The sequence below is a fragment of the Paenibacillus sp. LC231 genome, from assembly GCF_001860525.1.
GTDB lineage: Bacteria > Bacillota > Bacilli > Paenibacillales > Paenibacillaceae > Paenibacillus_AQ.
This window is the reverse complement of the sequence record NZ_JFOM01000010.1, coordinates 57,672-115,342: the sequence shown is the minus strand read 5'-3', so window position 1 is coordinate 115,342 and position 57,671 is coordinate 57,672. Positions and strand designations below refer to the sequence as shown.

The window sequence follows — 57,671 nt, the reverse complement described above, 5'->3', positions numbered from 1 at the left end:
TATTATGCGTTCCAGGATACCAATGGCAATTTCATCGGCGGCTTCGGCAACAATCTGGCGACCAACCACAAGATGGCCGAGAAGCTGATGGTGGACTCCGTGAAATACTGGTTCGACGAATACAAAATCGACGGCATGCGCTGGGACATGATGGGCGACGCCACATATGAAGCCGTGCAGAACGCCTATGATGCCGCTGCAGCCATCAACCCGAAAGCGCTGTTTATCGGCGAGGGCTGGGTCACGTTCGGCGGTCATCTGTCGGATCCTTCCCTGGCAGGCAAGGGGGCGGACCAGAATTGGATGGATAAAACGGACGTCGTTGGCGTATTCTCCGATGAGTTCCGCAACGAGCTGAAATCCGGCTTCGGCAATGAAGGCGAGCCACGATTCATTACGGGCGGCGCGCGCGATATCCAAACCATTTTCAACAATATCAAGGCGCAGCCGAGCAACACGAAGGAAGACGATCCGGGTGACATGGTTCAATACATTGAAGCCCATGACAATCTGCCGCTGTACGACATTATTGCGCAGTCCATCAAAAAGGACCCGTCGATTGCAGCGAATGATCTGGAGATCCATAAGCGCATTCGCCTGGGCAACCTGCTCACCTTGACCTCGCAAGGAACGGCGTTCCTCCATGCAGGACAGGAGTACGGGCGGACCAAGCAATGGCTGGGCCCAGGGGTTCCCGAGCAGAAATACCATGAATTAGAGGACGAGGCAGGAAACCGCTTCGGTTATTTCATCCATGATTCCTACGACTCCTCCGACGCCATCAACATGTTCGATTGGGAGAAAGCGACGGATGAAGCCAAATATCCGGAGAATAACAAGACGCGGGAATATACGACCGGACTGATCGAGTTAAGAAAATCGTCCGACGCTTTCCGTCTCGGCGATCAGTCGATGGTGAATTCGAACGTAACGCTGCTGCAGATTCCCGAAGTAAAGGCGCAGGATCTGGTCATCGCATATAAGAATAAAGCGACGGACGGCACCGGCCATTATTATGTGTTCGTTAATGCGGATAACCAGTCGAGAACGTTGACGCTAAGCGAAGATCTGAGCTCCGGCACGGTGGTGGTCGATAACGATGAAGCCGGCACGACCGGCGTCAAAGCCAAGTCCGGCTTCACGTTAACCGCCGGCTCGATGACGCTTGAGCCTCTGACGGCCGTTGTGATTAAAATGAATGCTAAGATCGATGACGGCGGCAGCGGCAGCAACCCCGGCAGTGGAAACGGAGGCGGGGGAGCGGGCGGCAATCCGCCTGCCGATCCGGGAACGAAGCCAAGTCAAGGTCAGCGGATCGTTAACGAAGAGTCGCTGCGCGGCGGGCAAGAGAAGGTGACGATTCAGCTCGGTGCCGAGGATATCGAAGTTCTCCTGCCGCTGACGGCAGGGGATATTCTGGGGGCGAAGCCGCTGGAGCTGAAGCAGGACGGCGTGACGGTACAGCTTCCGTCCGCGCTGCTCAAAGCGCTGCGCCAGCTCGTACCGGCCGAGCAGGCTAAGGATGCGGTCATCTCGTTTAAGCTGGAGGAGGTTGGATCGCAGACAGCCGCCTCTCTCGTAGCCAAAGCAGCTGCTGCCGAGAAGGCTAAACTGAAGCAGGGCAGCAAGATGTACGAATTAGATCTTAACGTCCGTACGAAAGACGGCAAGGCATATAAGCTGGAGCATTTCATAGCACCTGTAACGATTGCTTTTCCTGTCGACAGCGCCATTCACGGCGAGCTGGCCGGCATCTACCGCATTTCGGAATTGGGACCATTGAAATATGCCGGCGGTAAGCCGGTAAACGGGCAGCTGACGGCTGAAGTGAGCCATTTCAGCTACTACGCCGTGTTGGAATATGACAAATCGTTTGCCGACCTTGCCGGCCATAGGGCGGAGCAAGCGGTAAAAGAGCTGGCAGCCAAGCATATTGTGAATGGCACCGGCGATACGAAATTCAATCCGCATCAGCCGCTGACACGCGCGCAGTTCGCTGCGATGCTCGTTCGTGCCCTGGGCCTTGAAAGCACGCAAGGTGCGGCCTTCACGGATGTGGACGGCGATGCATGGTATGCTTCGGCGGTTGCGGCGGCTTCCCAGCACGGGCTGGTGAACGGCAGAGGCAAGGAGACGTTCGCACCGAACGCGGCGATCACCCGCGAGGAGCTGGCTGTCATGCTCTATCGTGCTTACCAGACTAAGGGAGACGCTTTTTCTTTAGAGGGAGCGCCGGACCTGAAAGATAAGCAGCAAATTTCTCCATGGGCACTCCAAGAGGTGAATGAAGCCCTGGCTCTTGGCTTGATGAAGGGGCATGCGAATGGCATGTTTACGCCTCAAGCCAAGACCACCCGTGCGGAAAGCGCGCAAGCCATGCTGAATCTGTTGGACCGGCTGCAGTAATTCCGCCCATCCCGCCGATTCGCGCAACGCTGGAATGGGGTTAGAGGGCCGGTTGCAGCGGGAATGACATGGGATCGAGTCGCAATATAACAATCTTTCGGAAACGCAAGGAGCCTGGACATGGATACATGCCCAGGCTCCTTTTTCGTCCATGAATGTACATGGATAATACTCAGTGGGGGTGCCTTTTGAACTTTGGAGCAGTTTCAACCTTTACCTAGATGACGGCAGAGGGGGATTGGAGCCGGATGATCTCCTTCATGAGCTTTTTCAGCATGACGGATGCTTTGACCTTAATGGGCAGGCTGTCCGAGACATGAAGCTGGTAAGCGCCTTGCATAATGGCACTTTTAAGCTCGTCGGCGGACTCGCAAGGCATTTGCAGCTCATTATAGACGCTTCCGAATTGGAGGCATTGATGCGTATCGCTTCCCGCCGTAACAGGTTTGCCGAGATCGGCAGCGAAACGTTGAACCTGATCTTGATTGGCTTCGCTGCCGTATTGATACATATCCTTGGCATTGAGATCGAAGGCGTCCAGGCGGCTCAACTGACTGCGGGTGAGATGGTGGAGCGGCGTGCTCTCCCGGAACGGATGGGCACCGATCTTGAGCAGCGGGAAGGCTTCGGCCAAGTCCATCAGATCATCAAAGGGAATGAAGGAGCCCTTCTCTGTATATCCATCTAGCTGGCGGCGGGTCTCCAGAATATACTCCTTCCGGCCAATTAGCAGAATGTGACCGGTCTCCCGAATATCCACTTCCATGCCCGGAAAGATTTTCAATCCGTCTGCATCGTAATATTCGCCATTGTAGGGAAACATCCGGTCAAGCTGCTGGTACACTTCTTCAAAATGGCGCGTATTGAAATGCTCGGTCAGAGCGAGCGCATCAAGGCCGTTGTCCAGCGCCTCCCGAATCATCTCTTCATAATAAACTTTTGAGAAATCGGACGCTTTGGACAATTTGGCATGGGTATGAAGATCAATTTTCATATTCGAACACTCCTCGTATAAGTCAGTGGTAAGGTCAGCCGATCCAGAACAATAATGCGGTATATGCTGCCGTCCCGGACAGGAACAGCACATCCCTCGCGGACAGGGTCAGGTGGGACAGCTTCAGCTTCTTGGCGGTCGGATTCTTCATGCCGTAGGAGAACCCGCGGGTCTCCAGTGCTTCTACTGTTGTGCGGGAACGTTTGGCAGTTGCCAGCATCAAGGGGAAGAAGGATAGCACCAGCAGCTTTATATAATAGGCTGCGAGCCGCCAGTAGAGGAAACCCAGGCGTTCCGGCGCTTTTCCCCGCAATCGGTAAGAGAGCATTACATTGCGGAATTCTTCGAACAATACGGGGAGAATCCGATAGCCGTACGACAAGCTGAATGAGAAGGCGGCAGGCATGCCGAGCGCAAGCAGACCGTCGCTGATTTTCTCGGGGTCCATGCCGGAGAAGACTGTAATGCTCGCAAGCGATACAACCGACAGCTTTAAGGTGAGCTTCAGCAGCGGCAGCGCGGAACTGATGTCCCCGCCGAAAAAGAGGGACACAATAAACAGCCAGCCGACCTGGCTGATCAAGCCCAGGCATAGCACAATGATAATAAACGGCGTTACCCGCGACAGAACGGTGGTAACTACCATCATCAGAAACAATCCGGCCAGCACGGTGATGCTAGAGATGAACCAGGGAGCGATAGCGAAGAACAGGTACCAGATCAGCATGCATCTAGGGTCCAACCGGGAAAGGGAGGCATGGCCGCTTCCGTAGGCGGTATTCATCAACTCGAGTTGAATCCGTTCAATCGTAATCTTGTTAAACCAGTTGCGGACTAGCTGCATGGCTGTGAATCTCCTTTCCGCTCATAATGCCGTACATATGCTGCGCAAACTCGACCGGCGAGCTGGTTGGGGGCATGACGCCCAGCCTTGTCGATAAATCCATCATCTGAGTCGGTGCAAGCCCGGCCCGGGAAATAAGCTCCGTATCGGCGAAGATCTCGGAGACGGTGCCGTCGCCGGCCACGACGCCTTGATTTAACACGATGACTCTGGTGGCCCATTCGTGAACCAGCTGCATATCATGGGTGGCGATGATGACGGTGCGGACATGGCCCTCCAGCTCCTGCAGCGTATTCATCAGCTCCTCGCGAGTGGACATGTCCAGATTGGCCGTTGGCTCATCGAGCAGAATCAGCCGGGGCATCATGGCGGCTCCTATGGCCAAGGATACTCGGCGCTGCTGTCCTCCGCTTAGGAGACGGGCGTCCCGATCCTTAAGGGGCTCAAGCCGGAAATGGGTCAGCATGCGATGAACCCTGTCCTCGGCTTCCGGGAGGCGGCGGCTCTTTAAGCTATAGGCCACTTCTTTATACACATTATCTTCAATGAACATATCCTCTGGATTCTGGAAGACGTAAGCCACGTTAGCGGATATTTGCTCCATTGATAAATCCTTGGTATTCCTACCCATAATCGAGACGGAGCCGTGGGAAGGCTTGGCGATGCCGGCAATCAGCTTCAGAAGAGATGATTTGCCCGCGCCGTTGTTGCCTACAAGCGCGATGCGCTCCCCTTCATACAGGCGAAGATCAATGCCCCGGAGCACTTCATGCTCTGCTTTATGAATCGTTCGGTAGCGCAGTACGGATCGGTTAAAATGTACGAGCGTGCTATGCTCCATTTGCCGTTCTGTTTCAAACTCCTGTCGAGGACTGTGCTGGTCGGAATCCGGGTTCTTAACGGTTGTGTCAGCCGGTGAAGCATCGTCAGCTCTCGCGCCGGTTGGTGTATGATCAAGCAGCAACGGGGTATTCGTGTGCCTGTGCAGAAGCTCTCCAAAATAGACTTCTGCTGCCTCAGCCGTAATAGGGTAAGGCTGCTTCAGCCGATATCCGGACAATCTCATAGAATGAGAGCCGGAGCCGACCGTTATCGAGTGTCCATCCTGCGGGCTGCGGGGAGCCATACCGCCATTCAGCAGAATCGCAGACAGCTGTACCGCTGCTTTGGTCACCTGGGGGGGCTGGATGCCCAGCCGCTCCAGATCTTCAAGGCTGTTCAGCGCTTCGATGACCGGGCGCTGCCACAGTACTTTCCCCTGCTCCATCAGGCACACTTCCTCGCAGTAGTCGGCAATAAACTCCGTATGATGCTCAATCACGATAATGGTTTTTCCATGAACCTGATTCAATTGGCGCAGCACATCATACACCTGCCTGGCGTGTTGGGGATCGAGCTGGGATACCGGCTCATCCACCACGAGAATGTCCGGTTCCAGCGAGAGGGCTCCCGCCAAGGCGAGCAGATGCTTCTGCCCGCCGCTCAGCTCCCAGATATAGCGCTCCTTCAGATGGGTTAATCCGCACATATCGAGTGCCCTCGAGCCCATGGCCCGGTAGTCCGGGAGTCCGTAATTGAGCGGAGCGAAGTTGGCTTCATCCATGACCGTCGGACGGACAAGCTGGTTATCAAAATCCTGATAGACATACCCTACCATACGCGACAACTCGGAGACTGTCCGGTTCTCGGCGGAAACCCCGCAGATTTCAACGGTTCCCGTGAAGTCGCCTGCATAATAGTGGGGAATCAATCCGTTGAACAGCTTGCAGAGCGTGGATTTGCCGCAGCCGTTTCCTCCGATGATCGCCGTAAAGCTGCCGCGGCGAATATGCAGGGACGCCTCATTTAGCACGGGCTGCTCCGAACCGGGATAGACGAAGGTGACGCCTGCGATTCGGATTGCCGGGTTGTCATGAACGAACGGTTTAGACATAAGGCGGGTTCTCCGACATTTTCTCTTCTTGAAGACCGCGGTTTCTCCTGGCCCGCATGAACGTCAAGGCCGCAATGGCAACGATGGCGGCTGCACCGATGCTGATCCAGATTGCGCCGATGCCGAACCGGTCTGCAAATCCGCTGTCCCACTCGCCGAAGTTCCAGTCCGTTTCCGAAAGGGATTCCGCTCCGAAGGCAACCAGCGCCAAAGCGATTCCAGCCAGGACCAGCTTGGGCGAGATGATGCCGGCAGCTTCGTATTTGGTAAGCTTTTGGCGGGGTTTAATGCCGAGCAGTGGTTCGATTTTTCCATACAACCTTGGAACCAGATATAATGTAGGCAGAAGAGCGAACAGAATGCCGGAGAACAGCACATCGTTCAGGAAACCGATGCCTTCGACAAGCACCACGCTTTGTGCAAGCCCGGGTACGGCTTCGAATTCCTCGACGCCGATCCAGACCTTGCCGATGTCTACCAGAGAGCTGCACAGCTGATGGATGATGACGCCCGACATGGCGGCGATGCCTACCTGGGCGCGATTGAGGGGATTTTTGACCATGCGGCCGGCAACGTACATGGCGAAGGAGAAGGTAAGAAACTTCTCCAGCTCGCCGAGGCCGCCGAATTGTCCGAGCATGAGTTCACCGAAGATGACCTCGCCGAGCGCTGCCCCCACAGCCGCGTAAAAAGGATGGAACAGCATGCAGAGCGTCAAGGGGATGAACGCGAAATATTCGACGGACAGCTCGATCGGACCCAGGCGGAACGCGGGGATGAGCTCAGTGAACATGTTGGATAGGCCGTACAGCGACATGGACAACACAAAAATCATCATTTTCTGCGAAGACGTTAGGGTATAGACCCGTGAATTGCTTGCCATTAAAAAGAAGCCTCCTTGGGAATGGATTTGTTATCAGTATAGGAGGCGATTATTAAAATGAACGGAGTACTATGTCAACGCATTGTAATATTTTTTACATAGATGTGATAATGAAATAAAATTTACATAACAATCACGGCGTATGATGAGTTCATACCGAACGCTGAAGACTGATCGTAGAAGGAGTGTTGCAGCAATGAAAAATTGGTTTCCCGATAAATCCGGATTTTCACCGAGTCAGCTCAAAATTGCCGATTTTATCGAACGTTATCCTGAGGAGATGCTGTTCATGACTGAGCAGGAAATCGCCGATCGGCTTGGCACCAGCATCGCGACCGTATCCCGGTTTTGGCGTGCCGTCGGTTACGACAATGCCAAGGCGTTTAAGCTCAAGCTGCGGGAGTCCTCAGATTCGACGCCTGCGGTGAAACTGGAAAAGACGATATCCCGGCTGGACGCGTCCAGTTTGCCGGTGAAAATGCTGGAGCAGGCGAAGCAACATCTGCAGGATACGATAGAGCGGATCCATCCCGATGAGCTGGAGGAAGCAGCCGGGCTGATGGCTTCGGCAAGACGCGTCTATATCTATGCACCAGGTCCATCCCTGTCGCTGGGCGAGCTGTTATCGTACCGCTTATCCCGGTTCGGCATGTCGGTGCGGATCATGGCCGGGAGCGGCCATGAACTGCTGGAATCGCTGGCACACATGGAAAGCGAGGATGTCGTACTGATCTTCAGCTTCACCCGGATGCTCCCGGAAACGGAGGTCATTCTGGACTGCGTAAGCCGCGTGCAGAATGCGGCGATCATGATCACTGACCGGGAGGACTTTCGTTATGGAACACCGGCGCGAATCTCGTTCTATGCCAGTCGGGGGGATATGGGCGAGTTTCATTCCATGGTGACGCCGCTATTGCTGATCGAGCAGCTCATTCTGAGCATCGGCATGCTGAATAAGGAGAAGGTGCTGCGCAAGCTGGATTATTTAGGTGAACTGCGGACTAGGTATGCGGATAAGCTGCCGCGAGGCAAAGCTTAAAGTCTGCTCGAAGGTGCCCTTCTATTAATAGCAGAAGTCTTTCAGGTAATCCCTGAAGGACTTTTTTTGTGCCTTTTGTCGCAGAACCATTGGATTATTTATGTGATTTTGTTATAGTTACCCTGATCTAGCTTGCCTCAGCTCGACCTCCTGTTCTTCCTGCAACTCTCTGCGTCTGCACCTGGCGTTCAAGTCACAGGACGAAAATGTGAACGTCATCTTGACCAGGCGAGGATCTGATACAAAAATGGAGTGAATTGTGAATCGGCTGGCCTATTGCGCGAGGAAAATGCATCTAACTTCGAATTGAGACGTAGTATGTGTTATATCCTTATGTATCTATGTTTTACGGATGTTTCAAAAGGCGGTTATAGGTCGAATCAGTCATCGCTCTATAGGAGTAGGGGAGGTGTTAATTCTTGAATGGCTCGAAATCCGTGAAGCTGCTCCTGCTTATGGCGGTTATCGCGATCGTGAATATTGTCCTGGTTTCACCCGGGTTCCTTGGATTTCAGATCGGCGGCGACAGCGCCTTCCAGTCGGCATTGGTCATCACCGTATGGGTTGTCAGTGTTCTTGCACTCTTTTATGGCAGTTATGTCTTGTTATTCAAGCCTCCGGCTGCGAAGGCGATCCAAACGATTCAGACCCGTGAGGATTACATAGACGCGCTTCACCATTATCGCAATGTGAAAGTGCTGAAGAATGATATCGCCCTTGCCCTGGACCAATTGGAGCGAATCGAGAAAAAGAGGAATGCGCTGCTGAATGTCCTGGGTCAGCGTTTTGAACCAACAGAGCTCAGTTACAAGAAATTCATGGCGGTTATCGATGAGGTGGAGAAGCTGTTTTATCTCAATATCCGAGGAATTCTGAACAAGCTGGGTGTCTTCGCCGCATCTGATTTCAACCGCATGGGTGATCAGCCCAAAGCCTCCCAGCTATCCGGCAAGGTGGCGCAGAAAAAAACGGCGTTATACCAAGAGTATCTGTCTTACGTGACCGGTTATCTGGAAGCGAATGAGGAGATCATGCTCAAGCTTGATAAACTGCTGCTGGAGATTTCCTTGCTTGGCAGCACCGATTACCGGGATGTGGAAGAGATGCCCTGCATGAAGGAAATCGATATGTTAATCAAACAAACCAAATTATATAAGCAATAAGAGAGGGAGATGATTATGCGAAGCAAGGGTAGTGCTTTTGTTGTATTAGTGGCCATTGCAGTGGTCGTGTTTGTTCTGGTGTACGCGGGAATCACATTAACCTCGAACCTGGGCAAGAGCGAAGCCGAGGTCGATTCGGAAGGCGCGGCTAAGAAAATCAACAAAATCTACAAGGACATTGTGGTCACGACGGCGGACCCGATAAAAGGTCAAGTCGATCTGGACCCGGTGGCCGTAGCAGACTCCCTGCCTGATATATCCAAATTCCCAATCTCGGTTGAGAATACAACGGACTTATACGTCGAAATTTTCTCTTCTCCCGAGAAAGCAGGGCCGGGCATTGACGGATGGCTGAATGAAGTGGCAGAGGAATTCAACAAATCCAAGCCGGTAGTGAACGGCCAGCCGGTATCCGTGAAGATCCGCAATATTGCTTCGGGAACCGCAACCGATTACATAACATCCGGGAAGTACGTGCCGGACGCTTTTACCCCTTCCAATGAGCTGTGGGGGGAGATGGTTAAGGAATATGGCGTCAAAGCCGAGCTAGTATCCAAGCGTCTCACGGGGAACGTGACCGGCGTTGTCACCCGAAAGGCCAAATATGACGAGCTGGTAGAGAAGTACGGCTCCTTGAACGTCAAAACGCTGACGGATGCGATAGCGAATAATGAGTTGGCGATGGGGTATACGGATCCTTTTGCCAGCTCGACGGGTCTTAACTTTCTGATCACGGCCCTTGAAACGTTTGACAGCTCGGATCTGCTTAGTGAAAAAGCGGTACAGGGCTTCGAAAAATTCCAGGCGAACGTCCCTTTCACGGCTTCGACCACGATCCAGATGCGCGATGCGGCGAAGTCCGGCATGCTGGATGCCTTTGTCCTGGAGTATCAGACCTATGTCAATGCGGCGGATATGAAAAGCGGTTACGTCTTTACCCCGTTTGGCGTAAGGCATGACAGTCCTTTGTATGCGCTCGGGAAATTGCCGAAGGAGAAGCTGGAGATCATTAAGAAATTTGCGGCGTTTGTCGAGCAGGACAAATACCAGAAGATGGCCGACAAAAAAGGGTTCAACGGTTTGAATGATTACCAATCCGAACTTGAAGTTGTTGACAGCAGCCTGCTGCCGTCCGCCCAAAAGCTGTGGAAGGAGAAGAAGGACGGCAACAAGCCGGTTGCGGCCGTGTTTGTGGCGGATGTGTCGGGGAGCATGGACGGTGAGCCGTTAAACCGCCTCAAGGAATCGCTGTTGACTGGGCAGAAATATTTGGGCCGGGACAACAGCATCGGCTTCGTATCGTATTCCACGGATGTCACGATTAATCTGCCGATCGGCAAGTACGACTTGAATCAGCAGTCGATGTTTGTCGGGGCGATCAACAGCCTTGAAGCCAGCGGGAATACCGCGACCTTTGACGGCATTGTGGTGGCGATGAAGATGCTTCAGGACGAGATGGCGGCAAATCCGGACGTGAAACCTCTGATTTTTGTGCTGAGTGACGGAGAGACGAACGTTGGCCACTCTCTCGACGATATTCGGGAACTGATCCAGGCCTACAAAATCCCGGTGTACACGATTGGCTATAATGCCAACATCCAGGCGCTTCAAAGCATCTCCAGCATCAATGAAGCTGCCAGCATCAACGCCGATACCGATGATGTCGTATACAAAATCAGCCAGCTGCTGAATGTGCAGATGTAGCATCATTACAAGCGATATAAGAGTTCACAGAAACTTGTAGGAGGGGTTATATTGTCATTTACGATGGAAGTCATAAGTCCCGAGGAGATCAAGACGGCGATTGAGGAGCAGGTGAAGCCTGAGCCGGAAGAAGTCACGCAGCTGAAGGAGCTGGCGGCTAACAATGTGCAGGCCATCATGGAGCTGGATATTGAATCGCTCGAGAAGCGAAGACAGGTGCTGCAATCCATTGAAAGCTTTGGCATCGGCACGATGAGATCCTCCTCGGAGAAGAATGCGCTCCTGCAGGTTCAGGTGGGGAGATTATCGAAAACCGGGGATGAAGGCGGTCAAGTGGCTAAAGGGTTAACGGAGCTGCAGCTGCAGCTGAAGGATCTGGATCCGAGCGTTGTGGATTTTGCGAAAAGCGGTCTTCTGGGCATGGTATTTAACCCGCTGCGCCGATATTTTGCCAAGTTTCAAAAGGCGGATGCCGTCATTTCGGACATCATCATTTCTCTTGATAAAGGAAAAACCGTATTAAAGAATGACAACACCACGCTGGAGATTGAACAGCAAACCCTCCGCGAGCTCACCAAAAAGCTGCAAAAGGAAATTCAGCTGGGCATGCTCATGGACGCAGAGATCGAATCCCAGGTCGAGGCGGCTAAAATACGGCAGGAGTCGGAGGATAAAATCCGGTTTATTACTGAAGAGGTGCTGTTTCCGCTGCGCCAGCGCGTGATGGACCTGCAGCAGATGCTGGTCGTGAACCAGCAGGGGATCATGGCGATTGAAGTGGTCATCCGGAACAACAAAGAATTAATTCGCGGCGTGGATCGGGCGAGAAACGTAACGGTAACGGCGCTGAAAATCTCGGTCACGGTGGCTAGTGCCCTGTACAACCAGAAGATTGTCCTGAAGAAAATCGAACTGCTGAACGAAACCACGAACAACCTGATCAGCGCCACTTCCAAAATGCTGAAGGATCAGGGCGCGGCGATTCACAAGCAATCGCTGGAAACGAGCATTTCCGTCGATACCTTGAAGCAAGCGTTCACGGATGTGCTGTCAGCGCTTGATTCCATCAGCACATATAAGCAGGAGGCTCTCCCACGGATGCGTGAGACGATCCACCAGTTCAGTGAGCTGGCGGTAACGGGCGAGCAGCAGATCCAGCGCTTGGAGCGGGGGCAGAAGCTGGGACTGTAGCGTAGGCGGGGACATCATCAAATAAAGAGTGTGCGGTTACGAGACTGCACACTCTTTATATTTGGATAAAGCCTTAGGCTCGCAAATAATTAAGCAGGATCCGCTTGAGAATCGCCAGGGGTCGCTTTTTATTACGTTATTTCAATGGAATATTCTTTAATAAGGGACGTAAGTTCTTGAAAGGTGAATTTGTGATTAACCATATCGACCGTGAAGTTCTCTGCTTGTTTTTGATCCATGATAAATCGATATCCGTTATAGCGTAAAAACAGGAGAAGAGCCGTGAAGGCGGTTCTTTTATTGGCGTTTTGAAATGGGTGATTTTGTCCTAGTGATTCAAACAATGCAGCTGACTTTTCCCAGATAGATAAATAGGCGTCCTCTCCAAAAGCTGACGATTTAGGCGGATGGAGGGCCGACTCAAGCAAATGCGGACTCTTTACACCGATATGCTCGCCGACACTATATTTCTGTATCATAGCGACGTTAATGGCGATAACCTCTTGGGAGGTTAGATAACGTATAGGGTTCATCGATCTTTTAACCCTTTTAGGGTCTGGTCGTATTCGCGCATAATCTCAGACAAAGTATCTAAGAAATCAGGGCTGATGCCGTCAGGTAGGGAGACTTTGTTAGCTTTTTTAATGATGATCTCACCATCGGTTTGATTAACATCTATTTGTACCGTATCGCCTAGTTCTAGACCAATCAGTTTGAGGGCATCCGTCATTGTAATTCCCAGGCTGTTGCCAAACTTAGTGACTTTCCGTTCCATTTCGTTCACCCTGCTCATATAAAGTTTTCCTTCTTAATTATATTATTCAACTGGTATAACAATTTTACATTGACTGAGAAATAAGATAAATACTCTTGTAGTAGCGGTTAAATGCAGGAGCAGGCTATCCATATGCAGAAATCAATGGTCATTGAATGCTTGATCACCCGGATGGTGAAGGGAGGCGATGCAAATGGAACGAAGAAGGGAACTTATGGCAGCCGCTGTAAACAGGTTCGGACTCTTGGAGCGGGATCGACTTCAGACGCATTTTTCCGAACACAGCCTTGTCTGTTCTTATCGTAAGGGTGCGGAGACCGTGTATGTACGCTTGACCGACGAGTCCCATAAACCGTATGCAAAGATTGCAGGCGAGGTGCAGTGGGTCGAGTTTCTCGGGAGAAACGGCGTTTGCGTTGCGAGGCCGCACTACTCGGCGGCAGGAAATCTTGCGGAGCGGATTCGGACGGAGGATCATGACTATACGGCGGTCTGTTATGAGGAAGCCAAGGGGCGTCCGGTCGGGGAGAACGATGCCAATGAGAGCTTATACGGGCAAATGGGCCAATTCATGGGGCGCATGCACGACATCGCCAAGAGGTACATCCATCTGGATCCCGTTACAAGACGGCCCGATTGGTCGGATGAGGCGGAAAAAGTTCGACGTATTGATTTACCGCCATCCGAGAAAGAGATCACCCTTCGTTATCAGGCATTGCTCCATTATATATCGGAGCTTCCGATCGCTGAGGACGCTTATGGACTGATCCATGCGGATTTTCATTTCGGCAATTTTTTCGTGCATGAGGATTCATTGTGTCTGATTGATTTTGATGCGAGCCGATATTCATGGTTCGTGGATGACATTGCGGTGGCCGCGTTTTTCTCAGGTTTAACCGAAGAAGCCGATTCGGACCCGGACAGGTTTCTGATCCCGTTCCTGGAAGGATACCGTCTGGAGCATCATCTGGAGGAGAAATGGCTTCGAGAAATCCCGTATTTCATGAAGCTGAGAGAAATGGGTCGGTATATCAAGCTGTTCCATGCCTGCGGCGGAGCATTCGACAAACTCCATCCGTGGGGGCAGTGGTATATGAAAGGGCGTAAGGAAAAGATTTTACGAAGCTTTCCGGCCATTTAATAAACGCAGCCTTGGATCGAAAGACGGAACAAGGCTTTTTTAATTTGTGTAAAAACCCGCCGCGGTTGATTCCATCGTGAAGGCGAAGCTCTTGAAAGAAGGAACAATGTGCATGCACGATCGGCAGTCTAAAAAAGGCCCGGAATTCAGTTATGAAGAAGCATTAAATAAGACGCATGAAGGACTAGCCGTTGCCAGTGGAGAATGCAACGAGATGACCAAGGTAGATTATGGTTCGGAGAATTGAATGTAGAGTTGTTTTATCAGTGGTTGATGCAGACTATATTTCACCGATTCTGCTGACGTATCAAAATGGCATGAGGTTGAACGATCAGTAGTACATAAAAAAAATCGACCTCACTTGAGGTCGATTTTTTTATGATTTTTAAATTAGGCTCTGCTTCTATTATAAAGCAATCATTTCACGCTCACTCCAGAATCGGCATAATGCAATCCCAGCTGATAAGCTCGTTCGAGCAAACTCTCCATATGCTCCGGTCTGGCCTCTAGCGTATCATAGAAGAATTCCACGCGGGAATTCTTGATTCCGGAGTAGTCGGCCATTCCAACATTGAGGGAAAGGGATAACATCTGATCATAGCCCCGCTTGGCAAAATGATCCTCCGAAGCCCCTGCTAACGCAAGCCATAACACCTGTTGGTGATGAAGCTTTGAGCCGCCGCCGTAAGCGAAGCCATGATTCCAGACACGGTCGATATACCCTTTCAGCATGGCAGGGACTCCGTACCACCATACCGGGAAGATATAGGCCAGCGCGTCGTGCTCCTTCATCCGTACGATTTCAGCCTCAACCTCAGGAGAATAGATCTTGGAAGGGTCAGACCAATCGGGTTCGTCTGCCTCCCACAGGACCGGATCGAAACCGATGCGGTGGAGGTCCAGAATTTCCGTTTCATGCCCGGCGTCCCTAAGCCCTTGTACAAACTTATCGGTAACTGCAAAAGTAAAGGAATTTTCACGTGGATGTGTAACAACTGTTAATACCTTCATGAGGTTCACCTTCTCTTTCTTCTCTTCGAATTTGAATACCAAATTGTTCAATACGTGCCATTGCAGTTTCAAGAGGAACCAGCGTTTCCGGCAGATAGAAGCCTCCGGGAGCAGGAGATGAGCCGTCCCAGCCCAGAATGCGCTCAATGGACAGGAGAATACCGAGGGCCGTAAAATGCGCCTGTCCCTTCGGATCGGTCAACGTGATTCTCCGTTTCGCGTAACGGCCGTCAAGAAGTACGCCTTCAAGGTCAATGTAGAGGTCTTGGGAGGCCCTGCCTCCAGCCCGTGTTCCTATGGAGTCATGGATGGCGAAGTCGAATCGAATATTAGGCGCTCCCGTAACAGCCGCGAGGCTTGGAACATCCAATAAACTCATGGGATGGCCTTCTACCCGGGAACCATTAGAAAGACTTATGCTTCTCGGATACTTCGCAGCCTCAACCCATTTCCATATCCTGTTTTCCCGGATAAGGGCACGGTTGATAAACCCTTCGGTATCTTCCAGCGTCATAGGGCCCATCGGATCGCGTTCATCATAATGACCAGCCAAGCCGATCGATTGGACGCTTTGGAAGGACTTCGCCTCCTGATACGCGACCAAGGTCAGAATTCCCGCTTGCGAATGTCCCAGAGGGACAATGGGTGCTTGAGGGGGATGACTTTGCATGGCGAATAGCATAGGTGTCAGCTCGTCGGCAAGCTTCGTGATTCCGATATGTGCAATTCCTTTTGCAAGGGCTTCTTGAATGAGGAAGTCGGCCGGATCCTGAATCGTAGAAACGACGAGGTCGGCTTGATCCAGCTCCCCTGGAGCCAGACCCTGGCGGATATCTAAAAAAGCGGTGCGGGCGTTTCCTAGCTCCTGTACCAATAAGCTCCCCTTCTCGGGATTCCTTCCGGCGAGAATAATCTCGGTTTCTTGATTGATTGTTCGGATATGCCGGGCAACGGCACTCCCGATTACGCCATAACCTCCGGCAATGTAAATACGCTGCATGTTATTTCACCCCCATGTTTTTATGATGCAGTACTGGTATAAGGGGATTATGTAACATATAATGACGGAAAGGAAGTACGCACTTAATTGTTCTATAAGCACCTAAAAGTATCATTAGTACCCCAAAGTGCCTGTTGTCAGAGATATGCCACTTACGTTCAAAAAGGAGAGAAGTTCTTATGAATGGGGAGCGACAATACAATATTCCGTCTGAGGCGACCATGGACGTAATCGGCGGCAAGTGGAAGGTCATTGTGCTGTGTCACTTAAGTTATGGCCCCAAGCGAACGAGTGAAATTAAGAAGCAGATGCCGGATATTACGCAGAAAATGTTAACCCAGACGCTGCGGGAGCTGGAGGAGGATGGGATTATCACGCGAACGGTCTTTAATCAAGTGCCGCCTAAGGTCGTGTACGAGCTGAGTGAAATGGGCATTTCGCTGCAACCGATCCTTGATCAAATCTGTGAATGGGGCGAGATGTACTTGAATGGGAAATCGAAGGTAGTTACACCTTGAGGACAGACAAAATAAAAGCTGCTGACCTAATAAAGGCCCCGCAGCTTTTTTTATTTTCCAATAGAGTGTTGTCGCTCAAAATTTCTCATAGGGTAGAGGATAAGTCCAGATACCCGCAGAATAATTTAGTTCTTTAGACTCATCTCAGACCGGGAGCGTTCGAACATTTCTGTGTTTGTCGAGAAATTGAATAGTTACTAAAGATATAATATGGATATGGTGATCGCTAGGAAGTAGCGGAAATAAAGATTGCTTTTTTTGGATATGCACCGGGGCGAGTCACCGTGAATTAATAGAAACGTTATCCGCTAGGAAACGTATGATCTTCATAGGACTTAAGAATTACATACAAAAGGGGTGTGTACAGCTCAGATGGACGGCAATTATAACTATTATATTGTTGGGCTCTCAATTGCGATTGCTATACTTGCTTCATACTCGGCTTTAAATATTACGTCCAAAATTTCGGATGCGAACGGCAATTCCAAATTTTTTTGGCTATTCGGCGGGGCCATGGTCATGGGAAGCGGCATTTGGTCCATGCATTTTGTCGGCATGCTGGCGATGCACATGAATATGAATGTGAGGTACGATGTCTTTCTGACCATCATGTCGATGCTCGTCAGCGTGGTTTCCTCCTTCATCGCGTTTTATATTACGATGCCCAAAAATATTAACTGGTTCAAAATCGCCATTGGCGGCTTCATTATGGGAAGCGGCATCGTTGCCATGCATTACATGGGAATGGAGGCCATGGTCATACATGCTGAAATTAGTTATGATCCCGGCATTTGGGTACTTTCCGCCATCATTGCATTGGTAGCCTCCTATGCGGCTTTATTATTGTTTCTCCGCTTTCGGAATCATCCCAAGTCCAGCTTTCTCAAGTGGGGTTCGGCGGTTGTCATGGGATTCGCCGTATGCGGGATGCATTATACAGGAATGAAAGCTGCACGGTTTGAGGCTCATGCCGGTATGCTTACGCAGCAGCCGCAGTCTGTGGATTTTCTGCTTCTGTATGGTGTAACGGTCGCGATTTTTGCCATCCTGCTGATTTCCTGGGGGGCGATGTTCTTTGATCGGCATGTGCTGGAAAAGCTGGCCTATCAGGATACGATCACGGGATTGCCTAATCGCAATGAAATGAATCGATTCTTCGAGACGAATTCCGAGACAGAGCAGATTACGATTCTGTTTCTGGATTTGGACCAATTTAAGGCGATCAACGATACGCTGGGTCACAATGTTGGGGATTTGCTGGTCCAAGAAGTAGGTAAGCGACTGCGTCAATTCATTGGAAACGGCCAGCAGGTATTCCGGATCGGTGGGGACGAATTTCTGATTATTCTGAAGCAAAGCGACCCCGTTTACGCCCAGCATTTAGCTGACGATATACTCCAACAAATAAAAAACGTGTACTATATTGACGGTAACGAGTTGTATGTGACGGTGAGTATCGGAATCAGCATCGGCTCCGTCCATAGCTCTGACCGTACGACGCTGCTCAAGAATGCGGATACCGCCATGTATAAAGCGAAGGGACTCGGCAAGAATCAACAGTGCCTCTATGACGAGGCGATGGGTCTTCAAGAGGTTCGCAAAATGGAGTTGGAAAAGGACCTGCAACGAGCGCTTGAACTGAAGGAGTTCTTCATTGTGTATCAACCCAAATGGAATGTGCAAAGTGATCGCTTGGTCGGATTCGAGGCGCTGCTTCGCTGGAAGCACCCCCGCTTAGGCGTGATATCCCCGCTTGAATTCATTCCGATTGCCGAAGAGACGGGGCTCGTTATACCGATGACCCGATGGACGCTTGAGGAAGCGTGCAAACAGTGCAGAATTTGGCAGGAGAGAGGGATTGTCCAGCCGGTCTCGGTGAATTTATCGGTTCGTTTATTCCATGGCGACAATCTGCTGGAGCTTATTCAGAACGTGCTGGATAAGGCGAATCTGGAACCTCGCTTATTAGAGCTTGAGATAGCGGAGTCCATGGTGCTGCACGATGTCAATGATATTATCCGCCAGCTTGGGAATATCAGGTCCCTGGGGGTTAAGGTCTCCATGGATGATTTCGGAACCGGCTATTCCTCGATTGGGCTCCTGGACCGGATTCCAATTGATGCTTTAAAGCTGGACCGACAGTTTACCAATGATTTGGACACGCCCAGCAAGCGTGCCATCGTTAACGCCATCGTTCTTATGGCAGAGAATTTGAATCTGGATGTCATTGCGGAAGGTGTAGAGAACAAGGAGCATATCGACTTTTTGACCGGACTTGGCTGCCATGTCATGCAGGGTTATTATTACGGAAAGCCGATGGATATCAATGAGATTAAGGTTTGGATGTACGAGCAAGATCACAAGAACGAAGAGATCGTGACCCTGCGATGAAAAATAGATACAGATCATATGAATAACGGGCACCGTGAGGTGTCCGTTATGTTGTTGAAGGAACATAATAAACCCTGCCTCGGGCCCCTCAAGTTTCTCTCATTAAACAAAATAGGCAATTTTCGCAAAAGGAAAATATTCTCTGATCCCCCTCTCGAACAACTGCTAGAAAACCCCGACGGTTGCGGCCTTATAAACATATTTGAACTTTCCGTATCTCCCTCATTTTAACTGCCGATCTTCCTTGTCCATATTCAGTATGGTTTTGGGGTAACGCTTTAAAATCGTGCTTTTGGCCGTTTTGGTAAAGCGGTGCTGAATGAGCTCGAACGTCAGATCTTTGACCTCCACATGGCTCAATCGCGCATGAGGCTTCTGTAACAAATGCCAATATCCCTCTTGCCATCCGTCATATTTGACGATTGGGGCAATGATGAAACCTAACGGATACCCGGCTTCGGCAATTTTGCCCGCTGCTTCAATTCGTTCATCGAAGGAAGAGGTACCCGGTTCAAAATAACGGATCACGTAATCGGCAATCATGCATTGTCGAAGGAAGCAAAAGGCTTGACGGCTGCGCAGTCTTAAACATGAATTTGAAAGCCCTTTCTTAAAACTGTGATATACTACGACAAAACAGGTATACCATTATAACAACCTATATTTCCCTATATCAGCCCCATACTTTCACCAGCAAAGGAGATTGTCTGATGTTTAATGTTCTTATTGTTGACGATGAGTCCATTCAAAGAGAAGGCATTAAGGATTTGATCTTTCAGTACCGCTTCCCCTTTCAGGTATTGGAAGCCGAGAACGGAATGAGTGCAAAGCGAATTCTGCTGCAAAACGCGATTGACATCCTGATCACCGACGTCAGAATGCCTCTTATGGACGGACTGGAACTGAGCAAGCAAGCCCGAAAGACCCAGCAGGATTTAAAAATTGTCATCTGCAGCGGGTATGACGAATTTGAGTATGCCCGAAGCGCTATCCGATTGGGCGTGGTAAATTACTTGCTCAAACCGCTTGTCAGGGAAGAGTTTCTGCAGGTGATGGAGGATATTACACAGATCAGTCCTTATGGCGGGGAGCTTGAACAGGTTACGATCGAATCGAAGGTCATCCGTCAGGTTAAAGACTATGTGAAGGATCATCACCAGGGGGATATTTCGTTGTCGGATGCCGCCGAGGATGTGTACCTGTCTCCGGGGTATTTGAGCATTTTATTTAAAAAAGAAACCGGGGAGAACTTCTCGAAGTATTTGACCGACTACCGCCTGCGGAGGGCAAGCTATCTACTGAAACACTCAAATATGAAAGTCAATGATATTGCAGGAGCGGTGGGTATCGACAACCACTCTTATTTTGCCAAGCTGTTCAAGAGCAAGTTCGGCGTAAGTCCATTACAATACAGAGAGTGCGGGGTGCTCCATGATCGGATGGATAAAGAGCAAGTTCAATGATATCCGGTTCCGCAACAAGCTGCTGTTGTCCCATCTCATCATTGCACTCATTCCGATTCTATTGCTAGGACTGCTCTCCTTCATCCAGTCCTACCGCATTCAGATGAAGGAATTACGGAGCGAAGCGGAAGCCAGCCTGGAACAGGTGGCCAACATAATGGACTATAAGATCAACCGGTACAATACGCTGAGCGAGTTCATGGTACTGAACCGGGAGTTATCGCAAATTTTCATTAAGGACTATGAAGAGAACTATTTTAATATGTACCTGGATTTCCGGGACATTCTGGAGCCATTGATCTCGAACATTCGGCTAATGGATGATGATATTGAGGCCATTACCTTTTATACATCCGGAGAACTGCTCGGGATTCGCGATAATATTTTGCCCATCGGGGAACTCAAGAGCAAGTCTTGGTACGATGGATTTCGCGGAAGGCGCTGGATTGTGGACGGGGAGAAGTTGTATCTCGTCCAGGAATTGATCAGCAATCCCAAGGACAGCAATTTCATGGTGATTTCCATTCAGCATGACAGCATCTTTGCGGATATGGACAAACTGTCGGAGCATGTAGCGGTTCATATCGAGGATGCTGAGCAGCGTGTGATTTTCAAGGAAAGGAAGGAGTCCGATGCTTCAGCCGATTTGGAGAGTGGGGAGACGGGCGGTCTGAACCTAAGCCGGTCGCTCGCGAATAATGGATGGACGATTCACTATAATCTGCTGAATACGAATGCATATGCAAATGCACTGGGTATTTTTCAAATTACGTTGTTTGTCATGATCCTCAGCTTGATCATTACATTTCTGCTCATTTATGTGATCTCCAACAACTTTACGCGTCGAATTATCCATATCAAGAACAAGGTAGACAAGGTGGAGCAGAATAACCTCGAGGTGATTATCCAGAGCTCATCTCGGGACGAGTTCGGCGAGTTGACCAATGGCATCGGCAAAATGCTGAAACGGATTAACAGTCTAATCTCCCAGGTGTATCAAGCGGAAATCGCCAAGAGGGAAAGCGAATATAACAAGCTGATTAATCAGATTAATCCGCACTTCCTATACAACACCCTCTCCTTTATTCGGTGGAGGGCCGAGAAGAAAGCGGATATCGAAACGAGTTATATGGTATCGGCATTGGCCCGGTTCTATAGAACGACGCTGAATCAGGGGAGACAGTTGGCTACGATCAAGGATGAGGTGCAGCACATCAAGGCTTATCTGGATTTGCAGCTTATCATGAACGATGGCCGATTTGACGTGGATTACCATATCGATGAAGAAGTATTAGATACCGAGATCATTCATTTTATTCTGCAGCCGATCGTGGAGAATGCCATCAAGCACGGTTTTGTGGAGACTGGAGGGGCAGATTACCACATTCATATTGGGGTTAGCCGGGTCGAAGGGGGCATGAAACTTATCGTCAGCGATAACGGGGTGGGCATGACTCCCGCGCAGGCGGCGAGGCTGCTGGCCGGGGAGAGCGGCGGCTGCGGCGTTCGGAACGTGAACGACCGGATCAAGCTGTATTACGGACTGGATTACGGACTCGATATTCATAGCGAACCAGGCAGCGGAACGGAAGTATCCATGGTTATTCCGGCCTGCTGAACAGCGAGCGTTATTCCATCCATTATCCATCGTGTTGATAATGAAAGCGGTGTGCTGAGGCAGCCGCTTTTTTGGGGTTTGAAGTTGAGAACAAGGAAGGTCATGAAAAAAGTGATACATATCCAAAAAATGTTGCATATACGCCAATTATGAAACCGCATACAATTTGGTTATCAACAAAACGAGAGAAAAGGGGATGACAGGATGAACAAGCGTAAAAAGATGGCTTCGCTGCTGCTCGGGTGCATGATGCTGACTGTATTCAGCGGCTGCGGCGGGAGCGCTGGGGACAGCGCACAGCCGCAAATTTCAGAACAGGACTTTGAGCCTTACGGGAAATACGAAACGCCGGTGGAATTTACGATCGGCCGGAATACCAATCATGTGAACAACCTGCCTCCCGGCGATACGATTGAGGACAATTTGGCTACCCGCTATGTGGAAGACCGGGTGAACGTAAAAGCTAAGGTGGCTTGGGAGACGGACGATATGGATCAGAAGCTGTCGCTGTCGATGACAACGGGCGATCTGCCGGATGTGATGCTGGTCAGCCGCGATATCTTCAACCAGCTGGTGGATAACGACCTGATTGCCGATATGACGGAGGTGTACGAGAAGACCGCATCCGACGGCGTCAAGAATATCTACGCTTCTTATGGCGACTTGCTGCTGGACCAAGTCAAGGTGGACGGTAAAATCATGGGCCTTCCGATGACGAATATCGGAAACCAGCACCAACTGCTGTGGGTACGGAAGGACTGGGTGGATAAAGTCGGCGCACAGATGCCGGAATCCGTTGAGGATGTATGGAATCTCGCCAGAACGTTCGTAGAGAAGGACGCCTCGGGAACAGGCAAAACGGTTGGGATGGTGATGGATGCCAATGCCATGAACTTTACACCCGTTTTTGCTGCACGCGGTGCTTTTCCAATGAATTGGATCGAGAAGGATGGCCAGGTTGTGTATGGATCGGTTCAGCCCGAGATGAAGCAAGCGTTGGCGGAGCTGAGCGCGATGTACAAAGAAGGTCTGATTGATAAACAGTTCGCCGTCAGAACGAATGAAGAGAAGGAAGCGCTTGTGATCAACGGGCAGGCAGGGATACTGTTTAACCCATGGTGGATCGGCTACACCAACTACAAGGATTCCATCAAGCAGGATCCCGATGCTGTCTGGGTTGCTATATCAGCACCCGTGGATGAGAACGGCAAGTTCAAGACCATCCGTCAGGATCCGGTGGGCGGCGGTATCGTCGTAGTCAAGAAGGATTTCGCCCATCCCGAAGCGATCATGAAATCGGTCAATCTAACAACGGATTTCCTGTACTCCTTAACGGATGATGCGGTCAATTATAAGAAAGAGCACCCCGATGAGATGCTGACAGACGCAAGCCGCTGGAATAATGATCCGACACAAATTCCGATGCAAGTGGATTATGACGATGTGTTGAAACGTTATTACGAGGATCTGATGAAGGCGGATGAATCCGGTGATGCTTCCTCCGTGCAGGAAGATCGGGTGGTGTCCTTCAAGGCGTATCAGGAATTCAAGGAAAAAGGAAATGCCATCGACGTGAACACATACGGCGAATACCTCTCCCGTATTGAAGGCCAGCGCGAAGCGAACAATCCGAATCTGGAAGTGATTCCTGCCGGCTTCTATGGAACCACCGAGACGATGAAGCTGAAGTGGGCTAACCTCCAAAAGCTCGAAGAGGAGACCATATTGAAAATTATTATGGGACAAGCTCCCGTTGATGAATTCGATAAGTTCGTGGACACCTGGAAGCGTACCGGAGGCGATGAGATTACGGAAGAGGTCAACGAGATGGGCAGCAGATAAAGATAGCATGGGCCTTGGCGCGGAGGGCTATGGTGGTCAGCCGCGCGGGCTTTTTTATTCGATAAGGCTTGTCCTGACAGGGACATGATGGAGGTGAAGCGGACGATGGCGCAAGTGGAAACAACCGTCAATCAAGAGCTGGAAGTACGATACCGGAGGAAAAAGAAACGTAAAACCTTTGACGAAATGACCTATCATGCGATGCTGCTGCCTGGCATGGCCATGCTGTTCATTTTCTCGATTGTGCCGATGTTCGGGGTGGTCATGGCTTTTCAGAAGTTCATCCCCGCGAAAGGAATACTCGGTTCCGCATGGGCAGGTCTCGACAATTTCACGTATATGTTTCAATTGCCGGATGCCAAGCAGATCTTCGTCAATACGCTGGTCATCGCGGTCGGGAAGATTGTTCTCGGATTGATTGTGCCGATTGTATTCGCCTTGCTGCTTAATGAGGTGCGTCTGAAGCTTTTCAAAAGCACGATTCAAACCATTGTGTATTTGCCGCATTTTATGTCATGGGTGGTCCTGGGCACGATGCTGACCATGATCTTTTCCTTTGACGGCATGATTAACAATTTCCTTGAGTTTCTGGGGCTGGAGCGGATCATGTTTCTGGCAAGCAACGACTGGTTCAGGCCGCTGCTCATCGTGACGGATACCTGGAAGGAATTCGGTTACGGGACGATTGTGTATTTGGCTGCATTGACGGCGATTAATCCGGCTTTGTATGAATCCGCCGCAATGGACGGCGCAAGCCGCTGGAAGCAGACCCTGAATATCACGCTGCCGGGCATGTTTCCGACGATCATCCTGCTGGGCACGCTGAGTCTCGGCAATGTGCTCAATGCGGGATTTGACCAGGTGTTCAACCTGTATAATCCGCTGGTCTACGAGACGGGTGATATTATCGATACATTTGTGTACCGCATGGGTCTGATCAATATGCAGTATTCATTTGCAACCGCGATTGGACTGATGAAGTCGGTTATCAGCTTTGTACTGATCGTGATTTCCTACAGGCTGGCATCGAGGTATGCGGGGTACAGAATTTTCTAGGAGGGTTAGCATGATTCAATCGAAAACATTAGGATCCAGGCTATCCCGCCTGATGATTATGTTCGCTTTGGTGCTCATTACGTTTGTGTCGCTGGCCCCCATCGTCAACACGATCATGGTATCCGTCAGCAGCAGTACGGCCGTTAATGCAGGACGCGTCTATTTCTTCCCGGTGGAGCTGAACTTCTCTTCCTACGGGCAGATCCTGAACGACGCGAAGTTTTGGAAGGCCTTTCTTATATCGGTGGAGCGGGTGCTGCTTGGGGGTGCGATCAACATGATTCTGACCATCCTCATGGCGTATCCGCTGTCGCGGAGCGTCACGCAGTTCCGATCGAGAAACAAATACATGTGGATTATCGTGTTTACCATGCTCTTCAGTGGAGGAATCGTCCCCTGGTATATGGTGATCAGCAAGCTGGGGTTGATCAACAGCATCTGGGCGCTGGTTCTGCCGGGTGCGGTTCCTGTCTTCAACGTGATTCTCCTGATGAACTTCTTCAAGGGCATTCCGAAGGAGCTGGAGGAGGCTGCATTCATAGACGGTGCCGGTCCGCTGAAAATCCTGCTCAAGATCTTCATCCCGATCTCCATGCCCAGTCTGGCGACCATTACGCTGTTTGTCATCGTCGGTCACTGGAACAATTTTTTTGACGGGATCATCCTGATCAATGACAGCGAGAAAATACCGCTTCAGACCTATCTCCAGCAGCTCAGCCTGACGCGCGACCAGATGCAGAATCTCTCGGTCGAACAGCTTCAGCAGTTCAATAAAATCTCCAACACGACCCTGAACTCTGCCAAAATTCTGGTCTCCATGATTCCAATTCTGCTCATCTATCCATTTTTGCAGCGTTATTTAATCCACGGAATCGTCCTGGGGGCCGTGAAGGAATAGTTCAATACACGGAGTAGGTATCGACAGGGAACAGCGCTATTGCATGAATCTTTCGGAGCGAAAGATCATACGGCGCTGTTTTGTCATGTATGGGATTGTTTAGAGGGGAATGATGATCTGATTATTTATGTAAGCGGTTATCCGCGCAACATGGACAAATTAAACATATCATGTTATATTGTTATATGAATTAGCATGTTTTGGAGTGCCGTTGGAGGGATATCAATTTGAAAGATGCAGCTTCCGCAAAGCCGATGTATGAACAGATTTTTAACGAGATGAAGCGAAAGATTTCCACACATATTTTCCGCATTGGCGATAAAGTTCCTTCGGAGAAGGAACTCGCGGACGAATACGGAGTTAGTCGAATTACAAGCAAGAAGGCATTAGATATGCTGGCGGCTGAAGGCGTGATTGTGCGTAAACCGGGCAAGGGATCCTTCGTAGCTGACCCGGATGAGCCCGTGGCACAGAGGGAATCATTTTCCTCAGAAGGCGGAGTTGTCAGAGCAGCTAGCCAAGAGAAGATGATCGGTCTTGTCATTACAGATTTTTCTTCAAGCTACGGAACACGCCTTGTCTACAGCATGGAGCAGTATTCGAGGGAGAATGACTGTTTTCTGGTACTGCGCAGAACGTTTGGAGACCAGGATAATGAGGAATTATCCATTCAGAAGCTGCGCAATCTCGGCGTGAACGGTCTCATCGTGTTTCCCGCTCAGGGGGAATATTTCAATGCCGAAATATTGAAGCTGGTCATTGCCCGTTTTCCGCTTGTTCTGATTGATCGCAAGCTGAAGGGAGTAGCAGCGGCTTCCATCAGTACAGATAATCTGGGAGCAGCCGTTCAGGTAGTGGAGCATTTATTTGATTTGGGACACCGTTATATATCCCTGCTGTCTCCTCCGCCGAGGGACACGACAGCGGTTGAAGAGCGGATTGAAGGGTTCGTGCAGGCTCATGCCGCCCGGGGCATCGCGTTTGATAAGGAGATCTGGATTAGTGACGTGACGGCCACTTTGCCCAATGCCTTCCATGAGAGCAATATTGAACGGGAAATCCAGCGGATCGTGCAGCACTTGCAGGATAACCCGGCGATTACTGCCTTTTTTGCGATCGAATATAACATTGCATTGCTGGCCAAGGTAGCTGCAGAGCGCCTCGGTTTGCGGGTACCGGAGGATTTATCCATCGTATGCTTTGACAGTCCGCAGCTGAATATCGGTGAGGGCTATTTGTTTACCCATATGCGGCAGAACGAGGAAGAAATGGGGAGGCTGGCGATTGAGACGGTACTTGGCATCATGAATCACGATGATGTAGCAGTCGAGAAGCGATTGCCTGCGGAATTGGTGGTTGGAGCATCTACCGGTCCTGTAAAGAGTCAGTGAGAGTGATATATTTGTATTCTTGTCCGCTATAGATATACATGAACAAACCATGCGCTCGGGTAAATGCGAGCGCATGGTTTGTTGTTTTTCTTTTGAATGGATAACTGCTTCATTATTCAAGTAGAGATCGCAGTTAATATGATATAGCATTTCGTTTTTATATATTTACTCAAAGCGGTGTTTCTTTGCCATTCGCTTCACATTTATTTTTCTACTTCAATATCGCTCAAATGAATAGCTCTTGTATGCTTTGTAGGGTTCCAATTCACGTTCTTCATCGTAATGAGTGACCAAAGGAACAGCGGGACGTATGTCAGATTGAAAAAGTACAGGTACGCATAGCCCCGAATGAGGCTTACTTTATTGTTCGAGTCGAGAAACTGTGCGTATCCTACGTAAATGAATTGGAATACCAAGCACATCATCCAAACTTGCCAAGGAATCAAATGATGAGCATCTAATAAGTCGGTAGCCATAGACATGAGAACAAGGAGACCTGTTGCTGCACTCAAAACAATTTTGCCAGGATTAATAAGGTACATAAAACCATCAAAAGCTTTGAAGTCCAGCTTGCTAATGAATCTCCAAATTAATTTGTGAGCGTATTTGAAGCAGACATCCCAATGCCCTCTTGCCCATCGGAGACGCTGAATGCAGGAAGATTTGAAGCTTTCCGGCTTTTCATCGTACACGCGCGCAAAGTGACACCATGTGGCGATGAGATTGCCTTGGCTGCCAATTAATCGAACTTGATCACGCCCGTGGTATGGAGCAGCACCAGTAATACGAGAACCGGCGCGATATAACGGAGCATGAACAGCCATACCCGGAACCAGCCGGCTTTAAGGCCTGCCGCATCTGCCGCTCTCTTCCAGAAGTACCCTGCAAAGATAGTGGTGATCAGACCCCCGAGCGGAAGCAGAATGTTCGATGTGACGAAATCCAGCCAGTCAAAGAAGTTTTTGCCGCCGATATCGGTAAGTCCGGGTACGATGCCGAATGACAACGCGGAGGGTAGACCGACCAGCATAACCAGCGCGCCGATGACCAATACAGCTTTGGTACGTCCCCAATTCCAGCGGTCCATGACATAAGAGGTTGGGACCTCCAGCAATGAGACGGAAGAGGTTAAGGCGGCGATGGCTAGAAGTATGAAGAACAATCCCCCGAAAAAAGAACCCAGCGGCATGGCCGAGAAGGCAGCCGGTAAGGCAATGAAGACGAGAGAAGGGCCGGCATTTGGCTCGATCCCGAAGGAAGCGGTTGTCGGGAATATAATAAGCCCGGCAATAAACGCATAAATCAGGTCGCCCGCGCCGATGGCGAGGGTTGCCGGACCTAGCGATTGCCGCTTATCCACATAAGCGCCGTAGGTCAACAGAATCCCCATCCCAAGCGAGAGGGAGAAGAAGGCATGTCCCAACGCGACCAGCGCCGCTTCCGGGCTCAGCTTCGAGAAATCAGGATTTAAGAAGAAGGATACGCCTTCGCCGGCTCCAGGCAAGGTTACCGCGCGGATCATTAATACGATCAACAGAATGATCAGGCCCGGGATCAGAACCTTGTTGAATTTTTCGATTCCTCCGGAGATGCCTTTAGCTACCACCCATCCTGTGATCGCAATAGCGACGATTTGCCATATAATCGGCATGTAACCTTCCGTAAACGCAGTAAATTGGCCACCGAAATCGGTGTTGTTGTACAGATTGCCGCTAAATGACATGACCGCATAATGAAGCGTCCAGCCTGCCACAATGACATAGAAGGTCAGAATGAGAAATGGTGCAATAACCTGGAGCAATCCCAGGTGCCCGAAGGCTTTCGGTCCGCCCGCTTTGACAAAGGAAGTTGCAGCACTCCCGCGGCCAGCTCGTCCAATGGCGAGTTCTGCCAACAGGACAGGCAAACCGATCACGATAAGGCAGACGATAAAGAGCAGGAAGAATGCTGCGCCGCCATGTTCTCCCGTAATGTAAGGGAACTTCCACATGTTTCCGAGGCCGACAGAGCTCCCGATTGCGGCCAGAATAAATCCAGCAGAGGAAAACCGATCATTTTTTCCTGTTGAAGCTGGGTTGTTGAGCTGAGATTTCATAGATGTTCCCCCAGTTGATTAAAGTTAAGTTCCTCTATTATATTTCATGTTCAGTCAGAAAGGCATAAGTAATTTTTCCTAAGGAATCAGAACCCGTATTTTTATTATGCTGCGAACGCAAAGTTTTCAATACTAACATTAACCACGATTTGTAAATAAATAAACCTTAAACACCAAGTTTAAGGAAGTGAAGAGACTTTGGGTAGGGAAAAAATCACAAATGCGCCTGTCGATAATGAATGCTGGCAGGGGTAGACAAATATCTTGGTTTATTATATCTTTATATTAAGATAACTGTTTGATCAAAATCATATGGAAAAGAGGGATATCATGATTCAAAGCTTAACCCGGATTAATGAATTGGCTAAAAAACAGCGGGAGGGCACACTCACTGCTGCGGAAAAAGCCGAACAGCAAGTTTTACGCACGGACTATCTGCGTGAAATTCGCGGACAGGTGCTAAGCACCTTTTCGGGATTAAGCATCGTGGATCCCGCCGGAAATGATGTGACACCTGCGAAACTTCGTAATGAGCAGAAAAAGCTGAGAGAAAATTAAAGTTTCGGTGACTGTGTAACGCCCTTACACAATAAACATAATGAAACAAGAAGAAAGGGTTCGCCATGTATCATGGTAATCCCTTTCTTCTTATTTTAAACGTAGATACGTGGGGACTCTCCTATCCAAACCGCTCCGTCTTATACCATTTGGACTCCCTGCCCGTGATTTTATCCACGATCATGGAGTAGAAGGCCTTAACGGATATAACAAGAAACAGCTGGGCGTAGGTGAAGTACGACACGCAGGATAGAATGAAGTTGCGTGTGTTGCTCTGGCCGATGTCCGTTGCGAGCGCCAGGTTAATCTGCAGGACGTAGATGTAATACATTAAGGCCCAGGCAATAATGAGATACATATAGACATCGCCCTCAAACCTGAAGGGAGAGACGACGGCCGGATTAAACAGCGCGATGATCTGATACACAATATTGGTCACAAAAATAATATCCGAGATGATGATGGCAATCATAAACCAGAAGTAACTGGCCGCATAATACAGCACATGCAGCTTAATCCGCCAGCTTGTCCGATCGAACAGATGATGAATGTTATCCGTGACGACGCTGTAGTTGCCTTTGGCCCAGCGTTCACGCTGCTTCATGTACACCTTCAGGTCCTCGGGCTCTTGCTGATAAGCTTCGGCTTGGGGTGCCAGCGCAATCAGCTGGCCTCTTGTCAGGATCTCGAACGAAATTGCGGTATCTTCGGTGATCGCATGCTCATCCCATCCGCCGATGTCCTGAATGAGCGCGGTTTTCACGATAAAGTTCGTGCCGGGAATGGTACCCAGCTTAAACAGCTGCCATAACCCGGTATGATGCACGCGCTGAATGGTCACCAGCTCCAGATTGATACAGCGGGACAGAAAATTCTGTCCGCGGTTCCGGGCCTTGTTGCGGCCGAAGACGGCCCCGTAGCGTTCGGGCTGCTCCATCGCTTTCTGCGTCAGGAATAATAGCGCATTTTTCTCGGGTGCGGCATCCGCGTCGTAGACACAGATCCATTCGCCTGTTGCCTGCTTGAGCGCATCGTTCAGGGCGCCTGATTTGCCGCCGGTTCCGGTTCTCTCCAGAATAAGAAAATCGCGGTCCCGGTAATGTTCATTGGCTTTCAGCGCCATTAAGCGCTCGACCGTATGATCCTTGCAATTGTCGGCGATGACAATCACCTGCATTTTGTGATGCGGGTAATTCATCTGCAGAATGTGCTCTACCGTTGCCTGGATGACCAATTCCTCGTTATGCGCGGGCACCATGACCGTCACGGTGGGGAAATCCTCCAGATTGCTCGGATTCACCAGCTTCTGCCGGTTTTGTTTATGAATGAACACGATGGCCCCGGCCATGATAATGATCGATTCCAGCACGGCAATCCATATACTGATAATGGAGATGACCAGGAAAAAGTCAGTCACTGAACTTCCCCCGATCGTATTTTCGTTTGACTTTCGAACGGAAGCTTAAGGTGGAAATCGTCAGAATGATGATGGCTATGGAGAACACGATGCTGACCCCGATGCACAGAGGGATAAACCAGTTGGTATACGACATCGGCTGCAAGCCTCCTTTTGATTGATGGTGGCAACTTAACTTGATTAAATATATTCCCCGATGAGGTCGGTTTCGGTATTCCGTTCTAATGCAGAGATGACGTCATCGATATTTTCGTATCGGCTGAATTGCTCCTTCTGGAACACAAGGCCGCCGGCGCGGACTACAAGCTTGAGGGACATGCCTTTCTTGTCACGGAAGGGCACGTTCATCATGGCGACTTTGATGCGGTCCATGAGGCTTTTGAGGTACTCCGGCTTGGTGAGCGGGCACAGAATGATAAAGCGTCCTTCTCCAATAGAGAATTTATAGTCCTCGTAACGAATCTGCTTCTGAATCGTGCTCGACAGTTCCATAATCAGCTTGGCAAAACGGTGTGATCCGACAGACTCCCTGGTCAGGGGGAGAAAATCGAGCTTAAACATCATGATGCAGAAGCTGTACTGATCCGCATACCGATTGGCCAGATTGGCTTGTTTCACCAGCGTATCTGCGAAGGCATCCTTGCTGCCAAGAGAGGTGTCGATATCAATATCCGGATTTGTTTTTCTTAATTGCTCGAGACGTCGGATAAACCTGCGGCTTCGCACCAGAGCCAGTTTGATGAAGATGGCAACGGCAGTATTGGCGGGCAGCAGCAGAATCCAGGACAGCGTGAGCGCATTGACCGGGGCCAGCGTGGATAACCATACGAAATAAGTGACCAGATACACAAAAGCAGCCACCGTCGACACGCCTACCGGAAGAAAGAAGCCGATCAATAAGGCGGCCAGTGTACCAACGCTGAACAGGAATTCCGTGAAAGTAAAACTTTGATTTACATAGATGTTCCAGAATATGAACAACTGCTGGACCACGGCGAGAGCAATCAGCAGAAAATATCCGAATTCGACGCGACGTAAAGGAGTGGATTTTTTCATGTTTTACCTACTTTCTAAACTCTTCAACCTTTTATCGCTGTAGTTAGGCCATTCCATATGTTATTTAAAAAATACCCAAATGTCGATAGATTTATCGAACGTTATCATATTGTTCAAATTGGATAACGGATGTAGTGTCCATTGACCCTGGAATTCTCCTGTTCAACTGACCCTTCCAGGAATCAGGATATATAGGATAGAGTAGAAGGAGGGCTTTGGTACACTAGTTAGAAAAGAGTTCTCCTCTAATCATACCACTTGTTATGAATCTAGAACGGATTCTGGTGATAAGCCCTATAATGCGTCCTGACGTCACAGGCGGTATTGCTCATTTGTCTTATAAGTGGTGTAGCTTTCATGCCGAAAATATACAGAGTAAGAAGGTGTGTCCGATGCTATTGGATCAAATCTATACCGAATACAAGCCGATGATGTTCGGCCTGGCTTATCGGATGCTGGGGAGCGCGGCGGATGCGGAGGACATCGTGCAGGACGTTTTTTCCCAATTCGTGCAGATGGATCGGGGAGAAGTGCTGAACGAGAAAGCGTATTTGGCCCAAATGACAACGAACCGCTGCATCAACCTGTTGAAATCGTCCAGACGCCAGCGCGAAACGTATACCGGTCCCTGGCTCCCGGAGCCGATGCCGGATTATGACATGCTGACGCGGTCCGATCCTGCGGAACGCCGCGAAACGATTGGTTACGCCTACCTGGTGCTGCTTCAGCGGTTAACGCCGCTGGAGCGTGCCATTTATATCGCCAAGGATACGCTGGGTCTTGAATACCCGATCATAGCGGAGATGCTTGGAAAGACGGAGATCAGCTGCCGCAAAACCTTCAGCCGTGCCAAGCTGAAAATGGGGCAGGCGACGGAAAGGCCTAATGGAGAAACCGCCCGGACGGAAACACAGGAACGCTTCGTTGAAGCATTCCTGCGGGCATCCGATATGGGCAATTTTAAGCCACTGCTGTCTTTCCTGAAGGAAGAGGTTACGCTGCTATCGGATGGCGGCGGCAAAGCGAAGGCTGCCATTAATCCGATACTGGGCGTGGAGCGGGTACGAGCATTTTTCGAGGGGTTATCTGCCAAAGGCTCGTTTCGGGAAGGGTTTGAACCCGTCTCCGTAAACGGAGAGCCCGGGTTATTGCTGAAGCGGGACGGCAGGGTCTCCATGGTGCTGACGGTAGCGTGGGAACCCGACTTATCCCGCATCAGCCAGATTTTTCTTGTGGTGAATCCGGATAAATTGCAGCTGTTTAATCAAAACAGCCCGGGAACAGTCCTGTAGCGACACCGATCCGGTTCCAGGCATTGATCGTTGTAATCGCCATGACCAGATCGACGAATTGTTTCTCGTCAAAATGCTTGCGGACGCGTTCGTATACCTCGTCCGGAACGCCGGCCTCGGACAGCTTGGTCACGCACTCCGTCAGTTCGATGACAGCCCGTTCTTCGTCTGAATATATCGGGACTTCGCGCCACATGGGCAGAAGGAGGAGGCGGTCCACGCTTTCGCCCATGGAGAGCAGATCCTTGGAATGCATATCAACGCAGAAGGAGCAGCCGTTGATCTGGGATGCCCTGAGCTTAATGATTTCGTACAGCTTGTGATCGAGTCCGCATTTTTGGGCCGCTTGCTCCAGGGCAAGCAGGGTTTTGAAGGCTTCAGGATTGGCTGATCGGTAATTCATTCGCAGTTCCATGTTCAGTTCCCCTTTACGCATGATTTTGGATGTTCACCCATATGACAGTTAGCCGTGCAGAATTGTGACATGTTCAAACGGAAAAAAGAAAGAAACCCTCAAAAGGTGGAGAACGGAAGACCGAAAAAGGAACAGCGCTTCTTGGCAGAAGCGCCGTTCCGGGTACTGTTTATGTCCATCCAGAGGGTTTCTTTATCGTTTATTCCGTATATGTTATTTTCCGGCCTTAAGCGGAACGCGCAAGACATCGTCCCGCTTATGGGTGGTATAGTTCCAAATATAAACCTCGAGCTCGGTCTTGTCGAAATTCTTATACACGTCCATATGTTTATTGCTGTCATCACCGAGCAGGCCGATCATGGCCGGCATGCCATAATTTCGGTCTTCGCCGTCAAGATAATAGGTTTGGTTGACGCCGCCGAACGTCGGGTCGGAGCTGAAGGATTCCACATATAGATTATTGTCCTTCATGTAATAGGTCCATGTGATCGGATAACCTGCAATGCTGGACGTTAAGCTTTGATGCTCAGCCGAAATATCGGTCAACCGGATCGGACTCTGGTCACCCGCGAATTCGTCGACGCGGTGCTTGGCGATCAGAGACACGGGTCGGTTCGCCAGAGAGGCTGCATCCAGTCCGGTCATTTCAAAGCGCAGCTCCGTCTTCTTGGAATGGCCGGGCACATGCCAAATGCTGCCGCTTAACAGCGTCCCGCCTACATCCAGTTGATAATCCATGTAAGGAACACGGGTATACTTTTCTTCATGGGTCAGGATCAGTCGGACTTGGGTCGGCGTAACAATCATTTCATGGAGTTTTGTTCCTCCAGGAACTTGATCAACAGGGATATTCAGAGATTCTTTAAATGTGCCGTTGTCCATTTGCTTCTTGGACAAGGCCATATTTAAGCTCCAAGTGCCGTCCGCGGTTTCAAGCGTGCGATCGTAAGCTAGCTGGAAGTTCGTACCCTCAGAACGTAGGGAGTCAGACTTGAATATTTGCTGACTCATGTATTCTCCGGAGACTGCCGGGGTTCCAAAAGTAGGGGGTTTAACCTCCTTAATCATCTCTTTCTTGTCATCGATAGCCTGAATTCGTACCCAGCTTCTGCTATTCATTTCGGGATCCGTAAATGTAATGGCCGATTGGAGCAGGACATTTCCTTCGGCTTGTTCGAAAGATTGCAGGGTCACGCTGCCGATGCCATCCTTCTGAATGGGGAATGCCTGCGTATTCGGGTCTTGTGGGTCGTAGTTGATCGACTGTTTTCCCTCACCAGTAAAATGGATATTCTCCATCATAAACTCGACATCCGCGATCTGGCCTTGAGCAACCCAATCGGTCTCAAAATACCCCTGGAATACGCCTGCATCCTCATTCCACTGATGGGAATAACGGCCCTCGATGGAATGGCCCTCCTTATCTTTAAGTCCAATATGATCAAAGGCTACTTGCTCGCCAGCTCGTGATGAACCTGGATCCAGACTGTAGAGCAGGAACGTTCGGTTCTCATCGATAAACGCCGTGTGCACCGTTAAGGTGATGCCATCCTTTGTAACGGATTGCTCAATCGTTTGGCCAAGCCCCTGCTCCAATGCAGTCTGGATACCGGCCCTGTAAGACAGAAGATTGGACCAATCATAGTTCAGGGCTGCATAGACCGGCGTTGCCATCAAGGCGACGGATATCCCGGTGATGATTGCAATCCGTTTTCGTCTGCGCGGACGAAGCGGAACCGATTCACCTCCGGCCACCTTCAGTTCATTCTGCTGGATACTGCTCCACATCCGGTCAAAATCAGGATAAGACACGTTGTTCGCCGTTTTCATCTGGTTTTTCAAATTGTCCTCAAAACGTTCCAAATTGGTTCTCTCCCTTCAGCCAGAAGCCGTTATGGTGTTCAAGCTTTTTGCGCATGATTTTCAATGCTTTGTGAAGCCTTGATTTAACCGTCCCGACGGGAATCTTCAGCGTTTCGGCGATTTCCGCCAACGACAGCTCACCGATATAGCGGAGCGTGACAACGGCCATCAGCTTGTCCGGAAGCTGCCGCAGCAGTTTCTCCCATTCCGCCGCAGCTGCTTTTTCCAATACGATGGTATCTACGGATTTAACCGATGCCGTGGTCTGCTCGTGGAGCCGCTCGACCTGGCTTTGCTTGTCTCGCTGGGTCTGATTCCTTCTAAGCAGGTTCAAGCAATGATTCATCGCGATGCGCATGATCCAGGCGCGTGTATGTTCAACACTTCTCCAATCCTGACGAAATACGGTGACGAATACATCGTGGCAGAGGTCTTCCGCATCTTGGGCGTTCCTCAGCATGTAGTAGCAGGTGCGGTACACATCCTTGTTATAAGAATCGAATAGCTCGCGTTCCGTCAATCCAAGGCACTCCTTTCTTCGCGTTATGTCTAATAAACAAATGACCCTAGGAAAGGGTTCATCTTTTTTTCTGTCGTAAGTAACGAAGGTCTGAGTCCGTCTCTGTAACGGTTCATGATTTAATTGATTTCATTCTAACAAAAAAAGAACATCTGCCCCGGTATAAAAAGAAGGGCGGATGTTCTATAGAACATCGGTAAGTATAGAAGACGCTGACAGAAAGGCGCAATGGAATCTCGCGACTAAGCAAACTTATATATGAGTCATCGATAAGATATGAGTTATCGCTAAGCTATGCGGAACCAGCTAATCTGTACTTCGCCTTTCATGGTAAGAAAGACGTCAGTACGTCCTGTTAATCCCGTCAGTTCGGCCTGGACTGTCGTCCAGGCTTGGCGCCCTCCGGTCGGCAGAACCTTGCAGCTTCCAGCTGCAGGACCATCCGGGCTGCCAGTCGTAATGACGATTTCGCCGCCCTTGATATGTCCGCTCACCCTTGCTTGGAACGTTACCGAAGCGTTGCCGAGATCTACGTCATGGAAAGCGATCCAGCCCATTTCGCCGGTTAAGCGGATGCTTTCGCCGCCTTCACGGCATTCATCCAGGAAGACACCCTGGTAATCGTCATAATTCACCGCTCGAACAGGCTCGCGCAGCGTGCGTGGAGGGATCGTCTCCCCTTCAACTTGAAGGGCTGCGGTGACCGGCAATTGGCTGGAGGACGGTCCAGCCATGAGCGTATAGGTTCCCTTTTCAACGCAATAGCGATCCCGGGTGACATCCCAGAAGGCCAGATCCTCCGCTTTGAGCTCAAAGCTAACCGTTTCCGAAGCGCCCGGGGCCAGGTGGATGCGGCGGAAGCCTTTCAACGTTTTGAGAGGACGGACGACGCGGGAGGAATCAGCTTTTACATACAGCTGAACCACCTCATCCCCGGCCAGCTGACTCTCATTTCTCACGGCAACGGTGACGGTTACGCTGCCTTCCGCCGTGATTTCCGACTGGCTTAGCGACAGATCGCTGTAATGGAAGCGGGCATAGCTGAGACCATGACCGAACGGATACAGCACATCCCCGTCGAAATATTGATAGGTCCGCTTCCCTTTGATGATGTCGTAATCCATGAGGTCCGGAAGCTGTTCGGTCGACTTGTACCACGTCATGTTTAAGCGCCCGCCCGGATTGTAATCTCCGTACAGAACGTCGGCAACCGCATGGCCCAGCTCCTGCCCGGCGTGAGATGTGAAGAGGATGGATGGCACATGCTCCTGTTCCCAGTTCACGGCGAACGGATACCCGCCTACGATGACAACCACCGTATTGGGATTAGCTTCGTACACCGCCTGAATTAAGGCTTGCTGGGCGGGCGGGAGCGTAATGTCGGGACGGTCGATCGTTTCCTTGCCGTTAATGAACGGACTGTTCCCCACGAATACCAGGGCGGTTTCAGCCGATGCTGCCGCTGCGACGGCTTCAGCGATGCCGTCCTGAACCGTCTCGATGGCAAATGGCGTTCCCGTATTCTCGGTGCCGCCAACGACAAGCCGTCCATGCTCATCCAACAGAATCGGTTTGCCTTCCCAATTCTTCAACATAAAGCTTCCATCCGGTAACGCTTCAAAGCTGAATGCCTCTTTCACGAACCAGCCGCGAGCCTCGTCAGCCGTTGCGTGCAGTCCCGTTTCGGTTTCGGTTACGAATTTTCCGCTGCTGACAAGTCGGAGCGTGACGGAGCCCCAGCCCCAGTCGTTCCGCTCGAACACCGCTGCATTGGTAGATTCAGCCGTGTTTGCAAGCAGCCGGCCATTCTCTTCCGAAGATAGGGCGACATATTGGCCGCTAACAGCAGAACGAAGACGTACCTGATCTAATCCCGTATGAAAATGGACGCTGCGGTCCTGCAGTTTCTCCTGCACGCCCTGAAGCGGCGTAATCCGGTATGGAGGCGTGCCGCTGTACCAATCCGTAAATGCTTCGTTAGCCAGGGGCCCGATGACAGCAGCGGATTTCAACTGATCGCGCTGAAGGGGCAGTAATCCGTCGTTTTTCAGCAGCACGATCGATTCCCGGGCGGCCCGCAGAGATAGTTCGGCATGCTCGGACGCGCAGAGCTTTGTCTCCGGAACATGGCTGTAAGGATTCCGTTCTTCCGGATCGAACTCGCCGAGACGGAACCGGACACGGAAAGAATTGCGGATGGCGTGATCGAGATCCTGCTCTTCCAATAACCCTTGCTCCAATGCGTCACGGAGCGCGCGGAAGGAGATGTCCTGGTCGTCGGTGATGCTGTCGATTCCGGCTTTAACGGAGCCGGCAACGGCCTCTGCATAGGAAGAGACATAATGATGGTCCATAACGGTGCCCAGAACGTCACCCGCGTCTCCAACCACGAATCCGTCCATGCCCCATTCCTGTTTGACGATATCGTTTACTTCATGGTTCAGGTTGCACGGCGTGCCGTTGATGCCGTTATATGCTGTCATCATGGAACCGGCTTTCCCTTCCCGGAACGGTGCCTCGAAAGCCTTCAGATAATACTCGCGCTTGTTTCTCGGATCGATGCTTACCGAGGCGCTGCCGCGGTCAACTTCGTTGTTATTGCCGTAGAAGTGTTTCAGCGTAGCTACGGTTTTATAGTAGAAGGGATGGTCTCCCTGCATGCCCTTCACAAGCTCGGTGGCGAGTTCCCCGGTCAGATGCGGGTCTTCCCCGTAGGCTTCTTCCGTGCGTCCCCAGCGAGGGTCGCGTTCCAGATCCACCGTGGGCGCCCAGATAGTCAATCCGTTGATGGCCCGGTCGCGCTGGTAATAGACGCGGGCTTCCTCCGCGATGACGGATCCGATCTCCCGCATTAGCTCGGGATTCCAGGTGCACGCAAGCCCGGTATTTTGCGGGAACACGGTCGCTTCGCCAAGCCATGCCACGCCGTGAGCGCCTTCGGTGCCATGTTTATATTTTTGCACGCCGAGACGGGGGATTTCCGCCTGGTATTGGCACATTAATTCGATTTTCTCGTCCAAGGTAAATCGGGATACAAGATCGTTAACCCGTTCTTCCAGCGGAAGATCCGGATTCTGAAATGGATATTTCATGGAGCAAAACCTCATTTCTATGCATAGTTGGAATGGAAACGCTCTCAGTTATACATGCGATAAATTCATGCTTCTCTTATTTCGGTTAGTCCAATATCATCATAGCGCGCACAGCGGAGTTGTAATACACCGAGAATTAGCGCAGTTTTCATGTGGAAATTTCGAATTCGAAGACAAAAATGAAGAGCTCAACCAATTAATGAGCATTTTAGATTCCGTTTCGTATACGAGATCGCCGCGATCGTTTTTCAGCAGAAACATAAGAAATGACGGGGGTCCTACGTTTGCATTCATTATTTTTTACCGTGATCGTGACGGAGAAATGAATGATTATTTTTTGGATATGAATCAAGGGGGCTATGTTTTAAGGGGAGGAAAGAAAATGTATAAGATGGTCTATAGGGAAAAGGAGGTTTTTGATCAGCTATCTACATGGCTTTTTGAAAAAGCTGTTAGAATGCTTGTAAACTAGAAGCTGAAAAAAATGAACCGCGGAATGAACGCATGAAATATGAAACCTCTCCGATGAAAAGGGATGCTTAAGCGACTTTCGTTTCTTCGTGAGAGGTTTCTTCTCATTTGTCCGTTACATTCGGCAAATCGCTCGGGGACAGTCCTCACAGTGGCAAATATTCCTTAAATAGTCGGGATCATTCAGAACGATGCGTCCCCGTTCGGTAGAAATCACGCCAAGATCCTTAAGCTCGTTCAATATCCGGTTAACGCTTTCACGGGTAGAACCAATCATCTCCGCCATTTCCAGATTCGTAATCCGCTTGCCGATGATGGCTCGTGTTTCCTTGTTTGTCCCGCTCGTCCCGTACATATTGTACAGCCGCAGCAGCAGAGAGCACAGGGCGCCGGATTTACCATGCAGCAGCAGGTCGCGTAATTTGCTTTGCGCGGTGCGCTGCATGAGTGCCATCCAGCCCATATACTCCACGGCAAAGTCACCGTTGGTCCGGATGACTTTATCCAGTTCTGTCTGCGGCACAATTCCGACTTCACTATCCTCCAAGGCTTTGGATTCGAATTGATGAACAGCTCGTCCGAATGGATCGGGTTCACCGAACAGATCGCCGGGGATGTGAAGCGATAAGGTGGCCGACGATCCGTCTTCCAGCAGCTTGGATACCTTCAGGCTTCCACGGTTTACAAAGTACAGCCGGTCTGCAGGATCATTCTCCTGGTATAGATAATCACCTGCAAACAAACGGACAGGCTCGGCCAATTCCCGGATCAGAGCGAGATGCGGTTGTGAATAGACGGAGGAAGTGCCTGCTGGAAACAGCCCTCCATCCCATGCATCGGATCTTACAGCACGATTCTGTTTCATACCATCTTCTCCTTCCATAAGTTTATTCGGCAAGCTGGTAATCGCCATTGGTCAGTTTAAATGTTTGGGTCAGACCTGAGGTGAGATAGATTTGATGATCGGTGGTGACGAAAATAGCTTCGGCATCACCGCGGCTCTCCACCAGTTTCCGCCCTTCCGTTAGTCCAAGCGAGAAGACGGAGGTCGACATGGCGTCAGCGTCCATGGATGTGTCGGTCACAATGGTAACGCTGAGCAGGTCATTATCGACCGGATAACCGGTGAAAGGGCTCAGGATATGATGATACACTTTTCCCTCTGCTTCAAAGAAACGCTCGTACACGCCGGAGGTCACGATGGTCTTATTGATGACTTCAAGCGTACCCAGGGATTGCCCGCGATCTTTACCAGGATCCTGGATGCCGATATTCCAAGGCGAACCGTTCGGTTTCGATCCCATGGCAAGGATGTTACCCCCAAGGTCGATGATGGCCGAATGGAAGTCCTGCTGCTGCAAATAATCTGCGATGACGTCCGCCGCATACCCTTTGGCGATGGCCCCCAGATCCAGCGACATTCCTTCTTTCTTCAGCAGGATGGCATGGGATGCCGGTTTTAAAATGACATCCTTATAGTTCATTCGCTGCATGGCAGAATCCAGCTCATCCTCTTCCGGCACAGCGGGGTGTTCACCGCCAATGCCCCATAGGTCTACGAGCGGACCTATGGTCGGTTCGAAATGTCCACCTGAAGCCGCTGCGTAATCGATGGCGGTTTGGACAACCTTGAAGGTTTCCTCGGATACGCTCACTTCGGATTTGCCCGCCGCTTGATTGACCCGATCGATCTCGCTGCCCGCCAGCTGCCGGTTCATGCGTTGGTCGATACGCTCCAGCAGTGCGCCTACCTCATCGAAATGCTGGGACGTCATCCGTTCATCGTAAACGCGGAGACTTACAATGGTATCGAATATAAAGTAACGTTCGGTTGCCGGCTCGTTACTGGCGGCTACCTTCTGATCTGCTGTAGTTGTGCAGCCAATCGATCCCGTCATCAACAGGGTGAGCATGATCAACAGGCTGCTGTAGGAAAGAAGCTTCCTATACATGACAGTGCCTCCTCTTTTCAGTTCTGGTGCTGTTCTAAATCGAATTCCGATGATCCCAGCGTATCAGACCCGTACCTTGCTGAATGTGAGAAAAATCATTTCTGGCACTTGGTGCAGCCCTGATAATGAAGATAAGCAAAGCGAAGTGGAGAGATGCTGATGAAACGCGGAGATATTGGAATAGCGCTCGTGCTGATTGCGGTTGTCGCCTGGTTTGGAATATCCAAGTTTATGGGAGAAGACGGAGCGGCGAAGGGAACCTATGCCATGATCGAGGTGAATGGAAAGCATTATGATACGGTGGCGCTTACGGAAGAGCCTCGAGATATAGAAATCCGGACAGAGCGGGGATATAACCTCTTGCGGGTCTCCCGCGAGGGTATCGAGATGGTGGAGTCGGATTGTCCGGATCAGCTCTGCGTGGGGTTCGGCCACGTTCACGACATTCATGACACCATCGTATGTTTGCCCAATCGCGTGTTCGTTGAAGTAACCGGAGATCAAGATGAAGGAAGTGAGCTCGATGCCGTTGTCTCCTGATCCCTATGCTCTCCGCAAGCTGGTCGTGATTGCCATCTGCGCCTCCTTATCGGTGGTGCTTGGCATTGTGGAGGCCCTGATTCCATTTGCGGTCACGATACCCGGTGCCAAGCTGGGACTTGGCAATATTTTGGTGCTGACCTGTTTAGTTTGCCTGGGGGGCAGGGATGCCCTGTGGCTTATTGTTTTAAAGACACTGCTGACAGCCTTTATACTTGGAAGCTTCTCGACCTTCCTGTTCAGTATGTTCGGGGCGCTGGCAAGTTATCTGGTGATGTATGTCATGCTTAGGCTCGGGGGCCATAATTTCAGCTTAACGGGCGTGAGTATCGCAGGCGGCATCGCTCATAATGTTGGTCAATTAACGGCAGCCTCGCTGGTATTGGGAACAACCAAAATTTATTATTACCTGCCATTTCTGCTCGGGGCAGGTGTCGTGACAGGGATCTTTGTGGGATGGGCTGCAAAACATCTGATCGAATCCCTGCGACGTATCGATCCGTTTGGCATGTTTCATACGGAAACCTAAGGAGGAGGCGTTAGGCATGGGCACAATAGATAAGTCAGAGCATGCAGTAAAGCTCAAGCATGTATATTACGGCCAGGGCTGCACGAACGTGCTCAAGGACGTTTCGCTGACGATTCCCCATGGGCAGTGGGTATGCATTGCCGGCAAGAACGGGGCAGGCAAGTCTACGCTGATTCGGCTGTTAAACGGTTTGCTCCTCATGAGCCGGGGGCGCATCCTTATCGATGGCATAGAACAGAACGGCTGTACGCTGGGGGAGATTCGCCGGCATATAGGCATGGTGTTTGCCAATCCCGATGATCAGTTTGTCGGCCTGACCGTAGAGGATGACATTGCGTTCGGTTTGGAGAATCTGTGCTTGAGCCGGGAAGAGATGCTGCGGCGGATTCGGGTGTACGCGGAGCGGCTGGACATTGTTCATCTGTTAGACCGGCATCCGGCAACCCTGTCCGGCGGACAGAAGCAGCGTGCTGCTATTGCTGCAGTGCTGGCCATGGAGCCTTCTATCATTGTCTTGGACGAGGCAGCTTCCATGCTGGATGAGATGGCAAAGCAGGAGCTGCTGGACTTCATGCGAACCATGCATGCCGAAGGCCGATACACCATTATCTCCATCACCCATGACGTAGAGGAGATGGCCGAAGCAGACCGAATGATCGTGCTGGATGGCGGAATGGTGACGGCGGACGGAAGTCCAAGGGAGCTGCTGCTGCAGGAAGAGCTGCTCCAGCGTTGCAGGCTAAAGGCGCCTTTTGCCCTCCAGCTGTGCAGGGAGCTCAAAGCGCGGGGGATCGATATCGGCGAGCTGGTTAGGGAGAAGGAGGTGCTGGAGGCGTTATGGTCATATCATTCGAAGAGGTTTCTTACCGCTACCGGGACCGGGGGATGAGCCCGATTCTTGGGCTCGACGGCCTTCATCTGGAGCTGGAGGAAGGCAGAATGATTGCCGTTCTCGGTGCGCCGGGTTCGGGAAAATCAACGCTTCTCCAGCATATGAACGGATTGATACGGGCTGATGAGGGCTTGATTCGCATATTGGATTTCCGCCTTGAACCGGGTGACAGCAAGAAAGTACCTGTCGGTCTGCGGCAGCGCGTCGGCCTTGTTTTTCAATACCCGGAACAGCAGCTGTTTGAAGAAACGGTGGAGAAGGATTTGCTATTCGGGCCGCTTAATTTCGGGCGGAGCCCAGCCGAAGCTGCCAAGGCGGTCCGCAGAGCGGCATCCTTCGTCGGATTGGACGAGGAGCTGCTGGCACAGAGTCCCTTCAAGTTAAGCTCGGGTCAGATGCGAAAAGCGGCCGTAGCTGCCGTACTGGCGGCTGACCCCGACATTTTGGCTTTGGATGAGCCTACGGCCTCCCTTGATCCTGCCAGCCGCGTGGATTTGCTGGAGCGGCTGCATGGATTAACGAGGACCCAGGGCAAGACGGTTCTCATCGTCTCCCACCGGTTAGAGGAAGTCGCGGCCTATGCGGACGAGTTCGTTGTAATTAAAGATGGCCGAGTCGTATTTCAAGGGACGGCCAAGGAACTGGTACACCGGCAGGAGGTGCTGGAGCAGGCGGGATTGATGGCTCCGTCGTCTGTGCGGATGGCGGGCAAGCTGGCATCGCAGCTTGGAGTACAGCCTCCGGAGATGCCACCGGATGCGGCTGCGCTGGCGGACTGGTACGCAGGGCAGCTTGAAATGTAGGGCAGAGCGAAGCAGAGGCGAAAGGAGGAAGCATGGATGAAACGAAAAATCATCCTGGGCCGATATATGGAAGGCGATTCATGGGTTCACCGCCTGGATCCGCGTGCCAAAACGGCTGCCATGCCGCTCTTTATGGTGGCCGTGTTCCTGGTAGACGGATATATGGGGGTGCTCGCGCTGCTGCTGTTCACTGCGGCGGTGATCCGGGCTACGGGTATCCCGTACCGCTATTTTATCAGAGCCATGAAGCCGCTGGTGTTCCTGCTGTTGTTTATCCTGGTATTTCACATTGTATATGATGCGGGGGGCGGGAAGCTGCTGGATATGGGCGCGTTCAAGGTGTATGCAGGCGGATTGGAAAAAGGTATCGTGTCCGCCTCCCGGATGGCGCTCTTCATCATGTTGGCGGCGGTGCTGACCTTCACGACCCAGCCGGAGCAGCTGGCCCAGGGTCTGGGCAGCCTCTTGCGGCCCCTGACCTATATCGGCGTGCCGACCGACCGGCTGGTGCTGATGCTCGGCATTGCCCTCCGGTTCATTCCGACCATCTTCGAGGAAGCGGAGCGGCTGTGGAAGGCACAGCAGTCCAGGGGACTTGACCTGTCGTCGCGGCCGCTGAAGGAGAAGGCACGGCTGATCATTGCCCTGCTGGTGCCAGTAACGACAGGTGCGTTCCGGCGCGCCATCGGGCTTGCCGATTCCATGGAAGCCAGAGGCTACCGGCTGGGTGCTCGGCGAAGCAGGTTCAGGGCCTTTGTATGGAAGCGGGCGGACACGCTGTTTGTCGCCTTGTTCCTGCTGCCCGTGGCCGCGGCCGCGCTGCTGTAGTAGTGGCTTGAGGAAATGAAAACCGCAGTCCTTCAGGACTGTGGTGTAACAACCTTTGCACGTTACAAAAAGCAGCCGATCATGGTGATCAGCTGCGTCTCTTCCTAATTAAGCTGTTACTCGAATTTTATAGGGAAGGCTTCACAAACACTCGTGGATGAATTGCTGCAGCTTATCGGCTCTGGGTCGTTTCCAATGGCTTTTAATAGCTTTGAGAACTCACCTAGATAAGGCTGAAGGACATGCTTCTTGTTATTGATTTTCCCTTGAACGATCCCGGCAAACCGTCCGTTCTCCGGTACTTCTTTTGCAGAAACGAGTCTCCCGTTCTTGTAATTCTCTACTCTATAGGATTCTTCATCCTCGAAACGTTGGTTCACCCCGGTATAGAGCTCCATCACCCCATAGTCACCCGTTCGATATACGCCTTCGCTGATAGAACTCCCGAAATCCTCCATCTCGCTTGCATATTCGAACCCTTTGTAGTCAGGCGTGGACTTATCCCGTTTGTAATAATTCAGCAGTTGAATATGACCGCGAGCCAATTTGGATTGCATCAGTTCATTTGCCTGCTCCCGATCCGATACGGAAAACTCCAAGAGAGTATTCCCATTCCGATATTCAAACCAAAGGGAGTCTATGGATTGCATCACGGTATAACCTGACAGCAAGTCATGATCTTTGAAAATGCCCTTCGAGATTACATAAAATTCAAGATCAGGGTTGCTTTCGCTCCGAATTCCCGTTCCGTTAGGACGATCGTTTCGCCATTCACCCTCGTAGACGACTTTCATATCCTCGGGAAGCTTGTCCGATATGTATTTGCCTGTACCGGATCTTTGTCCATTGTACCAATCGCCGCTGTATACTTTTGAAGGTCCCCATCGCATCGTACCTTTTCCGTGAGGTTTGTTGTTCTTCACTTCACCATAGTAGGTGGCCCCGTTAGGGAGGGACAAACCGACTTTTTGGCTGGAGGCTTCCGTCTCTTCATGGGTAAACATAAGAAACAGCAATGCCAGTGTAAAAAAGTTTAGGTATTTTCTGATCACGTTGTAATACGTCTCCTCTAATCTGCCAATTTTTAATTTCTGGCGTATACCATCGATGGATGATTTACCCAGTCAAATCATAGATGAGATTCATGCCTGTCGTAAAGTTATAATATGGAAATTATTAATGAATTGGATATTTGCCCCATCTTTTTTTGCGAGTTTTACAATACAGCTCGTAGAGAGTGGAGCTACATAAGAAAACACCGTTCCAAATAGGAATAGTGTTATCTGTCATACCTAATCATTCATTGGCATCGGCGTATCCGTCGGCTCGATCCCCTCGTAGGCCCGGTCCACGGACTGCCGGATTTCCTTCAGGCTCAGCCCTTGCTGCCTGCCGTCCAGGTACATGTTCGTGACGTCCAGGCAGGTTTGGCAGAATTTCGCGTGCGTGGTTGGCGTGAGTCTGCCGTCTTTCTTTTGAGCATAGTAGCAATTGAGGTTGCTGCTATGGCCAGCATCGCCGCATCCGCAGAAGCAGGGCATGAAGGCCAAGTGGCTGGCATGGAGGATGGCCGCATTGTATTCCTTCACGCTGGAGATATGCGGAAGAGGCGTATCGGGATGCAGCAGGTAGTCGGTTTTTCCGTCGGAACGGCCAGCAAGAGCTTCCGCATAGAGGATGTCGCTGCGATACGCGCCGCTTACTACTTGAACGCCGTTCACGCCTTCAAAGGTTTGCAGCGTAAGCGCGATGGCTTCTTCCGCCCGTTCTCCCTCCTTAGAGCCGGTAAAGGAACGAAACGATGGGGACAGCTCTACCACGGTCACCCCGTGCTCGGTTCGGATTTCCACGAAGGTTACGCCATCAGGGATGGCGCTTTCAAGTTCAGGTGGTAACAGATCTCCCCACTGGGTCAGCATCGTCATGGCACTGACCTTGGGATAGCGGACGGAGGTATCTGTCTGCACGTACTGGGATACGGGCGTGAATAAACCGGAAAACGGGTCATAGGCATGGAGGGTTACGCTGGGCATCGTGCTGGGGATGGCGGAAAGAATCGTCCCCTTGGGCGGACGTGCACCGTTCGCAGCGATATCCTCCAGTTCGCGCAGGATCCTGTCGCTTGATATGTCCTCGGTCAGTCTCCCGAGTTCTTCATCCTGAGCGTTCAGGAACAGGATGGTCGGGTGCTCCGTGATACCGTACCGGTTAACGGTCTCCGTATCCTCCGATATGCTGAAATACTGGTAACGGTAGTCCGGCAAGGTTTCTTCCATCTGCTCCACCACACCCAGCGCTTTGGAACAGCCGCCGCAGCCCTTGAGCGCAAAGATGGCGATGGAGCTCACTTGCGTATCACCGGTATCCTCCTCTGCGAGAGGGGATGTCTTGAACAGCATGAAGCCTCCCGCAGCAAGCAGGATCAGGAAGGCCGCCAGCGCAATTCGCCACCGCCAGATTACTGTGCGATTCATGTCTATAAAACATCCTTTCATAATCGAAAAGGGATGCATCCATGATGGACGTATCCCTCTTCGTTTGGAGTATATGGCTTCATGTCTGTCTTTAGGGCAGGAAATAATGGAGCAATGCCTGCAAATCACGCTGAGCGGGGTGATCCGCGAAGTCGCCGATCATCCGCTGAGCTTGTTTCGCATACGATCGGGCAAGCTCCTCAGTTTGCTTAATGGCGCCGCTTGCGGCGATACGCTGAATGACCTCGTCCATGTCAGCCTCCGCAGAGTGGGGGCCAAGCTGCCTGATTCCAGATGCAAGGGCTGGATCGTTGAGGGCGTATAGCACCGGCAGCGTAATGTTGCCGTTTCGCAGGTCTGCGCCAGCCGGCTTGCCGATGGCCTCCTTGGGCTTCGTGAAATCGAGCAGGTCATCCCGGATTTGAAATGCCATGCCGAGCGACTCCCCGAATTGAAAGAGCCGTTCAGCGGTTCCGGCATCCGCATGGGCTGCTTCCGCGCCCGCTTTCAGGCAGTGGGCCATCAGCAGGGCGGTTTTGCAGCGTGTTTTCTCCAAATACTGCTCCATCGTCAGTCCGAAGTCGAAGCGGTGATGCAGCTGATCGTACTCTCCCATGCATAGCTCGGTGACCAGGGCTGCAAGCTCGGCTAATCGGTAGGCCTCGTCTTCGGAGACGTCTTCGCTGCTCCCGTCCGGGTCGTCGCCCGGATGATTGGCGGCCCATTCGATGGCACGGGCAATCATGTAGTTGCCGATGTGCACCGCCGTCTGGACATCGGTCGTCTCGTGCAGGGTCGGCCTGCCGCGCCGCATATCGGATTGATCGATAATGTCATCGTGCACCAGCGAGGCCATGTGTAAGTATTCAAGCAGTACGGCGGTTTTCATGACGGCTCGCTCATGGCCGCTTTTTCCGAAACGGCTGCCGAGCACGACCATAAGCGGGCGCAGCCGCTTGCCGCCAGCGTTAATGAGATCCATGACGCTGCTCAGCACAACGGAGGGAGGAGTGAGGTCACGGTCTGAGGTGACCACCTCCCGGAGCAGGCGGTCGAAGGAAGCGAGATCCACTCCAATTTGGTTATGAATGTTCAATCTGTATCAGCGCTCCTTTCCCCAGATAGCTCCTTACGCGCTCCGCTGCTCCAGATAGCTGCGGATTTCACGCTTCAGCTCTTTAAGCAGGAGTTCGGGTGAGACGTTCTTCATTAGTTTCAGCTGCATGCGCTTATGGAGGGGGAGAAGCCGGGACAGCAGCTTCCATTCCTTCCGTTTGACGGCAATCCGGTACATGAGCCCGGTCAAATAATCGCCGTCCAGCAGCAAACGCGTCAATCTCTCGTTGTCCTGTGTCTGCAGCTTGCCGTGTTTGCTGAGTGCGGAATGAATCAGGATGCAGCAAGCCAGCACCGTCATTTTACGGGAATAGGCCAGTTCATAAGCGCTGAGCATATCGGCAATGTCCCTCACCGGTCTGTTATCCATCTCCATCCAATCGATATCCGTTCCGGAATCGATATGCGACCGAAGCAGGTCGATCGTATCCTGTAATAGCTTCATATCCATCGTTATTGACTCCTTCCGGAAGGCTCGTGTTGATTAAGAGTGTGAATGCCGGCAGAACGGTTAGGGCTTGAGCTTGCTACGGCAAAGCGCCATACGATCAGCCCGTTCTATTGAATAGAGAAAAATTAGTCCGTATACACGTACCATCGCCTTACGATCGGTATTCGTTTCCATACCTTCTTCAGGCAAGGATACACATAGTAGTCAAGTCCGAACGTGCTGCCCGATCCGCCGATTAAGGCGATCCCGGCTGCCAGATACCACAGCATTTCGTTAGGTGCCATCCCCGATACCCATACCATCGCGCCCATGGCGACGCTGGCTACGGCTGCAGGTGCCGTGAACAATCCGACGATCAGCAGGATGCCGACGATCAGCTCAGCCAATACCATCGAGGTCTGAAATACATAGGCAAGCGAAGTATAGCCGCCGTCGCCGGTATAGAACATCAGGTCCATCGACCAATCGACAATGGATTTCATAAAATCCGGAACCGGGAGGGCGGATACCGCTTCGGCAGTATAAGCAGAGGCGGCAGACACTGCGTCTGCGGCTCCAGCCCCGGCAGCATCGGCACCTGCAGCGGATGCTGCGCTTACGCCGTCGGCTGCTTTGGCAGGAATGAGGAACACTTTATCCGGATCATCGATAATCTTGTGGATTTTATCCCATCCCTGTGAGAGCCACATCCATCCAGCAAAAATCCGCAGCGGAACGAGCCAGAAATTCGGCGAGCGCTTGGCAAAATGCCCGCCCACGAAGCTGCGGTTGTTCCGGACATGGAAGAACTCATGCAGTATATAATGGTATACCTTGTTGAAGCCGCAAACCTGGAACAGATAGAGCATGTTGATCAGATGTTTGACCAGCATGGCCGGGAAGCCGCTGAGCCTGAACATATGGCCCGGAACCCCCACGTTAGCTACTCCGTAGCGGCTGCCGATACAGACCATCGTGCCGTGGAACGTCGGTTTGTAGGATTTCATCGGTTTGTTTAATAATTCAGCCACGATGTTATGCGCAATGACCGGGGCTGCGAGTTCCGCATTTTCTACCATTTGGGGCACGGGTGCAGCCGCGCCCTCAGGAATGTAGAAAATATTGTCCCCGACGACATAAACGTTCGGATGAGCAGGCACTTGAAGCTTGTCGTTGGTCAAAATACGCTTACGGCCTTTTTGCTCGACATCCATATTGCCGACCACATCGGAGCCTTCCACCCCGGCGGTCCAAATAACGGTGCGGGATTTGATATCGTTGCCGCCGACGGTAACGCCGTCCGGCTTAACCTCCGTAATCTTGGAGCCCGTGATGATGTTGACGTTCATTTTGCGCAGCCGCTTCTCGGCTTTGCGTATTAACGGCTCGGGCAGGATCGGCAGGATCTTGTCGACCATGTCGGCAACGTGCAGCGTAACCTCGCTTGGATCCACGTAGAATTCCTTACATAATTGTTGCGTGAACTCGGCCAACTCGCCGATCATTTCAACCCCGGTGAATCCGCCGCCGACCACGACGAAGGTCAGCATTTCTTTGCGGACCTGCGGGTCGCGCTCCAGCACGGCTTTTCGGAACATATTCAGGGTGTGTTCTTTCAGACGGACCGCATCGTCATACGACCATAAGGTAAAGGCGTGTTGATCTGCGCCCGGTATGCCGAAGAAGGTTGGTTTGCTGCCTGTTCCGATGACCAGATAATCGTAGGAATAGGTTTGTTTCTCTCCACGGAGTGTTTGGCCGTCAAAGTCGATGCCGTCGATTTCATCCAGCACTACGTCTACATTGCGGAACCCGGAGAACACTTTTTTTAGGTCGATTTTGATGGAATCCTCCTCAACCCGGTTCGCGGCTACTTCATGCAGCTCGGTTAGCAGTGTATGATACGGCTTGCGGTCGATGAGTGTTATCCGCAAATCCTTCTGTTTGCGCAGTCGTTTAGCCAGCTTCTTGGCGGTAAGTATACCGCCATATCCGCCGCCCAGCACGATAATCTGTTTCATGCGAATCTCCCCTCAAGGAATAGTTGTCTTCTATCTATCACTCTTGTGCTTATTTGGCGCCTTCGAGTGCTTTCGTTGCCAGCTCTACAAATCCGTTGACATGGATCGACACACCGGAGATGGCATCGGTTTTGCCGTCTTCCGCCGTTACGATGGCTTGCGGATCTTGTTTTTCAATCAAATACTGCTCGGCTTGATAAGCCTGTTCATGCCATTCGGATTGAGCTCCGCCGTTCTTCATGCCGTATTCACCGGATTTGGAACGGGTAACTTTATCGGTACCGCCGTCTTTATGGATGCCGTTCCAGCTGACAGCGGCGATCTTGCCGTTAATAACGGTAACGTCGACGGTTTCCTTCCAGCCGGACTTAGCGTCAAAATCAGCCCCTTCTGCGTGATAGCTGCCGTCTTTGTACGGTCCTGCTTCAACAGGTCCCGCCGCCAGCGCTTTTGCTGCCAGTTCGGTAAATCCGTTGACATGGATCGATACCCCGGATACGGCATCCGTGCGGCCTTCGTCGTTTAAGGTCAAGCCTTCAACCGACTGCTGAGCCACGAGGTATTCCTCGATTTTGGCTGCCTGCTCATGCCATTCCGCTTGAGCGCCGCCTTTTTCCTTCATGCCGTAGAAGCCTTTTTCGGAAAATGTCTTTTTGTCCAAGCCGCCGTCCTTATGAAGTCCGTTCCAGTTGGCGCTGACGATCTTGCCGCCTTCGACCTTAATGGCAACAAGTTCCTTCCAGCCGGAGTCTTCGGCAAACTCGCCTTCAGCGTAATATAAGCCGTCCTGCAGGTTTCCTTCTTGTGCAGGCTGTTCCGCATTAGTTGTGGTATCCGTGTTTTGGCTTTCTGCCGGTTTGTCCGTAGTGACAGGCTCTTTGTCTCCGTTGCCTCCGCAGCCTACGAGCAGCGCAAACATCAACATGACAGAGAGGGATAGAGAGAGTGTCCTTTTCATTCTGGTTTCCTCCTATAATTTTGTGAATTACTTCACAAATATTGTTCTTGAGTTCATTTTATTCTTAAAAGGAATAGTTATCGGTGAAAAAAATCACAAACAGTGTCGGTGCTTCATGTTCGAGTTGATTCCCGTCGATTGCACATGAAGCACCATGGGTCAGATAATGCCTCGAATGTCATCCAGCGAATGGATGCCTTCGCTTTCCATCAATTCCATCAGTTCTTCGGCCAGGGTATCGCCTGCGCGCAGGTTGATGAAGTTGTAGGTTCCGATCTGTACGGCTGCCGCACCTGCCATGATGAATTCGAGGATGTCCTCGGCGCTGCTGATTCCGCCGATTCCAACAACCGGGATGGATACCGACCGTGCCACCTGATGGACTATGCGGAGCGCTATCGGTTTAATTGCCGGCCCGGACAACCCGGCGTAGGCTCTGTCAAAAACGCTTCGCCGTTCCCGAATATCAATCGCCATCGCTTGGATCGTATTGATGAGCGAAAGACCATCAGCGCCTTCGGCTTCACACATGCGTGCCATTTCCTTCAAATCCCTTGCACCGGGAGAGAGCTTGACGAGCAGCGGCAGCGTGGTCGCTTTCCGGACTGCGCGAACCACCTCTTGAGCCTGCTCATTCTCAACGCCGAAGGCCAGCCCGCCTTCCTTGATGTTGGGGCAGGAGATGTTGAGCTCAATCATGTCGACGGCTCGTTTGCCGGATGACCGTAACTTGAGGCTGGCTTCGGTGAGCAGCTCGGCGCCCTCCGTGTATTCCCGTATGGTGCCGCCGCCAAGATTGACGATGACTGCCGTCCCGTGCGAGGTCATCTCGGATAATTCATGCTCCAGAAAAGCGTGGATGCCCGGATTCTCAAGGCCAATGCTGTTCATGATGCCGGATGGCGTTTCATAAAGCCGTGTTCCTGAATTCCCGAATCGTGGAGTCAGGGTCAATCCCTTGGAGATTATGCCTCCAAGCTTGCGAAGCGGATACAGATCCGCATACGGTTTGCCGAATCCGAACGTACCCGATGCCGCCAAAATCGGGTTCGCCAGCGGTACGCCCGCCAGTTCACAATCGATGGAGATCATTCCAGTTCACCTCCTTCGCTGGAAATACGGGGCCATCGGTGCATACCTTGCGGCTTGAGCCAGCGGAGGTTAACGTGCAGCTGTTGCAAGCACCGATGCCGCAGCCCATTCGCTTCTCGATGGAGACGTAGAGTTTGGCATTGGTACCTTCCGCTTTTTGGGCCAGACTGTACATCATGGCAACCGGTCCGCATGCGAATATCGTGTCATAGCGGCTCGGGTCCACGGCATCTACAATGGTGCCGCCGGATTTGACGGTGACATTGCGGCTGATTTCGTGAAATCCGTTGACCGCGAAGGGCACCCCGGTATATCCCAGATAGACGCTGGATTCAGGAATTTTCTTCGCTGCCAGCAGCAGCGGGGCTGCTCCAATGCCGCCTCCTACCAGTGCCGTCCGGCCTTGGGGTTCGGGGAATCCTTGCCCGAAGGGCCCCTCCAGCTGAATCTTGTCACCCGCTTGAAGCGCTGACAGCAGCCATGTGCCAGTTCCGTGCACGCGATATAAGAAGGAAACGGAGTCCTCCGTCAGATTATGGATGCTGATCGGTCGTGATAGCACGGGATAGGCATCCCAGCAGCGAAGCATGAAGAACTGTCCCATTCGTGCCGAATAGCTGCCTTGAACGGTAAGTCGATAGATGCGATGGGCCAGTCTGACATTTTGAATAACAAGGGCCACGTCCTCATTCTCCTCCCTTGGCGTACTTTTTCCGCCCGCTATGTTCCTTGCTACAGTATCACAGACCGATAACGCTACCTGTGACTTTTCTCATATTCGGGCGTTATCCGGGCTTGATACCTTTTGTATACATATACGAGACAAAAAAGGTGGGACCATACATGAGAACACTGGTAATCGTTGCACATCCGGGTCTGTATGAGGGATCAAGGATCAATCGCGAACTAATCGAAACGGTGAGACATCATCATGAGGTGACGGTGCATGACCTATATCAGCGGTATCCGGATGGACACATCGATATCGAGGCCGAACATCAATTGCTGCTCCAGCATGACCGCCTCGTGTTTCAATTCCCTTTTTGGTGGTACAGTTCTCCGCCCCTTCTGAAGCATTGGTTCGACGAGGTGCTGACCTTTGGATGGGCGTATGGTCCCGGCGGGGGCAAGCTCCATGGAAAAGAGTGGGGCATAGCCGTTACGACCGGCGGAGCCGCGGAAGCCTATGGCAGCGAAGGATACAACCGCTACACGGTAGAAGAGCTAACCCGGCCCTATGAAGTGACGGCGAGCCTGGTGGGCGCGTTGTACTTGCCGGTATTTACCGTTCATAATGCCATGCAGCTGACGGATGAAGAGCTGCGGCGTCATGCGAAGGATTTTGCATTGCATGTTACGGGAGCGGTGAGATCCAGGTAAAGGTTGCTATTAAAGCGCAAGCTTCCTATCAGTGTTGGTTCGATTTATGGTTGAGGGTGGGCAAAACGACAGAATGTAAGCTCCAAACTCCAAAAAGGTGAATGTGGAGGCGGTAGCCCGTTGAAAAGTGAAAAACTGAATTGCTGATAAGTTAGCCTGGCGCCGAAGCTGCCGGGCTTTTTGGTGGTACTGGCAAATTTCTGTACATTCTGGCATATCCCGAGCGATCAGGGGAGGCTGTCACTTTTGGTTGCAATAAAAGTCTTCTGGAGCTGCGCGATTCTGTTTATAGGCTCGGTTGCTGTTCTTGTAGAAAGGTAGATGCAATGGTCACGATTTGTTGATTAGAAGGTAGGTGCGAGACGAGCGTCACGATTTGTGATTAGAAGGCAGATGCGACGAATCGCCCGATAATTGGAAATTATTCATTGCATTGTGGAGATGCGTATTTTATACTCGTATACATAGATTTACGATACATAGATTATCTAGGTATTGGAGTGATAGGGAATGGGCATTAACAAAGAGCTGCTGAAAGGCAGCACTGTCATTTTATTGCTTACCGTATTGAACAAGCGGGAAATGTACGGGTACGAGCTGATCAAGGAGATCGAGCAAAGTTCGGACGGGGTGTTCCTGATGAAGGAAGGCACGTTATACCCGATTCTGCACACGCTGGAGGCGGAAGGTTGGCTGGATTCCTCCTGGAGCCAGCATGATGGGCGCAAACGGAAATATTACCGGATTACCGAGCGAGGCAGGGAGCAACTCCATGAGAAGACCAAGGAATGGGTCAAATTCCGCACGGCGGTGGATACGGTCATCGGGGAGGGAAGCTAGCGTGCGACCGTTTGAACAATACAAGGTTGTCCAAGAATTCCTGGACCGGGTGTGCAAGCAGGTACGCGCAAGAGCCATGCATCCGGAAATCCGCGAAGAGCTGCTGGGCCATATTGAGGAGCGGACGGAGCTTCTAATGCTGGAGGGCAATGCGGAGGAGCCTGCGGTGCAGGAAGCGGTGAAGCAGATGGGGGATCCGGGGGATATCGGCAAAAGCCTGCATTTGGCACACCGGCCCCAGTTAGATTGGAAGCTGCTTGTCTTGCTGGCCCTGCTCTCGCTGATTGGGTTGTTCGGGGCATTGAGTGTGGATTATTCAGGTGCGGAATTCGTGTCTGACTTTTTTGAAAGGAAAGCTTGGTTCTTCGGAATCGGCTTGGTCCTTCTTATCGGTTTTTATTTCCTGGACTACAGAAAGCTTAAGAAATACTCCGGGGTTTTGTTTTTTATCACGCTATGCCTGATGGCACTTACGTTGATTCGGGGTGTTAACGTCAATGGACTAACGATTTTCTTGGATTTCGGTCCAATAGCAGTCCCCATGCTCGGTGTAGCATCTGTTTTTCTTCTCCTTATAGCCTTGGCAGGCATGAAGCCTGCTAGTCAGTGGGGGCCATGGGAGGCTGGATTTCACATCTTGTATCGAGGTGTGCTGCCGATCGTACTATACAGCTTGAGTGGGTCCATGGTGTATTTGTTCATCTACTTGCTAGGATTCCTGGTACTGACCTGGACGACAAAAAGGAACATTAAACAATTTGCGGTGCTAACGCTGTTGCCGTTCATTGGGTTAGCCTATATCTTGTTTACAAAAAGAGCATACCTCATGTGGAGACTGGAGGGCCTTGCAGACCGTGAGGGAGACGGCGGTTATTTCATGCGGGTCATCGCGGATGCCGTTTCTTCTGCCGGCTGGTTCGGGCAAGGCTTTGCTGCGCCGAATCCGGGGATCCCGTACATGTATAGCGACTCCATATACCCCTATCTGATTTATTGCTTCGGCTGGTTGTTTGGCATTGTGGTCGGAATGGTCGTGCTCTTGTTCCTCGCCAGAATGTGGAGCATATCCAATGTACTTCATGATTCCTACGGGAAAAATATCGTGACCGGTGTCTTCGTGGTCATGGGGCTGCGCCTGCTTATGCCGATCCTGATGGGACTGGGAGTGGTACCCATTGTGAGCCTGGATTTCCCTTTTATCTCGTATGGCGGCGTCAACAACATGCTGGATTTTTCCATCGTCGGCCTGCTCCTCTCCATTTACAGACGCAAAAACATGATCCCAAGCGAGGTGGGAGAAACGGCTCCAATGAAGGTAGCTTAGTTGAATGGTCTATATCTAGGCAGCCTATATTTTAATGGGACAGACTTATCGGTACAACACCTGCTGTTTTTAACACACATAGATGACCAGATAACTCTCTTCCGATTAGCTCGGGAGGAATGGATTCAATACATCACGGATGTTCATCCGAGGTATGATTGAGCACCGCATCCATCTTGAGGAGAGTTATCTTTTTTTATCATATTAGACTGTAAAAATTTTCACGTTTTAACTAATACCCCCTGTCTATATTCGAGGCTATGCCATCAAACTTATGGAGTTCAGACGATAATTTACATTCTGGTCAAGGAGGAATAACATGCGGCAAATGGAGGAAAACATGGTTGTCCGGCAATTTTTGGACCATGTGTGCAAGCAAGTGCGCACGAGGCAAATGCATCCCGAGATTCGAGAGGAATTGCTGGGTCATATTGAGGATCGGGCCGAACTGT

At 51.1% G+C, this 57,671-nt stretch carries 54 protein-coding genes (2 of these 54 cut by a window edge); 26 read left to right on the top strand and 28 right to left on the bottom strand.

Features of this window, described 5'->3' with window-relative positions; genetic code table 11:
- Positions 1–2,406, top strand: partial view of a pullulanase gene (locus AK95_RS06675; RefSeq protein WP_071219198.1) — the 3' end only. Its footprint begins 2,547 nt before the window's first position; 2,406 of the gene's 4,953 nt are visible here — the last part of the coding sequence; its start codon lies off the left edge, out of view; the stop codon is at positions 2,404–2,406.
- Positions 2,407–2,623: 217 nt separating this feature from the next.
- Here the strand turns inward: AK95_RS06675 and AK95_RS06670 are convergent, their stop codons facing one another.
- The 4 genes from AK95_RS06670 to AK95_RS06655 are packed head-to-tail and all read right to left on the bottom strand — an operon-like array spanning position 2,624 to position 7,060.
- Complete coding sequence (locus AK95_RS06670; RefSeq protein WP_071219197.1) at positions 2,624–3,400, bottom strand: PHP domain-containing protein; 777 nt, start codon at positions 3,398–3,400, stop codon at positions 2,624–2,626.
- Positions 3,401–3,434: 34 nt separating this feature from the next.
- Positions 3,435–4,244, bottom strand: a complete 810-nt coding sequence (locus tag AK95_RS06665; RefSeq protein ID WP_071219289.1) for an energy-coupling factor transporter transmembrane component T family protein — start codon at positions 4,242–4,244, stop codon at positions 3,435–3,437.
- Positions 4,219–6,177: an ABC transporter ATP-binding protein gene (locus tag AK95_RS06660; protein WP_071219196.1), complete on the bottom strand. Its 1,959-nt coding sequence runs from the start codon at positions 6,175–6,177 to the stop codon at positions 4,219–4,221. The genes AK95_RS06665 and AK95_RS06660 overlap by 26 nt, the downstream gene beginning before the upstream one ends.
- Complete coding sequence (locus tag AK95_RS06655) at positions 6,170–7,060, bottom strand: DUF8171 family membrane protein (RefSeq protein ID WP_071219195.1); 891 nt, start codon at positions 7,058–7,060, stop codon at positions 6,170–6,172. Before AK95_RS06655 ends, AK95_RS06660 begins: the two co-directional genes overlap by 8 nt.
- Positions 7,061–7,256: 196 nt before the next feature.
- Between AK95_RS06655 and AK95_RS06650 the strand changes: the two genes are divergently transcribed.
- The 4 genes from AK95_RS06650 (at position 7,257) to AK95_RS06635 (ending at position 12,157) form a co-directional block, all read left to right on the top strand.
- Positions 7,257–8,099, top strand: a complete 843-nt coding sequence (locus tag AK95_RS06650; RefSeq protein ID WP_071219194.1) for a MurR/RpiR family transcriptional regulator — start codon at positions 7,257–7,259, stop codon at positions 8,097–8,099.
- A gap of 419 nt (positions 8,100–8,518) precedes the next feature.
- Complete coding sequence (locus AK95_RS06645; protein WP_071219193.1) at positions 8,519–9,262, top strand: hypothetical protein; 744 nt, start codon at positions 8,519–8,521, stop codon at positions 9,260–9,262.
- Positions 9,263–9,277: 15 nt separating this feature from the next.
- On the top strand, positions 9,278–10,966 hold the full coding sequence (locus AK95_RS06640; protein WP_071219192.1) for a vWA domain-containing protein: 1,689 nt from the start codon (positions 9,278–9,280) through the stop codon (positions 10,964–10,966).
- Between the two features lie 51 nt (positions 10,967–11,017).
- Complete coding sequence (locus AK95_RS06635) at positions 11,018–12,157, top strand: toxic anion resistance protein (protein ID WP_071219191.1); 1,140 nt, start codon at positions 11,018–11,020, stop codon at positions 12,155–12,157.
- 131 nt (positions 12,158–12,288) lie between these two features.
- On the opposite strand, the gene AK95_RS06630 is transcribed toward AK95_RS06635, so the two are convergent.
- Both AK95_RS06630 and AK95_RS06625 read right to left on the bottom strand, forming a co-directional pair.
- Positions 12,289–12,690, bottom strand: a complete 402-nt coding sequence (locus tag AK95_RS06630) for a type II toxin-antitoxin system death-on-curing family toxin (RefSeq protein ID WP_071219190.1) — start codon at positions 12,688–12,690, stop codon at positions 12,289–12,291.
- Positions 12,687–12,932 (bottom strand): AbrB/MazE/SpoVT family DNA-binding domain-containing protein, encoded by a 246-nt coding sequence (locus AK95_RS06625; RefSeq protein WP_481855816.1) that lies wholly within the window; start codon positions 12,930–12,932, stop codon positions 12,687–12,689. Before AK95_RS06625 ends, AK95_RS06630 begins: the two co-directional genes overlap by 4 nt.
- A 193-nt stretch (positions 12,933–13,125) precedes the next feature.
- Here AK95_RS06625 and AK95_RS06620 point away from each other — a divergent pair, with 193 nt between their 5' ends.
- Positions 13,126–14,073: a phosphotransferase enzyme family protein gene (locus AK95_RS06620; RefSeq protein ID WP_071219188.1), complete on the top strand. Its 948-nt coding sequence runs from the start codon at positions 13,126–13,128 to the stop codon at positions 14,071–14,073.
- Between the two features lie 112 nt (positions 14,074–14,185).
- The gene (locus AK95_RS35115) at positions 14,186–14,320 is read left to right on the top strand and encodes a hypothetical protein (protein ID WP_260066772.1); all 135 of its coding nucleotides are present in this window, start codon (positions 14,186–14,188) and stop codon (positions 14,318–14,320) included.
- 170 nt (positions 14,321–14,490) lie between these two features.
- Here AK95_RS35115 and AK95_RS06615 read toward each other — a convergent pair whose 3' ends face one another.
- Together AK95_RS06615 and AK95_RS06610 are read right to left on the bottom strand one after the other, a co-directional pair.
- On the bottom strand, positions 14,491–15,084 hold the full coding sequence (locus tag AK95_RS06615) for an NAD(P)H oxidoreductase (protein ID WP_071219187.1): 594 nt from the start codon (positions 15,082–15,084) through the stop codon (positions 14,491–14,493).
- Complete coding sequence (locus tag AK95_RS06610; RefSeq protein WP_071219186.1) at positions 15,050–16,084, bottom strand: Rossmann-fold NAD(P)-binding domain-containing protein; 1,035 nt, start codon at positions 16,082–16,084, stop codon at positions 15,050–15,052. Before AK95_RS06610 ends, AK95_RS06615 begins: the two co-directional genes overlap by 35 nt.
- A 179-nt stretch (positions 16,085–16,263) precedes the next feature.
- Between AK95_RS06610 and AK95_RS06605 the strand changes: the two genes are divergently transcribed.
- Positions 16,264–16,602: a winged helix-turn-helix transcriptional regulator gene (locus AK95_RS06605; protein WP_071219185.1), complete on the top strand. Its 339-nt coding sequence runs from the start codon at positions 16,264–16,266 to the stop codon at positions 16,600–16,602.
- Between the two features lie 372 nt (positions 16,603–16,974).
- Positions 16,975–18,993 (top strand): bifunctional diguanylate cyclase/phosphodiesterase, encoded by a 2,019-nt coding sequence (locus tag AK95_RS06600; protein WP_071219184.1) that lies wholly within the window; start codon positions 16,975–16,977, stop codon positions 18,991–18,993.
- A gap of 222 nt (positions 18,994–19,215) precedes the next feature.
- Here AK95_RS06600 and AK95_RS06595 read toward each other — a convergent pair whose 3' ends face one another.
- Positions 19,216–19,536 (bottom strand): spore photoproduct lyase family protein, encoded by a 321-nt coding sequence (locus tag AK95_RS06595; protein WP_481855815.1) that lies wholly within the window; start codon positions 19,534–19,536, stop codon positions 19,216–19,218.
- 167 nt (positions 19,537–19,703) lie between these two features.
- Between AK95_RS06595 and AK95_RS06590 the strand changes: the two genes are divergently transcribed.
- The 6 genes from AK95_RS06590 (at position 19,704) to AK95_RS06565 (ending at position 27,261) form a co-directional block, all read left to right on the top strand.
- Positions 19,704–20,456: a response regulator transcription factor gene (locus AK95_RS06590; RefSeq protein ID WP_071219183.1), complete on the top strand. Its 753-nt coding sequence runs from the start codon at positions 19,704–19,706 to the stop codon at positions 20,454–20,456.
- On the top strand, positions 20,425–22,074 hold the full coding sequence (locus tag AK95_RS06585; RefSeq protein WP_071219182.1) for a sensor histidine kinase: 1,650 nt from the start codon (positions 20,425–20,427) through the stop codon (positions 22,072–22,074). Before AK95_RS06590 ends, AK95_RS06585 begins: the two co-directional genes overlap by 32 nt.
- Positions 22,075–22,278: 204 nt before the next feature.
- Positions 22,279–23,916: an extracellular solute-binding protein gene (locus AK95_RS06580; protein WP_071219181.1), complete on the top strand. Its 1,638-nt coding sequence runs from the start codon at positions 22,279–22,281 to the stop codon at positions 23,914–23,916.
- 105 nt (positions 23,917–24,021) lie between these two features.
- Positions 24,022–24,972, top strand: coding sequence for an ABC transporter permease (locus AK95_RS06575; protein WP_083397542.1), 951 nt, complete (start codon positions 24,022–24,024; stop codon positions 24,970–24,972).
- Between the two features lie 10 nt (positions 24,973–24,982).
- Positions 24,983–25,870 (top strand): carbohydrate ABC transporter permease, encoded by an 888-nt coding sequence (locus tag AK95_RS06570; RefSeq protein WP_071219180.1) that lies wholly within the window; start codon positions 24,983–24,985, stop codon positions 25,868–25,870.
- 227 nt (positions 25,871–26,097) lie between these two features.
- Positions 26,098–27,261: a GntR family transcriptional regulator gene (locus tag AK95_RS06565; RefSeq protein ID WP_083397541.1), complete on the top strand. Its 1,164-nt coding sequence runs from the start codon at positions 26,098–26,100 to the stop codon at positions 27,259–27,261.
- 203 nt (positions 27,262–27,464) lie between these two features.
- On the opposite strand, the gene AK95_RS06560 is transcribed toward AK95_RS06565, so the two are convergent.
- Both AK95_RS06560 and AK95_RS06555 read right to left on the bottom strand, forming a co-directional pair.
- A complete protein-coding gene (locus AK95_RS06560; protein WP_162487545.1) occupies positions 27,465–28,085 on the bottom strand; it encodes a glycosyltransferase family 2 protein in 621 nt (206 codons plus the stop codon).
- Positions 28,001–29,356 carry a sodium-dependent transporter gene (locus AK95_RS06555; protein ID WP_071219178.1) on the bottom strand — a complete coding sequence of 452 codons (1,356 nt, stop codon included), beginning with the start codon at positions 29,354–29,356 and terminating at the stop codon, positions 28,001–28,003. The genes AK95_RS06560 and AK95_RS06555 overlap by 85 nt, the downstream gene beginning before the upstream one ends.
- A 330-nt stretch (positions 29,357–29,686) precedes the next feature.
- Between AK95_RS06555 and AK95_RS06550 the strand changes: the two genes are divergently transcribed.
- Positions 29,687–29,914, top strand: coding sequence for a DUF896 domain-containing protein (locus tag AK95_RS06550; protein ID WP_071219177.1), 228 nt, complete (start codon positions 29,687–29,689; stop codon positions 29,912–29,914).
- A 121-nt stretch (positions 29,915–30,035) separates the two neighbouring features.
- Here the strand turns inward: AK95_RS06550 and AK95_RS06545 are convergent, their stop codons facing one another.
- From AK95_RS06545 to AK95_RS06540, 3 genes are read right to left on the bottom strand one after another with little or no spacing between them, the layout of a single operon-like run.
- Positions 30,036–31,331, bottom strand: a complete 1,296-nt coding sequence (locus AK95_RS06545) for a glycosyltransferase family 2 protein (RefSeq protein WP_071219176.1) — start codon at positions 31,329–31,331, stop codon at positions 30,036–30,038.
- The gene (locus AK95_RS34465; protein ID WP_201259361.1) at positions 31,324–31,467 is read right to left on the bottom strand and encodes a hypothetical protein; all 144 of its coding nucleotides are present in this window, start codon (positions 31,465–31,467) and stop codon (positions 31,324–31,326) included. Before AK95_RS34465 ends, AK95_RS06545 begins: the two co-directional genes overlap by 8 nt.
- A 44-nt stretch (positions 31,468–31,511) precedes the next feature.
- Complete coding sequence (locus tag AK95_RS06540) at positions 31,512–32,387, bottom strand: diguanylate cyclase domain-containing protein (RefSeq protein WP_071219175.1); 876 nt, start codon at positions 32,385–32,387, stop codon at positions 31,512–31,514.
- A gap of 392 nt (positions 32,388–32,779) precedes the next feature.
- Here AK95_RS06540 and AK95_RS06535 point away from each other — a divergent pair, with 392 nt between their 5' ends.
- Positions 32,780–33,679: a sigma-70 family RNA polymerase sigma factor gene (locus tag AK95_RS06535; protein ID WP_071219174.1), complete on the top strand. Its 900-nt coding sequence runs from the start codon at positions 32,780–32,782 to the stop codon at positions 33,677–33,679.
- Here the strand turns inward: AK95_RS06535 and AK95_RS06530 are convergent.
- The 6 genes from AK95_RS06530 to AK95_RS06500 all read right to left on the bottom strand — a co-directional run bounded on the left by AK95_RS06530 (position 33,648) and on the right by AK95_RS06500 (position 41,992).
- The gene (locus AK95_RS06530; protein ID WP_071219173.1) at positions 33,648–34,094 is read right to left on the bottom strand and encodes a carboxymuconolactone decarboxylase family protein; all 447 of its coding nucleotides are present in this window, start codon (positions 34,092–34,094) and stop codon (positions 33,648–33,650) included. The two genes, AK95_RS06535 and AK95_RS06530, sit on opposite strands and share 32 nt — an antisense overlap.
- Positions 34,095–34,307: 213 nt before the next feature.
- Positions 34,308–35,957, bottom strand: coding sequence for a DUF4179 domain-containing protein (locus AK95_RS06525; RefSeq protein ID WP_071219172.1), 1,650 nt, complete (start codon positions 35,955–35,957; stop codon positions 34,308–34,310).
- Entirely contained in the window at positions 35,944–36,477 is a 534-nt protein-coding gene (locus tag AK95_RS06520; protein WP_071219171.1) for an RNA polymerase sigma factor, read from the bottom strand. Before AK95_RS06520 ends, AK95_RS06525 begins: the two co-directional genes overlap by 14 nt.
- A gap of 287 nt (positions 36,478–36,764) precedes the next feature.
- Positions 36,765–39,569 carry a glycoside hydrolase family 3 protein gene (locus AK95_RS06515; RefSeq protein ID WP_071219170.1) on the bottom strand — a complete coding sequence of 935 codons (2,805 nt, stop codon included), beginning with the start codon at positions 39,567–39,569 and terminating at the stop codon, positions 36,765–36,767.
- 586 nt (positions 39,570–40,155) lie between these two features.
- On the bottom strand, positions 40,156–40,905 hold the full coding sequence (locus tag AK95_RS06505) for a Crp/Fnr family transcriptional regulator (RefSeq protein WP_071219168.1): 750 nt from the start codon (positions 40,903–40,905) through the stop codon (positions 40,156–40,158).
- A gap of 22 nt (positions 40,906–40,927) precedes the next feature.
- Positions 40,928–41,992, bottom strand: a complete 1,065-nt coding sequence (locus AK95_RS06500; RefSeq protein ID WP_071219167.1) for an FAD:protein FMN transferase — start codon at positions 41,990–41,992, stop codon at positions 40,928–40,930.
- Between the two features lie 159 nt (positions 41,993–42,151).
- Here AK95_RS06500 and AK95_RS06495 point away from each other — a divergent pair, with 159 nt between their 5' ends.
- Genes AK95_RS06495 through AK95_RS06475 form a run of 5 tightly spaced genes read left to right on the top strand, consistent with a single transcriptional unit; the run spans position 42,152 to position 45,584 of the window.
- Complete coding sequence (locus tag AK95_RS06495; protein WP_071219166.1) at positions 42,152–42,532, top strand: NusG domain II-containing protein; 381 nt, start codon at positions 42,152–42,154, stop codon at positions 42,530–42,532.
- Positions 42,516–43,061 carry a Gx transporter family protein gene (locus AK95_RS06490; RefSeq protein ID WP_071219165.1) on the top strand — a complete coding sequence of 182 codons (546 nt, stop codon included), beginning with the start codon at positions 42,516–42,518 and terminating at the stop codon, positions 43,059–43,061. Before AK95_RS06495 ends, AK95_RS06490 begins: the two co-directional genes overlap by 17 nt.
- Positions 43,062–43,077: 16 nt before the next feature.
- Positions 43,078–43,950, top strand: coding sequence for an energy-coupling factor transporter ATPase (locus AK95_RS06485; RefSeq protein WP_071219163.1), 873 nt, complete (start codon positions 43,078–43,080; stop codon positions 43,948–43,950).
- Positions 43,899–44,756: an ATP-binding cassette domain-containing protein gene (locus AK95_RS06480; protein ID WP_071219162.1), complete on the top strand. Its 858-nt coding sequence runs from the start codon at positions 43,899–43,901 to the stop codon at positions 44,754–44,756. Before AK95_RS06485 ends, AK95_RS06480 begins: the two co-directional genes overlap by 52 nt.
- A gap of 36 nt (positions 44,757–44,792) precedes the next feature.
- On the top strand, positions 44,793–45,584 hold the full coding sequence (locus AK95_RS06475; RefSeq protein WP_071219161.1) for an energy-coupling factor transporter transmembrane component T family protein: 792 nt from the start codon (positions 44,793–44,795) through the stop codon (positions 45,582–45,584).
- Positions 45,585–45,700: 116 nt separating this feature from the next.
- Here the strand turns inward: AK95_RS06475 and AK95_RS06470 are convergent, their stop codons facing one another.
- From AK95_RS06470 to AK95_RS06435, 8 genes are all read right to left on the bottom strand, one after another.
- Positions 45,701–46,636 (bottom strand): MORN repeat-containing protein, encoded by a 936-nt coding sequence (locus AK95_RS06470; protein WP_071219160.1) that lies wholly within the window; start codon positions 46,634–46,636, stop codon positions 45,701–45,703.
- Between the two features lie 240 nt (positions 46,637–46,876).
- Positions 46,877–48,058, bottom strand: a complete 1,182-nt coding sequence (locus AK95_RS06465; protein WP_071219159.1) for a PCYCGC motif-containing (lipo)protein — start codon at positions 48,056–48,058, stop codon at positions 46,877–46,879.
- A gap of 91 nt (positions 48,059–48,149) precedes the next feature.
- Positions 48,150–49,154 (bottom strand): polyprenyl synthetase family protein, encoded by a 1,005-nt coding sequence (locus AK95_RS06460; RefSeq protein ID WP_071219157.1) that lies wholly within the window; start codon positions 49,152–49,154, stop codon positions 48,150–48,152.
- 33 nt (positions 49,155–49,187) lie between these two features.
- Complete coding sequence (locus AK95_RS06455) at positions 49,188–49,625, bottom strand: hypothetical protein (RefSeq protein WP_071219156.1); 438 nt, start codon at positions 49,623–49,625, stop codon at positions 49,188–49,190.
- Between the two features lie 125 nt (positions 49,626–49,750).
- Positions 49,751–51,625, bottom strand: a complete 1,875-nt coding sequence (locus AK95_RS06450) for an FAD-dependent oxidoreductase (RefSeq protein WP_071219155.1) — start codon at positions 51,623–51,625, stop codon at positions 49,751–49,753.
- A gap of 49 nt (positions 51,626–51,674) precedes the next feature.
- The gene (locus AK95_RS06445) at positions 51,675–52,583 is read right to left on the bottom strand and encodes an FMN-binding protein (protein WP_071219153.1); all 909 of its coding nucleotides are present in this window, start codon (positions 52,581–52,583) and stop codon (positions 51,675–51,677) included.
- 159 nt (positions 52,584–52,742) lie between these two features.
- Positions 52,743–53,675, bottom strand: coding sequence for a dihydroorotate dehydrogenase (locus AK95_RS06440; protein WP_071219152.1), 933 nt, complete (start codon positions 53,673–53,675; stop codon positions 52,743–52,745).
- A complete protein-coding gene (locus AK95_RS06435) occupies positions 53,656–54,357 on the bottom strand; it encodes a dihydroorotate dehydrogenase electron transfer subunit (RefSeq protein ID WP_071219150.1) in 702 nt (233 codons plus the stop codon). Before AK95_RS06435 ends, AK95_RS06440 begins: the two co-directional genes overlap by 20 nt.
- A 161-nt stretch (positions 54,358–54,518) precedes the next feature.
- Here AK95_RS06435 and AK95_RS06430 point away from each other — a divergent pair, with 161 nt between their 5' ends.
- The 4 genes from AK95_RS06430 to AK95_RS06415 all read left to right on the top strand — a co-directional run.
- Positions 54,519–55,055 carry an NAD(P)H-dependent oxidoreductase gene (locus tag AK95_RS06430; RefSeq protein ID WP_071219149.1) on the top strand — a complete coding sequence of 179 codons (537 nt, stop codon included), beginning with the start codon at positions 54,519–54,521 and terminating at the stop codon, positions 55,053–55,055.
- A 510-nt stretch (positions 55,056–55,565) separates the two neighbouring features.
- Positions 55,566–55,895 (top strand): PadR family transcriptional regulator, encoded by a 330-nt coding sequence (locus tag AK95_RS06425; RefSeq protein ID WP_009595865.1) that lies wholly within the window; start codon positions 55,566–55,568, stop codon positions 55,893–55,895.
- A gap of 1 nt (position 55,896) precedes the next feature.
- Positions 55,897–57,219, top strand: a complete 1,323-nt coding sequence (locus tag AK95_RS06420) for an FtsW/RodA/SpoVE family cell cycle protein (RefSeq protein ID WP_071219148.1) — start codon at positions 55,897–55,899, stop codon at positions 57,217–57,219.
- A gap of 319 nt (positions 57,220–57,538) precedes the next feature.
- Positions 57,539–57,671 carry the 5' end (the start) of an FtsW/RodA/SpoVE family cell cycle protein gene (locus AK95_RS06415; RefSeq protein ID WP_071219147.1) on the top strand. 1,187 nt of this gene lie beyond the right edge of the window, so only the first 133 of its 1,320 coding nucleotides appear in the window; its start codon is at positions 57,539–57,541; its stop codon lies off the right edge, out of view.

Coding starts and splice junctions, on each gene's coding strand:
- AK95_RS06445 (WP_071219153.1), bottom strand. CDS start 52,583: ATGAAAAGGACACTCTCTCTATCCCTCTCTGTCATGTTGATGTTTGCG.
- AK95_RS06605 (WP_071219185.1), top strand. CDS start 16,264: ATGAATGGGGAGCGACAATACAATATTCCGTCTGAGGCGACCATGGAC.
- AK95_RS06620 (WP_071219188.1), top strand. CDS start 13,126: ATGGAACGAAGAAGGGAACTTATGGCAGCCGCTGTAAACAGGTTCGGA.
- AK95_RS06615 (WP_071219187.1), bottom strand. CDS start 15,084: ATGAAGGTATTAACAGTTGTTACACATCCACGTGAAAATTCCTTTACT.
- AK95_RS06480 (WP_071219162.1), top strand. CDS start 43,899: ATGGTCATATCATTCGAAGAGGTTTCTTACCGCTACCGGGACCGGGGG.
- AK95_RS06580 (WP_071219181.1), top strand. CDS start 22,279: ATGAACAAGCGTAAAAAGATGGCTTCGCTGCTGCTCGGGTGCATGATG.
- AK95_RS06430 (WP_071219149.1), top strand. CDS start 54,519: ATGAGAACACTGGTAATCGTTGCACATCCGGGTCTGTATGAGGGATCA.
- AK95_RS06490 (WP_071219165.1), top strand. CDS start 42,516: ATGCCGTTGTCTCCTGATCCCTATGCTCTCCGCAAGCTGGTCGTGATT.
- AK95_RS06505 (WP_071219168.1), bottom strand. CDS start 40,905: ATGAAACAGAATCGTGCTGTAAGATCCGATGCATGGGATGGAGGGCTG.
- AK95_RS06555 (WP_071219178.1), bottom strand. CDS start 29,356: ATGAAATCTCAGCTCAACAACCCAGCTTCAACAGGAAAAAATGATCGG.
- AK95_RS06630 (WP_071219190.1), bottom strand. CDS start 12,690: ATGAACCCTATACGTTATCTAACCTCCCAAGAGGTTATCGCCATTAAC.
- AK95_RS06610 (WP_071219186.1), bottom strand. CDS start 16,084: ATGCAGCGTATTTACATTGCCGGAGGTTATGGCGTAATCGGGAGTGCC.
- AK95_RS06530 (WP_071219173.1), bottom strand. CDS start 34,094: ATGGAACTGCGAATGAATTACCGATCAGCCAATCCTGAAGCCTTCAAA.
- AK95_RS06570 (WP_071219180.1), top strand. CDS start 24,983: ATGATTCAATCGAAAACATTAGGATCCAGGCTATCCCGCCTGATGATT.
- AK95_RS06495 (WP_071219166.1), top strand. CDS start 42,152: ATGAAACGCGGAGATATTGGAATAGCGCTCGTGCTGATTGCGGTTGTC.
- AK95_RS06465 (WP_071219159.1), bottom strand. CDS start 48,058: ATGAATCGCACAGTAATCTGGCGGTGGCGAATTGCGCTGGCGGCCTTC.
- AK95_RS06440 (WP_071219152.1), bottom strand. CDS start 53,675: ATGATCTCCATCGATTGTGAACTGGCGGGCGTACCGCTGGCGAACCCG.
- AK95_RS06535 (WP_071219174.1), top strand. CDS start 32,780: ATGCTATTGGATCAAATCTATACCGAATACAAGCCGATGATGTTCGGC.
- AK95_RS06665 (WP_071219289.1), bottom strand. CDS start 4,244: ATGCAGCTAGTCCGCAACTGGTTTAACAAGATTACGATTGAACGGATT.
- AK95_RS06585 (WP_071219182.1), top strand. CDS start 20,425: ATGATCGGATGGATAAAGAGCAAGTTCAATGATATCCGGTTCCGCAAC.
- AK95_RS06625 (WP_481855816.1), bottom strand. CDS start 12,932: ATGGAACGGAAAGTCACTAAGTTTGGCAACAGCCTGGGAATTACAATG.
- AK95_RS06540 (WP_071219175.1), bottom strand. CDS start 32,387: ATGAAAAAATCCACTCCTTTACGTCGCGTCGAATTCGGATATTTTCTG.
- AK95_RS06650 (WP_071219194.1), top strand. CDS start 7,257: ATGAAAAATTGGTTTCCCGATAAATCCGGATTTTCACCGAGTCAGCTC.
- AK95_RS06590 (WP_071219183.1), top strand. CDS start 19,704: ATGTTTAATGTTCTTATTGTTGACGATGAGTCCATTCAAAGAGAAGGC.
- AK95_RS06515 (WP_071219170.1), bottom strand. CDS start 39,569: ATGAAATATCCATTTCAGAATCCGGATCTTCCGCTGGAAGAACGGGTT.
- AK95_RS06560 (WP_162487545.1), bottom strand. CDS start 28,085: ATGGCTGTTCATGCTCCGTTATATCGCGCCGGTTCTCGTATTACTGGT.
- AK95_RS35115 (WP_260066772.1), top strand. CDS start 14,186: ATGCACGATCGGCAGTCTAAAAAAGGCCCGGAATTCAGTTATGAAGAA.
- AK95_RS06485 (WP_071219163.1), top strand. CDS start 43,078: ATGGGCACAATAGATAAGTCAGAGCATGCAGTAAAGCTCAAGCATGTA.
- AK95_RS06455 (WP_071219156.1), bottom strand. CDS start 49,625: ATGGATATGAAGCTATTACAGGATACGATCGACCTGCTTCGGTCGCAT.
- AK95_RS06550 (WP_071219177.1), top strand. CDS start 29,687: ATGATTCAAAGCTTAACCCGGATTAATGAATTGGCTAAAAAACAGCGG.
- AK95_RS06670 (WP_071219197.1), bottom strand. CDS start 3,400: ATGAAAATTGATCTTCATACCCATGCCAAATTGTCCAAAGCGTCCGAT.
- AK95_RS06595 (WP_481855815.1), bottom strand. CDS start 19,536: ATGATTGCCGATTACGTGATCCGTTATTTTGAACCGGGTACCTCTTCC.
- AK95_RS06575 (WP_083397542.1), top strand. CDS start 24,022: ATGGCGCAAGTGGAAACAACCGTCAATCAAGAGCTGGAAGTACGATAC.
- AK95_RS06475 (WP_071219161.1), top strand. CDS start 44,793: ATGAAACGAAAAATCATCCTGGGCCGATATATGGAAGGCGATTCATGG.
- AK95_RS06660 (WP_071219196.1), bottom strand. CDS start 6,177: ATGTCTAAACCGTTCGTTCATGACAACCCGGCAATCCGAATCGCAGGC.
- AK95_RS06655 (WP_071219195.1), bottom strand. CDS start 7,060: ATGGCAAGCAATTCACGGGTCTATACCCTAACGTCTTCGCAGAAAATG.
- AK95_RS06425 (WP_009595865.1), top strand. CDS start 55,566: ATGGGCATTAACAAAGAGCTGCTGAAAGGCAGCACTGTCATTTTATTG.
- AK95_RS06640 (WP_071219192.1), top strand. CDS start 9,278: ATGCGAAGCAAGGGTAGTGCTTTTGTTGTATTAGTGGCCATTGCAGTG.
- AK95_RS06450 (WP_071219155.1), bottom strand. CDS start 51,625: ATGAAACAGATTATCGTGCTGGGCGGCGGATATGGCGGTATACTTACC.
- AK95_RS34465 (WP_201259361.1), bottom strand. CDS start 31,467: ATGTCGTATACCAACTGGTTTATCCCTCTGTGCATCGGGGTCAGCATC.
- AK95_RS06500 (WP_071219167.1), bottom strand. CDS start 41,992: ATGTATAGGAAGCTTCTTTCCTACAGCAGCCTGTTGATCATGCTCACC.
- AK95_RS06600 (WP_071219184.1), top strand. CDS start 16,975: ATGGACGGCAATTATAACTATTATATTGTTGGGCTCTCAATTGCGATT.